The following is a 53,116-nucleotide window of genomic DNA, read 5'->3' as shown; positions in this document are numbered from 1 at the left end:
ATGTCGGCGGGGCCGCGCAGCAGCCCCGGCCCGGACACCGCGACGGCGGTCGCGCGGGCGCCCGAGCGCTCGTCCCCGACCGTGGTGAACCCCGTGACGAGCCAGGCCGCCGGGAGCGGCCAGGGCGTCCAGACGGGGACCCTCGCGTCCCGCAGCACGGCGGCCAGCCCCTCGGGGCCGGGGCGCTTGGACGGCTGGCGCGGCAGTACGGCGCCGTGCACGCCGCAACTCCAGTCGCTGGACCAGAGGTTCGGCGCGCTGACAGGACCCCCGCAGCGCGGGCATGTGGGCTCCGCCCTCATGAGTAACCACCTTGCGCGGCCGCATCCCGCCTCGTCAAGGCGGGCGGGGGCCTCGCCAGGGAAAAGTGGCGAGAAAATGGGGTCATGCGAGTGCGCTGCGTCGGCGGGATCGTCCGGGACGCCGAGGGGCGGTTCCTGCTGGTGAGGCGCGGGCATCCGCCCGGCGAGGGCCTGTGGTCCATTCCGGGCGGGCGGGTCGAGCCCGGCGAGGACGACCCCGCGGCGGTCGTCCGCGAGCTGAGGGAGGAGACCGGCCTGGACGTCCTCGTCGGCGCCCTGGCCGGGACGGTCGAGCGCGCCGGGCCCGGCGGCGTCGTCTACGAGATCCACGACTACGAGGCGACCGCGACCGGCGGGACGCTCCGCGCGGGCGACGACGCGTCCGACGTGCGCTGGGTTCCGCCCGCGGAGATGGACGGCCTCCCGATGACGCCCGGCCTGCTCAGAGCCCTCGCCGAATGGGGCGTCCTGTGACCGGGCGGCCCTCCCGGACGAGCTAGGAGGCGTGCACGGGCTCGGTGGCCGCCGTCACCGGCGCCTGGCCGTCCCCGTCGCCGGCCGTGACGGTCCGGACCCGCATCCGCCGCGCCAGCCACAGGACGGCGGCCGCGTACAGCAGCATCGGGACGATGTCCGCCGCGACGACCTGCCACGGGACGCTGCCCTGCTCGATGTCGAGTTGGCCGACCGCGGCGGGCCCGAGGAACGCCATCAGGTTGTTGAACACGTGCAGGGCGATGCCGGACTCCAGCCCGCCCGTCCGCACCGCGAGCCACGCCGCGATAGCGCCGAAGGCGAAGATGTCGAGGATGCCCCAGCCTGTGTAGCCGTGCCCCGACGTGAACAGGGCCGACCCGACGACGATCCCCGGCCACGGCGTGCGGAACACGACGCTGAAGGCGCGTCCGGCCCGTCCCCTGGCGTTCTCCAGAGTGCAGGCGCCGACGGCCTGGAGCATCCAGCCGCGGAACACGTACTCCTCCGCCGCCGACTGGAACGGCACCAGCAGGATGATGACGACGGCCGGGGCGACGAACTTCCCCCACCCCACCCAGTGCTCGTCGCCGCCCGACTGGTCGTGCATGGCCGCGCCGGCGACGATCGCCGTCCCGTAGGAGACGGCGCAGAACAGGATCGCCAGACCGCTGCAGGCCAGCAGCCAGCGCCAGCGCAGCCGTCCCGCGACCGAGGAGAGCGTTCCCGGCCGCCGCCGCTGGACGACCCAGGCCCCGAGCAGCGCGACCGGCAGGAACAGCGCCAGCGCGCCGAGGTTGAAGGCCAGGTCGGCCGTCTGGTCGCCGAAGATCTGGTCGCCCGTCCCGGAGGTGTCCGGGGCCTCGCCGGTGACCAGCGCCTGGACGATGACCCCCACGATCATCAGCCCGACGGCCAGCGCCATCCCGACGACGGCGATCCCGAGGGTGCCGACCAGCGGGCGCCACCACCGGTGCGCCTCGTTGCGCGCCAGCCGGTGGAACGGGACCTCCTTCGGCGTCGGCACCGTCCAGGGCCGCTTGGCCGCGTGGATCCCGTACCCGGCGCCGTAGGGGCCCGGCCCGTACGCGTCCGGCTGCGCAGGCGCCCCCTCCCAGTACGGCATCCCGGGCTTGTACACGGGCAACTGGCCGGTTCCGTAAGGCTGGCCCGTGCCGTAGGGCTGGGCGCCATAGCCCTGCGCGCCATAGGCCTGAGCGCCATAGGGCTGCTGGGCTCCGTACGGCTGCCCGGCCTCGGACGGCTGTCCGGGGCCGTACGGCTGCTGGGCTGCGGGAGGCCATCCGGCGTCTTGGGGCTGGGCCTGGTCCGGCGACGGCCAGTCGGCGGCGGGCGGCTGCGCCTCGCCGTGCGGCACGGGCCGGGGGCCGGACGGCTGCGGGTCCCTCCGCGGCTCGCGCCCGAGTTCGGGGTCTAGGGGTGCCCAGCCGTCGCCGTCCCCTGCTCCTGCCACGTGCGACCCCTTCTTGTGGACCCTGGTGTTCGGCGAACCCTTGCGTACAACCTGGGACGAATCGTACGGGTCCTTCAGTTCCCGGGCGGGTCGAAGCGCTTCGTCCGCGCCATTCCCGCCGCCCTGCCCTTGGCGGCGACGACGAGGGCCATCTTCCGGGACGCCTCGTCGATCATCTCGTCCCCGAGCCGGGCGGCGCCGCGTCCCTCGCCGAGCGAGTGCTCGTAGGCGTCCAGGATCAGTTCGGCGTGGTCGTAGTCGTCCTGGGAGGGGGAGAAGACCGCGTTGCCCGCCTCGATCTGGGACGGGTGCAGCACCCACTTGCCGTCGAAGCCGAGGGCGGCCGAGCGCTCGGCGACGCGGGTGAAGGCCTCCACGTCGCGGACGTTGAAGTAGGGCCCGTCGATCGCCTGGAGGTCGTGGGCGCGGGCGGCCATCAGGATCCGCATGAGGATGTAGTGGTAGGCGTCGCCCTCGGTGTAGCCGGGCGGCTGCTCCCCGACGACGAGCGTCTTCATGTTGATCGACGCCATGAGGTCGCCGGGCCCGAGGACCAGCGTCTCCAGCCGCGGCGAGGACGCCGCGATGGCGTCGACGTTGACCATGCCCCTGGCGTCCTCGATCTGCGCCTCGATGCCGATGCGGCCGACGGGCAGGCCCATGGCCCGCTCGATCTGGGTGAGGAGCCGGTCGAGCCACTGGACGTGGCCGGCGTCCGACACCTTCGGCAGCATGACCGCGTCGAGGTCGGCGCCGGCGCCCTCGACGACCTCGATCACGTCCCGGTAGGCCCAGTGGGTCTCCAGGTCGTTGACGCGCACCACCCGCGTCTTCCCCGTCCAGTCGCCGTCGTTGAGCGCGGCGACCACGGTCGCGCGGGCGGCCTCCTTGGCCGACGGGGCGACGGCGTCCTCCAGGTCGAGGAAGACCTCGTCGGCGGGCAGCCCCTGCGCCTTCTCGATGAAGCGGGGATTGCTGCCCGGGACCGCGAGGGTGGTACGTCGAGAGCGCATGGCCCCGGATGCTATCCAGCGGTATGAGACCCTCGTCGCATGGGTCTGAACAGGGCGCTGGTGGAGGAGGCGGCCAAGAAGTCGGGGCTGCTGTGGCTGGAGCTGCCCGGCCTCGTCCAGCCGCGCGCCGCCTGGCACGTGTGGCACGACGGGTCGGCGTACGTGCTCACCGGCGGGGAGGGCGAGCAGCCGCTCCCGGGGCTGCCGGAGGCCGCGCAGGTGACGGTGATCCTGCGCAGCAAGGACAAGGGCGGCCGGCTCCTCGCGTTCGTCGCCGACGCCGAGCGGGTCGAGCCCGGCACGGCGCTGTGGGACGAGGTGACGCCGATCCTCGCCAAGGAGCGCCTCAACGCCCGGACGCACGAGGGCCAGGTCGAGACGTGGGCCGAGGAGTCGTGGATCGTGCGGCTCACCCCGGCCGACGAGGCCGTGGAGGCGGACGAGGAGTACGCCGCCGTGCGGCCGGTCCCCACCCCCGCGACGACCGCCGGCGCGCCCCCGCGCATGTACGGCGGCAAGCGGCGGCACGCCGACCGGTAGCCGCCGCCTCGCCGGCCGGCGGCGGCGGCCCTCACATCGGCAGGTGGCGCCCCTCCGCGACCGCGCGCAGCTTGTCCGGGTTGGCGATCAGGTGGAGGGCCGCGATCCGGCCGTCCTCGCCGATGTCGGCGGACACGGCGCTGATCGGCCCGTCCGGGCCGTCCACGACGATCGCCGGCTCGCCGTTGAGCTGGACGCGCCTGAACCGCATGTCGGCCGGGTCGACACCCCGGTAGGGCTGCCCCCCGATGGCGGAGAGGAAGCGCGCGACCTTCTCCGCGCCGAAGATCGCCCGGAGCGGCGCCCGGACCTTGCCGCCGCCGTCCGACCACAGCGCGACCTCGGGCGCGAGGACCTCCATGAGCTTGTTGACGTCGCCGCCGAGGACCGCCTCGAAGAACCGCTCGGTGGCGGCGCGCCGCTCGGCGCCGCCGACCTCGAAGCGGGGGCGGCGCGCCTCCACGTGCTTGCGGGCGCGGGTGCCGAGCTGCCGGACCGACGCCTCCGAGCGGTCCAGCGCCCGGGCGATCTCGGCGTAGGGGTAGCCGAAGACCTCCTTCAGGACGAACACGGCGCGTTCGAGGGGGCTCAGCGTCTCCAGGACGACGAGCATCGCCATCGACACCGACTCCGACATCTCGGCGTCCTCGGCGACGTCGGGCGAGGTCAGCATCGGCTCGGGCAGCCACGGGCCGATGTAGGTCTCGCGCCGGGCCTGCGCCGAGCGCAGCCGGTCGAGCGCGACGTTGGTGGTGATCCGGACGAGGTAGGCCTTGGGATCGGAGACGCCGGAGCGGTCGCCCGCCGACCAGCGGAGCCAGGCGTCCTGGACGGCGTCCTCGGCGTCGGCCGCCGTGCCGAGCATCCGGTAGGCCACCGCGAACAGCAGGTTGCGGTACTGCTCGAAAGGCTCTGCGAAGGCGTCGCTCACGGTCCTCCACCCTTTCACGTCCCCTTCGCCCCCCGGACGCCGGGTCGCGGCCGGATGTGACGTACCCGTCCGGATCAGTCCCGAGATCACGGGTAGTGTCCAGGCCATGAGCGGAGCTCCGTCGCGGGTGTTCCTCGCCCGGCTCGCGGGCGTCGCGGTGTTCGACCCGGCGGGAGACCAGGTGGGCCGGGTGCGCGACGTCGTGGTCGCGCTGCGCCTCGCGCCCCGCCCGCCGCGGGTGCTGGGCCTGGTGGTGGAGGTCGTCTCGCGCCACGCGGTGTTCCTGCCGATCACCCGGGTCACGGTGATCGAGCCGGACGCGATCGTCTTCGACGGGCGGCTGAACGTGCGCCGCTTCCAGAAGCGCGGGTCGGAGACCCTGGTGATCGCCGAGATCCTCGACCGGACCGTCCGGGTCCGCGAGACCGGCGCCGCCGTCTCCGTGGTGGACGTGGCGATGGAGCCGACCCGGACCCGCGACTGGCTCGTCACCAAGGTCGCCGTCCGCCGCCGGACGGGCCGGGGCCTGCGCAAGCGCGGCGAGAGCATGGTCGTCGACTGGGACGCCGTGGAGGGGTTCTCCGCCGTCGAGCACGGGCAGGGCGCGGCCGGGCTGATCGCCGCGTTCGAGCGGATGAAGCCCGCCGACCTCGCCACCATCGTGCACGAGCTGCCGGAGAAGCGGCGCACGGAGGTCGCGGTCGCGCTCGACGACGAGCGGCTCGCCGACGTCCTGGAGGAGCTGCCCGAGGACGACCAGATCGAGATCCTCGGCAAGCTCGGCGTGGACCGCGCCGCCGACGTCCTGGAGGCGATGGGCCCCGACGACGCCGCCGACCTGCTCGGCGACCTGCCGACCGAGCAGCGCGAGCAGCTGCTGACGCTGATGGAGCCGCGCGACGCGGCCCCGGTCCGGCGGCTGCTCACCTATCCCGACAACTCGGCGGGCGGGCTGATGACGACCGACCCGGTGGTCGTCCCGCCGGACGCGACGGTCGCCGAGGCGCTCGCGCTGATCCGCCGGCCCGATCTGAACCCGGCGCTGGCGGCGCAGGTGTACGTGTGCCGCCCGCCGACCGCGACGCCGACCGGCCGCTACCTCGGCACGGTGCACTTCCAGAAGCTGCTGCGCGAGCCGCCGCCGACGCTGGTCAGCGGGATCGTGGACACCGCGCTGGACCCGCTGCGCCCCACCATGTCGCTGGAGGCCGTCGCGATGTTCCTGGCCACCTACAACCTGGTCGCGGGGGCGGTCGTCGACGAGAACGGGCACCTGCTGGGCTCGGTGACGATCGACGACGTCCTCGACCATCTGCTGCCCGAGGACTGGCGGGAGGCCGCGATGGAGGCGACCGCCGAGGGGGCCGCCGATCCCGAGGAAGAGGCTCTGCGGGGGACGACATGACGACGACACGCGAGATGACCGCGCGCCTGGACCAGCCGAGGGAGCTGCGCAGGTCGCTGCTGCCGCGCCGCCTCTACTACGACCCCGAGTCGTTCGGGCGGGTGTCGGAGCAGATCGCCCGGTTCCTCGGCACCGCCCGCTTCATCGTCTACATGACGGTGTTCGTCTCGCTGTGGCTCGGGTGGAACGTGGTGGCGCCGCCGTCGCTCCGGTTCGACCCGTACCCGTTCATCTTCCTGACGCTGATGCTGTCGCTGCAGGCGTCCTACGCGGCCCCGCTGATCCTGCTCGCCCAGAACCGGCAGGACGACCGGGACCGCGTCCAGTACGAGCAGGACCGGTCGCGCAACGAGCGGAGCATCGCCGACACCGAGTACCTGACCCGCGAGATCGCCGGGCTGAGGGTCGCGCTGAGCGAGGTCGCCACCCGCGACTTCGTGCGCTCGGAGCTCCAGCAGATCCTCAAGGAGCTGGACGCGAAGAACCCCGTCCCCTAGGCGGGGTCCCCCTCGTCGGCGAGCTTGTCCAGGATCCGGCCGAGGGTGCGCACGTCCGGCTCGTCCAGCCGGCTCAGGACGTGGTCGCGGACGACCTCCCGGTAGGTGGGCGCGGCCTCGGCGAGCCGGGCCCGGCCCTCGGGGGTCAGGGCGGCGAACAGGCCGCGGGCGTCGCTCGCGCAGGACTGCCTGGTCACCAGCCCGTCCCGCTGCATCCGGTCGACCAGCCGCGTCAGGCCGCTGCGCGACATCAGCACGCGGTCGGCGAGGTCGTTCATCCGCAGCCGCCCGTGCGGCGCCTCACCGAGGTGCATCAGCACGTCGTAGGAGCCGGGCGCGAGGTCGTGGCGGGCCAGCAGCTCCGCCTGCAGCCGGTGGGAGAGCCGCGCCTGCGCGCGCAGCAGGGTCCGCCACACGATCAGCTCGGCGGCGGCCGGGGCGGTTTCGCTGGTCACGGACCGATCGTAGGCCCGGCGCGCCGTCCGGGCGATGGGCGGCCGCCCCGCGTGAGGTCGCACACCATGGCGTGTGAGGCCGGACACCCTGATTAGCAGGTTGGCACGCGGGGTTCATACCATGGACACATGGCCTCCCTTGTGACGACCGAGCGGGTGAACGCGGCCCTTGCCACGGTGCTCGATCCCGAGATCCGTAAGCCCATCACCGAGCTCGACATGGTCAAGAGCATCGACATCGACGCGGACGGCGCCGTCCGCGTCGGCGTCTACCTGACCGTGGCCGGGTGTCCGATGAAGGACACCATCACCAAGAACGTCACGGAGGCCGTGTCCAAACTCGACGGCGTCTCCTCCGTGCGCGTCGACCTCGACGTGATGAGCGAGGAGCAGCGCAAGGAGCTGCAGACCAAGCTGCGCGGCGGGCAGCCCGCCAAGGAGATCCCGTTCGCCCAGCCGAACTCGCTGACCAAGGTGTACGCGGTCGCGAGCGGCAAGGGCGGCGTCGGCAAGTCGTCGGTGACGGTGAACCTCGCCGCCGCGCTGGCCGCCCAGGGCCGCAAGGTCGGGGTCGTGGACGCCGACATCTACGGCCACTCGGTGCCGCGGATGCTGGGCGTGGACACCCCGCCCACCAAGGTCGAAGACATGATCATGCCGCCGACCGCGCACGACGTGAAGGTGATCTCGGTCGGCATGTTCACCGCCGGGAACCAGCCGGTCGTGTGGCGCGGGCCGATGCTGCACCGCGCGCTCCAGCAGTTCCTCGCGGACGTGTACTGGGGCGACCTCGACATCCTGCTGATGGACCTGCCGCCCGGCACCGGCGACATCGCGATCTCGGTCGCGCAGCTGCTGCCGTCCGCGGAGATCCTCGTCGTCACCACCCCGCAGCAGGCCGCCGCCGAGGTGGCCGAGCGGGCGGGCGCGATCGCCGCGCAGACCCACCAGCAGGTCGTCGGCGTGATCGAGAACATGTCCTACCTGACGTGCCCGCACTGCGGCGAGCAGCAGCACATCTTCGGCGAGGGCGGCGGCCAGACGGTCGCGGACGCGCTGACGAAGACGCTCGGGACGCGCGTCCCCATGCTCGGCCAGGTGCAGATCGACCCGCGCCTGCGCGAGGGCGGCGACAACGGCGTCCCGCTGGTGCTCGCCGACCCCGACGCCGGCGCCGCCAAGGAGCTGCGCACGATCGCCGACAAGCTCGCGGGCCGCAGCCGCGGCCTCGCCGGCATGTCCCTCGGCATCAGCCCGAAGGGCCGCTGACCGGTACCTGCCCGGGGCCTCTACCCCGGGCAGGAAGTCAGGCCGGGGCGGGCGGGCACACCCCAGACCGCGGTGGGCCGCCGGGGGAACGGAAGGTCCGCGAGGTCAGGTCGCCTCGTTGTCGAACGGCGGCTTCTCGCTAGGGCCGAGGCCCGTGGTCGTCGTCGCGTACGAGGGCTCGTCGTCGAAGAGGCCTGAGTCGTTCTTCGGGTAGGTGTCGTCGTCCTCGAAGAGGTGCTTGCGGACGAACGTCTTCGGGTTGAGGTCGTTGAGGTCGAAGTCCTTGAACTCGGGGCCGAGCCCCTCCTGGAGGTCGGCCTTGGCGCTGTCGGCCATCTGGCGGAACTGCCGCAGCATCCGGCCGGCCTGCCCCGCGACCTGCGGCAGCTTGTCCCCGAAGATGACCAGGGCGAGGACGACGAGCACCGCCATCTCACCGAGTCCGACGTCGAACAACCCGTCCTCCACACACCGGCCCGCCGCGGCGGGCCACACAACCCAAGGGGACCGGCCCAGAGGCGGGCCGGTCCCCCCAGCGTATCCCCAGCCCGGATGAACCGGACTTGAACATCCGCGCCTAGTCGGACCCCAGGGTCACCTGGGTGGTCGCCTCCTTGCCGCCCCGCTGGTACGTGAGCGTGACGCGCTCACCCGGCGCGCGGCTGCGGATCTGCGCGATCAGGTCGGTGGCGTCCTCGATCGGCTTGTCGTCGACCTTGGTGATCACGTCGCCGGGCTTGAGGCCCGCCTTGTCCGCCGGGCCGCCCTTGGTCACCGGGTCCTGCCCGTTGACCGGCTGCTGCATGATCCGGGCGCCGCCCTCCTGGTAGCGGGGGTCGGGCAGCACGCCGAGCTTGGCCTGCTTGACGGTCCCCGTCCGGATGATCTCCTCGGCGATCCGCTTGCCCTGGTTGATCGGGATCGCGAAGCCGAGCCCGATGCTGCCGCTCTGCTGCTCCCCGCCCATCGACTGGCCGCCGAGCGTCGCGATCGCGGTGTTGATGCCGATCACGCGGCCCTTGGCGTCCACCAGCGGTCCGCCCGAGTTGCCCGGGTTGATCGCGGCGTCGGTCTGGATGGCGTTGAGGTAGGACGCGTCACCGCCGCCGCCCTCGCCGCGCGTGGGCACGGCCCGGTTCAGCGAGCTGACGATGCCGGTGGTGACCGAGCCCTGCAGGCCGAGCGGCGAGCCGATCGCGATCACCGGGTCGCCGACGGCGATGGCGCTGGAGTCGCCGACCGGCAGCGGGGGCAGCGAGTGCTGGCCCTCCGGCTTCAGCACGGCGACGTCCGAACTCGGGTCGGCGCCCTTGATCGTGGCGGGCAGCGTCTTCTTGTCGTTGAAGACGATCTGGATCTGGCCGCCACCGCCGCCACCGCCGGAGGCGACGTGGTTGTTGGTGATGACGTAGCCGCCGTTCACGATGAAGCCGGTGCCGCCGATCTCGCCCTGCGCGGACTGCACCCGGATCATCACGACGCTCGGCAGCACCCGCTGCGCGACGCCCGCGACCGAGTCCGGCGGGCGGCTCTGCACCTTGGTGTCGCTGCTGTTGCTGCCGCCGAGGCTCACCGAGGAGGGGTCGTCGTCGCCACCGGTCGCGATCACGCCGATCCCGGCGCCGACGGCCCCGGCCACCAGCGCGACGATCAGCGCGACGACGGCGAGGAGCCCGAGGCCCGGGCCGCCGCGCGACGACGACGGGGGCGCGGGCACCGGCGCCCAGTTGGGCCCGGTGCCGCCGGGCGGCATCCCGTAGCCCGCCATCGGGCGGGGGCCGGGGCCGCCGGGGGGCGGCGGGCCGGGCGGCGCGGGCGGCGGGCCCATCGGCGGGCGCCCGGGCGCGGGCGGCGGCGGCCCCTGGTGGGACTGCTGCGGCCAGCCCCCGTACGGGCCGCCCTGCGCGGCCCTCGGGTCCTGGTTGTGCGGGACGAACCCCGGCCGCGGCCGGTCGTCGGCCGCCTCCACGGGCGGCTTGTCGAGCGGGACCGGCGGCGGGGGCTGCGGCATGTCGCGCGGCGGGGCGTCCTGCAGCGGCACCTCCTGCGGCATGTCCGCGGCGGCCTGGGAGAGCACGTCCTCGCTGGTGTCGGGCGGGCCGCCGAACGAGTCGGGCGGCGCGAACCCCCCGGCCACCAGGCGGTCGCCCTCCTCGCCGGACTCGCGCCCGTCCTCGGGGCGCGGTTCGGCGCCGTCCTCGGCGCGGGCCGGTCCGGGCTCGGGGTCGTCGGCCTCGGGGTCGTCCACCGGCTGCTCCAGGGGGATCTCCCGGTCGGTCACCGTCTCGGGAGGGGCCGCCGCCTCCTGACGCTCAGGCTCCTGGCCGGGGACGACGTCGTCGTCCTCCGACGGCGCCCTGACCGGGCCGCGGTTGTCTTCCGTCATCCCCATCTCTCCTACCGAGCATGGTCCTCGTTATCCGTGCTCATGCTGCCCCGCATGGCATGTGGCGAGCATAAGACCTGCCGCCGATACCCACATCTCGGGTCAATCGAACGGATTCGCCGCTGTGGCAAGGCGTCGAGCGCCGCGGGAGAGGCGCTTCCAGTGGGACGCGGAGCCGCGCGGCATGCTCAGCGCCACCGCCGTCGCCGTGCTCTGCGGCGCGTCCGTCACGACCGTGTAGACATAGCCGTTCCCGGCCGACACCGCCCAGCGCCGCAGCGACTCGCGGCGGAACACCGTCCGGCCCCGGCGGCCGGTCCGCTGCCAGCCCGTCATGCCGCGCTCGTCGAGGGAGCCGCGCTGCACGAACACCGACACGGCGGCGAGGCCGTCGGAGTAGCTGAGGTGCAGGGCGCCGCCGTCCTTCTCGCGCCGCGCGTCGTAGAGGGTGAGCCGGCCCGGCAGGTCCTCCGGGACGGGCCAGCCGCGGTCGCGCAGCTCGGCCAGGCCCGCCCGGTCCAGAGTCCGGCCCCACGCGCTCGCGCTCTCGCGGACGCGGGTGTTCTCGACGGGGCTGCCGGCGCTCGCGCCGGGGAACCGGGACAGGCCGCCGAGCGGGCGGCTGAGCGGGGAGGGCTCGATCGGCGAGGCGCTGAAGCTGATCTCGGTGAAGCCGCTGGCGACCACCGGGCGGCCGGTGGCGTCGATCAGTTCGCGGTGCAGCATCAGGCCGGTGTCCCGGTCGATCCAGAAGCGCCCGGCGGGGCTGCCGTCGGCGCGGCGCGCCTCGACGACGCGGGCGGGGCGGCCGCAGACCGAGGCGTCCGGGGCGCGCACCACCGAGTAGTTGCGGGTCAGCAGCGCCAGGGTCGCCGGCGTGAAGCCGGTGGTGTCCCCGGCGGCGGACTCGGGCCGGTAGCCCTCCCCCGCGGACCCGGACCGGTACCGGATGCCCGCGCCCGGCGTGTGCGACACGGCGACGCGGGAGGTGGCGGCCCTGCCGCCGCTGCGGGTGGTGAGGAACCGCCGGCCCTCGTAGGGGACGCGGCGGGCGGCGTCGGCGGCGCCGCGCAGCAGGGCGAGCGCGCCCGGATCGCTGCGGACGCGGCGCGCGGGGGCGGGGTCGCCGGTGAGCGTCACGGCCAGCGCGAGGGCGCCCGCGAGCCCGGCGGCCAGGGCGGCGCCGCGCCGGCAGCGCCCCCTGGAGGTCGCGCGCCTCACGGCCCCGGGGAGACCTGGACCTGGTTGACCGGGTCGGTGAGCGGATCGGTCATCGGCGCGTCACCGGAGGTGAGCGCGTGCTCGACGGCGAACCGGTCGAACGCGGGGGTGACGGCGGGGGCGTCCTGGCGCCCGCCCGCCATGTAGGAGGCGGTGCCGAGGCCGAGGAAGAGGGTGGCGGCCCCGACCACGAGGTAGCGGCGCCGCGGCGGGACGCGGACCGCGGCGGCATGCCCGGCCGGGCGGGCGTCGCGCGGCCGGTTGTCGCGGGGACGGGCGGCGTGCGGCGGCCGGACGGGACGGGCCGATGATCGGAGGGGCCGGGAGGGGTGCCGTGAGCGCGCCCCGGCATGCGAGGCCGCCGGCTCGATCGGGAGGTCGGGAACGGTCGCGTCAGGGGCGTCGGCCGGGTCCGGAAGCCCGGCGGACGCGGGCAGGGTGCGCAGCCGGTCCAGGAAGGCGCCGGACAGGAGGTCGTCGGTCCCGTCGGCCGCCGGCGGCTCGGAGAGCCCCCGCAGGCGTCCCTTCAGCTTGCGCAGCTGGTCGGCCTCGTCCCGGCAGTCGGCGCATCGCGCGAGATGGGCGTGGGCGCGCTCGCGCTCCTCGTCCCCCAGCTCACCGTCGACCAGCGCGGTCAGACGCTCCCCCAGACAACTCACGCCGCCTCCGTCGATTCCGTTCCGTCAGGCGCGCGGTCCCGCCCCGCGCGCGGTGAGCACAGCTTTACACGCCGTCCGGCAGCGGCCGGACACCGCCCGCCGCGTGCAGCCCCCCGGGCTCGCCGTCGGCCGCCGGGTCGCCGCATGCGACGGCGGCCTGGAAGTCGTTGCGGGTGCCGGGCCGGCGCCGGGTGGGCGCGCGGTGCTCCAGCGCCGCCCGCAACTGCGCACGCCCCCGGTGGATGCGGCTGCGCACGGTGCCGAGCTTGACGCCGAGGGTCGCGGAGATCTCCTCGTAGGACAGCCCCTCGATGTCGCACAGCACGACGGCGGCGCGGTAGTCGGGGGCCAGCGCGTCGAGCGCGGCCTGGACGTCGGCGTCGAAGTTGTTGTCGTCGAACGCCTGCGCCGGGGTCGGCTCGCGGCCCTGGAGGCGCTCCGCGGCGTCGTCGGCGAGTCCCTCGAACCGGATGCGCTGGCGGCGCCGGGCCATGTCGAGGAACAGGTTCGTGGTGATCCGGTGCAGCCAGCCCTCGAACGTCCCCGGCGTGTAGTTCGACAGGGAGCGGAACACCCGCACGAAGACCTCCTGCGTGAGGTCCTCGGCGTCGTGCTGGTTGCCGGTCAGGCGGTAGGCCAGCCGGTAGACGCGGGCGGAGTGCTCGCGGACGACCTCGTCCCAGGACGGCGGCGCCCATTCGGCCTCGGGGGCGTTCTCTCGGGTGCGAGCGGCGTTTCCAAGCCCCTGCCTGGCGCCGACCCCCACAGCGCTTCTGAAACTGAGTGCTGCGACTCCCATGGTGCCGGGCTGTTCCTCTCTCGTGAGCCAAGGTCCCGCCTTGGAACGGCACGGTCTCGCCTGGGCTGGGGCGGTTCTGATACCGACTCGGTGCTTGCCTGTGTCCCTTACAACGCGCTGAAACGCCAGTTGGTTCCCCTGCAACGATATGGTCTTCCCAGCATGAGCCATGCGGGGGTCCCACGAGGAGGCAGCCATCGACGCCATTGAGGCCACCCGGGCCTATGTGGAGGATTTCCTCCCCGAGGACGAGCCGCTCCTGAACGCCAGGCGCCGCGGCCAGGAGGTCGGCGCGGTGCCGATCGGCCCGGCCGGGGGCGCGGCGCTGCGGTTCATCGCGACGCTGATCGGCGCGCGCACGGTCGTGGAGGTCGGCTCGGGCTGCGGCGTGTCCGGCGTCTACCTGATGCGCGGCATGCCGAAGGACGCGGTGCTGACCAGCGTCGACATCGAGCCGGAGCACCAGCGGCTGGCGAAGCAGGCCTACCGGGAGGCGGGCCTGTCCGGATTCCGCACCCGGATGATCATCGGGCCGGCGCTGGAGGTCCTGCCGCGCCTCACCGACGGCGCCTACGACATGGTGTTCTGCGACGCGGCGAAGCGCGAGTACCCCGAGTACCTGGTCGACGCGCTGCGCCTGCTGCGGCCGGGCGGCGTCGTCGCGTTCGACAACGCGCTCTGGCACGACCGGGTCGCCGACCCCGACCAGCGCGACCCCGACACCGAGGCGATCCGCGAGGTGCACCGCATGATCCGCGAGGACGACCGGCTCGTTCCGCTGCTGATCCCGGTGGGCGACGGCCTGCTCTGCGCCGTCCGGCGTGACTGAGGACGCCCTCCGCGACCGGGCCGCCGGGGAGGCGTTCGCGGTCCGGGTGCGGGTCACCTGGCGCGGGGTGTGGCGGCTGGCCGCGTTCGCGATCCTGTTCCTGGCGTCGGTGGGGTTCGTCGCGGGCGGGGCGATGCGCGGCGCGGGCGTCGGCAGCGTCGTGGTCATGGTGCTGGGCGTGGCGGGGCTCGGCCTGTTCGGGGCGGGCCTGCTGGTGTCGGCCGGCGGCATGCTGTCGCGCCGGCCCGTCCTGGAGCTCGACGGCGCCGGCGTGCGGCGCCCCGCCGGCTGGCCGCTGCCGCGCCGGTCCGGGCGGACGCTGCCCTGGGACGAGGTGGCCGCGATCACGGCGCTGCGGCGCGGCGTCGGCGGTACCCGCCGCGGCGAGCAGGACTACCTGGTCTTCCTGCCGACCCCGGAGCTGGCGGAGATGGCGCGCACGGCGGAGCGGGCGCACCTGGTGGCGCTCACGATGCGGGACGTGCCCGCCACGGCGGCGGCCGTCCCGTGGTGCTTCGCGGTGGAGCCCGGGTGGGACGCGACGCTCCCGGAGATCGTCAAGCAGGCCAGGCGGCGGCGCCGCGTCCCGGTGATCGACCGCCGCGTGCGGTGACCGCCGCGTGAAGCGACCGCCCGTCCGCGCGGGCGGGACGGGTCAGGCCGTCAGCCAGTCCAGCAGGAGGCGGGCGCCGTAACCGGTGGCGCCGCGGGTGATCTCGGCGTCCTCGGAGGTGGAGCGGCCGGGCCCGGCGATGTCGAGGTGCGCCCAGGGCCGGTCGCCGACGAACTCGCGCAGGAACAGCGCCGCCGTGATCGAGCCGCCGCCGTAGCCGCCGCGCCCGATGTTGTTGATGTCGGCCACGTCGGAGTCGATCGCGGCGCGGTACTCCTCCACCAGGGGGAGCCGCCACACGGGCTCGCCGGCGGCCTTCCCGGCCCGGGTGAGGGCCTCGGCGAGGGCGTCGTCGCTCGCGAACAGGGCCCCGTGCTTCAGGCCGAGCGCGACCTTGGCGGCGCCGGTGAGCGTGGCGACGTCCACCACCGCGTCGGGGTCGAGCCGCGCGTCGGCGTAGGCGAGCGCGTCGGCGAGGACGAGCCGCCCCTCGGCGTCGGTGTTCAGCACCTCCGACGTCGTCCCGCCGTAGTGGGCGATCACGTCGCCGGGGCGCATCGACGAGCCGGACGGCATGTTCTCCGCCGCGGCGACCAGGCCGGTGACGCGGGTGCGGACGCCGAGGTCCCGCAGCGCGCTCATCACGGCGATGACGACGCCGCCGCCCGCCATGTCGGTCTTCATCGTCTTCATGCCCTCGTTGGGCTTCAGCGACAGGCCGCCGCTGTCGAACGTGATGCCCTTGCCGACCAGGACGACATGGCGCGGCGAGGCCCCGTCCGCGTCCGCCGGCTCGTAGGAGAGCTCGATCAGCCGGGGCGGGCGCGCCGAACCGCCCCCGACGGCCACCAGGCCGCCGAACCCCTCCTCCACCAGTTCCTTCTCGCCGCGCACGCGGACGGTGAGGCCGGACTCGGCGGCGACGCGCTCGGCCTGCGCGGCGAGCCAGGAGGGGTCCTTCTCGCGGGACGGCGTGTTGGCGAGGTCGCGGGCGAGGGCGGTGGCCCGGGCCCGTGCGGTGCCGAGCTCGATCGCGGGGGCGTCCGACTCGGGCCCCGCCTCGGTCAGCACGGCGAGGGTGCCGAGCGCCTTCTTCGGCGGGGCGGCGCCGATCCGGAACTCGTAGGAGGCGAGCAGCGCGCCCTCGACGAAGGCGGCGAGGTCGCCGTCCGGGACCCCGGCGACGAGCGCCGTCCGCCCCTTGCCGCGGCGGGCCAGCGCGGCGCCGGCCTTGCGCAGGTCGCCCGGGGCGGCGTCGCCGACCCCGTAGAGCAGCAGCTCCCGGACCCGGTCGCCGACGCGGACCTGTGTGGCGATGATCTCACCCGGCTCGCCCTTGGCCTGGTGCAGCGCGAGCAGCTCGTCCAGCGTGAAGGGGAGCGAGGCCGCGACCTCCGCCGCGGGGGCGGCGGGGCCGGACCGGACGGGCACCGCCACCACCTCGGCCCCGAGGTCGACCGCGGTCTGCGACACGGTGCCACCGGCACCGTGGATGCGGGTCTCGATGGGCATGGCGGTGGGTCCCCCCTGATCGCTGAATCGTTACGGGAAATGGCAAGGGCCCCGGCGGCGTCGCCGGGACCGTCACCAACAAGCCGGGAGCGGCGGGGCCGTCAGCCCACGACGTCCTTGAGGGCCTCCCCGAGCTCCTTGGCCTCGTCGGCGGAGAGCTCGACCACGAGGCGGCCGCCGCCTTCGAGGGGGACCCGCATGACGATTCCGCGTCCCTCCTTGGTCACTTCGAGCGGACCGTCTCCCGTCCGCGGCTTCATCGCCGCCATGCGTGCATCCCCTTCCTAAGTAGGGCCGCGGCCTCGCACACCTCTGGCCGCGTGGCCGCGTGTCGCATCCGCGTCATCAGTAGTGGTCCATTATCTCGTCTTCCGGGCGCGAAGTGGTAACGATCAGCCTCCAGATCGGCAGCCGGGCCCCGTGGACGCAGGTCGCGGCCCCCTGCGGGCCTCAGGATCGGCGGCGGCGGGACGGCCCGGGCCCCCGGCCGCGGGCCGCCGCACCGGGGGCGGGACCGCTCTTGCCCGCCCCGCCGGTGTTCGTCGAAGGTGGCCTGGGAAGATCTACCGAGGACCGAGAGGACGACGATGTCTGAGACCGTGCTTTACGACGTGACCGACGGAGTGGGGACGATCACACTCAACCGTCCCGACGGGATGAACTCCCTGACCGTCGAGATGAAGGAGTCCCTGCGCGCGGCCGTGGTGCGCGCCGCGGCCGACCCCGCCGTCCGCGCGGTCATCCTGACGGGTGCGGGGCGGGCGTTCTGCGCGGGCCAGGACCTGCGCGAGCACGGCGACAACCTCGCCGCCGGCCGGGGCCTGGACGGCACCGTCCGCGACCACTACAACCCGATCGTGCTGGCGATCGCGGGCATGCGCAAGCCGGTCGTGGCGGCGGTGAACGGCGTGGCGGCGGGCGCGGGCGCGTCGCTGGCGTTCGCGTGCGACCTGGTCGTCGCGTCCGACAAGGCCCGGTTCGCGACCGCGTTCACCGGGATCGGCCTCGCCCCCGACAGCGGCATGTCGTGGACGCTCCAGCGCCTGGTCGGCCGCGCCAAGGCGGCCGAACTGCTGCTGCTGGGCGAGCCGGTCAAGGCCCAGGAGGCGCTGGAGATGGGGCTGGTGACGCGCGTCGTCCCGGCCGACGAGCTCGCTCCGGCGTCGGTGGAGCTCGCGCGCCGCCTCGCGTCCGGCCCGACGGTCGCCTACGGCGCGGTCAAGGCGGCCCTCGACCACGCCGCGACCCACGACCTGGCGTCCGCCCTCGAACGCGAGGCGGAGCTCCAGGACGAGTGCGAGAAGACGAGCGACCACCACAACGCGACCGAGGCGTTCCTGAAGAAGCAGCAGCCCGTCTTCGAAGGCCGCTAGCGCCGCCGCACGCCGGGCTCCCCCTGGGCGGGGGTAGGGCCTTCCCCCGCATGGAGTGGGGAGCCCGCGTCAATGTGGGCGAGGGGTGCCCGGCGGTTTGCTGGACGGCATGATGCAGACAGCCGCCGCACCCCCTGCCGGGCAGCTCGACGACCACGTCGCCGTCGCGCGCGACATCGTCAGGTCCTACGGGACGGGCGAGAACGAGGTGACCGCGCTGCGCGGCGTCTCGGCGTCCTTCCCCCGGGGCCGGTTCACCGCGATCATGGGGCCGTCCGGCTCCGGCAAGTCGACGTTCCTGCACTGCATGGCCGGGCTCGACACCGTGACGTCCGGCTCGATCCTGATCGGGGACGTGGACATCACCCGGCTGTCGCGGACCCGGCTGACGAAGCTGCGCCGCGACCGGCTCGGGTTCGTGTTCCAGTCGTTCAACCTGCTGCCGATGCTGACGGCGGAGGAGAACATCCGGCTGACCGGGCGGCTCGGGAACCGGCGCCCCGACCGGGAGTGGTTCGACACGATCGTGGACGCGCTCGGGCTGCGGGATCGGCTGTCGCACCGGCCGAGCGAGCTGTCGGGCGGGCAGCAGCAGCGGGTCGCGGTGGCGCGGGCGCTGCTGACCCGGCCGGAGGTGCTGTTCGCCGACGAGCCGACCGGCAACCTCGACTCCCGGTCGGGCGCCGAGGTGCTGGGCTTCCTGCGCGGCGCGGTGGACGCCTACCGGCAGACGGTGATCATGGTGACGCACGATCCGGCGGCCGCCGCGCACGCCGACCGGGTGCTGTTCCTGGCCGACGGCATGATCGTGCACGAGCTGCTCGAGCCGACCATCGACGGCGTCCACGCCGTGATGCGCCGGATGGAGGGCTGAGCGCCATGTGGCTGATCGCGCGCCGCTCCTTCGCCGAAAGCTGGACGCGGCTGACCGCCACGCTGCTGGCGGCCGTGTTCTCCATCGGACTGATCGCGGGCGCCCTGCAGTTCACGCTGCGGGCGCAGGAGGCGGTGTCGGGCAGCGACGCCAGCGAGTACTCCCGCGCCGACGTCCTCGTCCAGGGCGGCTCGGCCGACCCCGACGACCCGTACTCGCCGCCGGACGGCCGGGTCGCGCTGAGCGCCGTGGCGGGACGTCCCGGCGTCGCGGCGGCCGCGGGCGACGCGATGGTCCCGGTGACCGCGAGCGGCTCGGACGGCGAGCCGATCCTGCCGCCGGCCGGGGCGGGGACGGCGCTGCGGCCGTGGACGCCGGACGGCCGCCTCAACCCCTACCACCTGGAGTCGGGACGCGCGCCCGCTGCCGACGGCGAGGTCGCCGTCACCCGGCACGTGGCCCGCGCGGGCGGGCTCGACGTCGGCGACACCCTGAAGGTGCTGCTGCCGAAGCAGAGCCGGGACATGAGGATCGTCGGGATCGTCACCGTGCAGGGGCACAGCGCCGTGGCGAGCGGCGACCTGCTGCTGGCGCCCCCCGGTACCGTCGCGCAGGCGGCGGGCCTTCCGGCGGGGACGTGGCAGAGCGTGTGGGTCAGGGCGTCCGGCGGATCGGCGTCCGAGCTGCGCACCGCGCTGGCGCGCGAGCTCGGCAAGGACGTCACCGTCCGGACGGCGGCGGACGTCCGGCACGCCCAGTCCGCGGAGCTGCAGGCCGCCGGAGGATCGATCGGCGGCGCCATCGGCATGATCTCGTCCGTCGCGGTGTTCGTGGGGCTGTTCGTCGTCGCCAACACGTTCGGCACGCTCGTCCGGCAGCGGACCCGGCGGCTGGCGCTGCTCAGCGCGATCGGCGCGACGCCCCGGCAGATCAAGCGGCTGATCCGGTTCGAGGCCCTCGCCCTCGGCGTCGTCGCCTCGGCGGGCGGCACCGCGCTCGGCTACCCGGTGTCGGCGCTGCTCACCCACCTGTTCGCCGAGGACGGCTTCGACATCTCCGCCGCCGACGCGCAGTACGGCTGGATCGCGCTCGCGATCCCCGCCGCGGCGGGGATCCTCGTCACCCAGCTCGCGGCGCGCCGCGCCGCGCGCCGCGCCGCGAAGATCTCCCCGATGGAGGCGCTGCGGGACGCGAGCACCGAGACGGCGGGGCGCCGCTGGCCGCGCGTCCTCGGCGCCCTGGGGGTGTTCGCCCTGGCCTGGATCTTCTTCGGGGGCGTCTTCGGGATCCGCTCGGAGGAGCCGCCCGGCCCCGAGCGCACCGCCGGCACCAGCGTGATGGTCCTGCTGGGCTGCATGACGACCGTGGCGTCGCTCGCCGTCCTCGCCCCGTTCTTCGTCGGCCCCCTCGGCGGGCTGGTCGGCCGCATCGGGACGTCCGTGAGCGGCGAGGCGGGGCGCCTCGCCCGCGCCACCATCACCCGCAGCCCGCGCCGCGTGTCGTCGGCGGCGTCGTCCCTGATGCTCGGCGTCGCGCTGGTCGCCTCGACCGCGCTGATCGTCCTGTCGGTGGACGCGCGGTTCGCCACGACGGGCCGGGAGGTGATGCGGGCCGACCACGCGATCACCGCGACCGGGATGACCTCGGACGGCCAGGCGCCGCTCCCCCGCGACGCCGCGCGGAAGGCCGCGGCCGTGCCCGGCGTGACCGCCGCGGCGGCGCTCACGACGTCCGAGGTCAAGCTCGTGTCTCCCCCGCCCAAGAAGCCGTCGCCCGAAGAGGACCCGGTGCCGGTCTACCTCACCGTGACGGGCGCCGATCAGGCGGCGGTGCCGGCGGTGCTGAAGCTCGGCGGCCGCCTTCCCCGGCTCGGCGACGGCCAGGTCGCCCTCACGTCCACGGTCATGAAGGGCCAGAAGATCAAGAAGGGGCAGCGGGTCGTCGTGCGCGGCGCCCGCGGCCGGGTCGAGCTCACCGTCGCCGCCGCCTACCACGACCCGTCCCACCTGTTCGCCGACCAGGCCCTCGTCTCGGAGGCCACGATGGACCGGCTCGACCCGGCCGCGGCGACGCAGGTGGTGCTCGTCCGCGGCGGCACCGAGCGGGCCCTGTCCCGCGCCTTCGCGGACGCGCCGGGCCTGAAGGTGCTCGACCGGGACGGCTACGTGAAGACGGCGTCCGCCGCGATGACCAAGGGGATGAGCGTCATCTACGGCTTCATCGGCATGGCGCTCGTGCTCGCCCTGTTCGGCATGGCGACCACCGTCTCGATGAGCGTCGGCGAACGGACCCGCGAGTTCGGCCTGCTCGGCGCGGTCGGCGCGACGGACGCGCAGATCCGCTCGATCGTCCGCTGGGAGGCCGCGACCGTCGTCCTGCTCGGCAGCCTCCTCGGCCTCGGCACGGCCCTGGGCACGGCGTCCCTGCTGCACCTCGCCACGGGAAGCTCGTTCCTGGCCCCGAACGCCCCCTGGTGGCTCTTCGCCCTGGTCATCGCAGGCGCCGCCGCCGTCACCCACGCAGTCTCAGCCCTCCCCGCAAAAAGAGCGGTGGCCATCGCCTCGCCAACCCACTGATCCGCCGCGATTGGACGCGCGCACATGCTCAGCCACCGCCTCAGCCAGCGACGACCTCAAGGTGGCGATCGCGTGCGAAGCCAGTTTCGAGCCTGCGAGAAACTGATCGCGCAGCGAGCCGCAAGGCGAGCCGGAGCGATGCTAGCGATCGCAGCGTTCTCGCGGTCGGAGGGCCCCCGGGCCCTCCGACCGCGAGGACGCAAAGCAAGCACTCAGGTGGTCGTCGACTAGGCCGCAGGCCTGCATGAGGGCGTAGGCGGTGGTGGGGCCGACGAAGCGGAAGCCGTGCTTCTTCAGCTCCTTGGCGAGGGCCTTCGAGGCGTCGGTGTAGGCGGGGACATCCGCCATGTCGGCATAGGACGGGGAGTCGGGGTCGGCGTAGCGCCAGGCGGTCGCGGCGAGGCCGCCCGGCAGGTCGAGCGCCGCGCGGGCGTTGCCGATCGCGGCGTCGATCTTGGCGCGGTTGCGGACGATGGCGGCGTCGGCCATCAGCCGCTCGACGTCGTCCGGGCCGAACGCGGCGACCTTCTCCATGTCGAAGCCGCAGAACGCGGCGCGGAAGCCCTCACGCTTGCGCAGGATCGTCAGCCACGACAGGCCGGACTGGAACGCCTCCAGGCACAGCCGCTCGTAGAGCCCCTGGTCGTCGCGGACCGGACGGCCCCATTCGTCGTCGTGGTAGGCGACGTAGTCGGGCGCCGACAGCGCCCACGGGCAGCGCGCCAGCCCGTCCTCGCCAAGAATCGCGGTGCTCACGCGCCCCGTTCTACCTCATGCCTGCGACAGCGCGGCGAGGCGGCGCAGCCCGAGGGTCATGAACGCGCGCACGACCGGCCCGGCGACCAGCCAGCCGGCGCGGCCGAGGGGGCCGAGCGGCAGGTCGACGCGCTCCGCCCAGACGACGCGGCTGCCGGAGCCCTCCGGGAGGACCTTGAAGTACGCCTCGCCGCGCACCACGCGGCCGGTGTGCCGGACGGCGACGCGGCGACCCGCCCGCCAGTCGGTGATCACCATGGTGTCGAGGAAGCCGACCGGGCCGACGCCCGTCCAGGCCCGCAGCTCGTCGCCGACCTTGTCGCCGCCCTCGGCGCGGGTGAACGGCATCCACTCGGCGTGCCGCGGCCAGTCGGTGAGGACCTCGAAGACCCGGTCCGGCGGGGCCGCCGAGACCGCCTCCGCGTGGACGGCGACCGCGCTCACGAGTGCTCCTCCTCCTTCGGGGCGCCGTCCGGCTCGACGGGCTCCTTGCGCAGCGGCACCCGGGCGCCGGGCTCGTCGATCCCGTGCAGGGCGCCGACCGGGCGGGACGGTTCCGCGTCGCCGAGGCGCTTGCGGAGGTCGCGGAGCTGCCGCTCCAGGTCGGCCACGCGGGCGTCGCGCTCGTGCAGGGCCTCGGAAAGGCGGTGGACAGCGTCGTCCGTCACGTGCGTCTGGTACCCCCAGATGGTCCTGGGGAACCGGACGTGGGAGACGTCCCATCCGATGACGGGGCGCCCCTCGGCGTCCACGCTGACCGGCGGATAGTCGGGATGGGCCTCGGCCAGCTCGCCGCCCCGGCCCATGGCGAGGACGACGACGGCGCCCAGCACGGCCACGCCGGCCAGGACGAGAACCACGACCACGATCACGCTCCGATCTGACGGCACCCCATCTGGAGGACGACTCCCCGTCCCCGATCGTGCCACGCTTGGCGGCATGGGGTTGCAAGAGCGCAAGGTCCTTCCACCGGACGCGCCGGTTCCGGGCGGTGTCGTGGACGCGGGCACGGCGCCCCCGGCGAGCCGCGTGGAGCGGCTCGTCGCGTCCGGGGACGCCGTGCTGGTCACGCTGGAGACGGACGCCCGCGAGCCCGACGCGGGCCTGCTGGCCGCGGCGTCGGTCTACGCGTGGCTGGGCGCGACCTGGTTCCGCGTGCCGGAGTCCCAGGCGGACGGGACGCGCCAGGTGCTCGACATGGTGGCCTCCATCCGGGGCACCCGCCCCCCGTCCGTCGCCCGCCGCGGCCTCGCTTGATCGGCGGGGCAGGGTCCGCCGGGTCCGGCGTCAGCCGCGCAGGCGGTGCCAGGGCCCGGTGATCGCGAACGTCGCGCCCGGTCCGGACTGGCGGTTGGCGAACAGGATCCGCCCGTCCGGGGAGAACGTGACGCCGGTGAGCTCGCTGTCGTTGAGGGCGTTGCGGGCCATCGCGAACGGCTCGTTCCGGCGGGTGGTCCCGATGAGGTACTGCTCGCCGTCGCCGTCCTCGGCCAGGATCACGCCGCCGCCGTAGGGGGAGACGGTGATGTTGTCGGGGCCGTCGAAGCGCCCGCCCGGCTTGAAGACGAGCTGGAGCTCGACCTCGCCGCGGTGCGGGTCGTAGGTCCAGACCTGCCCGGCGTGGTCGGCGGCGCCGCCGTCGGCCTTCCGGGAGAAGCTGCACACGAAGTACGCCTTGCCGTGGCCCCACCAGGCGCCTTCGATCTTCTGGCTCCGCGTGATCGTGTCGAACTGCTTGCGGATCGAGGTCTGCTTCGCCGACGGGTCCGGGACCTCCAGCCATTCGGCCCGGAACCGCGACCCGGGCTCCTGGACGGCCGACAGGTCCGGGACGCCGGGGACGTTCAGCGCCTCCAGCTTCCCGCCCGCCATGTAGGCGTGGTAGCCGCCGCGGTGGGCGCGGGGCCTGAACCGGTAGAAGAGCCCGAACGGCTTGGACGCGTCTTCGGTCAGGTACGCGGTGAGCGTGTGCGGGTCGACGGCGACGGCCTCGTGGGCGAACCGGCCGAGCCCGGTGAGCGGGACGGGCTCGGTCCTGCGGCCGGTCGGGTCGACCTCGAACACCCAGCCGTGGGTCTTGGTCTGGCCCGTGAACCCTTCGGTCTCCTCGCAGGTCAGCCACGTCCCCCAGGGGGTCCGCCCGCCCGCGCAGTTGGTGGCGGTCCCGGCGAGGCTGACGTACTGCGACAGCAGGTCGCCCTTGCTGTCGACCTCCAGCGTGGTGGTGCCGCCGTTGGCCGCGGGGTCGTAGGTCCACTCGGGGCGTCCCACGGCGCGGGTGCCGTTGTTGCTCTGCTCGTGGTTGCGCAGCAGGCGGGTGCGGCCGTGGCGGCCGCCGGGGAAGGTGGCCATCCCGTCGTGGTGGCCGGGGACGACGACGCCCTCGGAGATGGGTTCGCCTTCGACCGAGAACGTCTTGTAGGAGAAGCCCTTGGGCAGGTCCAGGACGCCCTTGGGGTCGGGGACCAGCGGGCCGTAGCCGTAGGCCTCTCCCGTTTCGGCTCCCGCGGAGGTCTGGAAGATTCCGTCCAGGCTTCCGGCGAGGGCGATGGACAGCGCGCCGGCCGCGCCGCCCTTGACGACTCCGCGACGGGTCACGGACATGGGCACTCCTTTGTGAGAGGGGATCACGCGGGAGCCTGGTCGCCGCCCCTGAACCGGCAGTGAACGATCACCGGCCGGGAGGGAAAACCCCAGGCCAACGTTGGTCCGATCTCATCGGGAGTGCCGGAACGCGCGCGGTGCGTGGTCTCAGAGGAGTTCCACTGCGGCGTCCACGGCCGCGGCGACGTCGCCGTCCGGCGGATACAGCAGGGACCGGCCGACCACCAGGCCCCGGACCGTGGGAAGCCGCAGCGCACGCCGCCACCCCTCCCGCGCCGCGACGGGATCGGCGGCCACCTCCCCGCCCAGCAGCAGCGCAGGAAGCGTCGACGCCGCCATCACCCGCTCCATGTCCGCCACCACCGGCACCTTCAGCCACGTGTACGCCGAGGTCGTGCCCAGCCCCGACGCGATCGCGACCGCACGCGTCATCGCCTCCGGCGACAGGTCGTTGCGGACCCGGCCGTCCACCCGACGCGAGATGAACGGCTCCACCATCGCCATCAACCCGCGCCCGGCAAGCTCCGACACCGCCCGAGCACACGCCTCCAACGTGCGAACGGTCGCCGGGTCCTCATCGTCCACCCGCAGCAGCATCTTCCCGCCGTCCAACCCCGACGCCGCGATCGCAGCCGCACTGTAGGCCGTGAAACGGTCGTCGATCTCAAACGACGACCCCGCCAGCCCGCCCCGGTTCATCGAACCGACCACGACCTTGCCCTCCAGCACGCCCAGCAGCAGCAGATCCTCGATCACATCCGCCGTGCCCAGCACACCGTCCACACCCGGCCGCTCCAACGCCGTGCACAACCGATCCAGCAACTCACCCCGATCGGCCATCGCCAGCGGGTCACCACCCGCCGCCAGGGCGCCCCGCGCCGGATGATCAGCCGCCAGCAGCATCAACCGCCCCGACTCCCCCAGCAGCGACCCCCGCCTCACCCGCCGCCCCGCCGCCTCGGCGACCGACTCCGGACGCACCGCCCGCACCTCGGCCAGCCCCGCGATCCGCGCGGCGCGTTCTCCCGGCGCGGAGCCCGTGCCGGGCGTCATGCCGCCACCCGCCGCACCAGCGCATCGATCATGGTTCACCGTCCCTGTCCGCGAAACGCGCGGCGCCGGGTTCGCGCCACCGGCCAGGCCGAGTCTGCTCAAGATCACGAACGGCTGTCAACGCGGCGCGGGGCGGCCCGCAGGCGCGCCCCGCGGCCACTGCTCAGGACCCGGCGGGCTTGTAGTCCGCGACCTCGGCGATGACGGAGCCGGCCAGGTCGAAGCCGCCCACGCACGCCAGGTACCCGGGGGCCTCCCAGTCGTGCCCGCCGGGCTCGCCGCGGAGCGGCACGTACGTCCCGCCCGCCTGCCTGACCAGCAGCAGCCCGGCGGCGATGTCCCAGGCGTTGATGGACGAGTCGTAGGCCGCGTCGACCCATCCGGCGGCGACGTGCGCGAGGGTGAGGGCGGCGCTGCCCGGGCGGCGGACGGTGGCGAACGCGTCCACCATCCGGCCGTAGCGACGCAGCGCCTCCTCGCGCCCGAGGCTCAGGTCGTAGGCGCTCGGGTAGGACGTGGCGACGACGGCGGTCTCGTCACGGGTCGCGCCGCGGCTGCGGATCGGCTCGCCGTTGCAGGTGGCGCCGTCGAGCGAGGCGGTGAACATGTCCTCGCGGACCGGGTCGTACACCACGCCCGCCACCAGCTCGTCGCCGATGGCGGCGCCGATGGACACGCAGAAGAACGGCAGGCCGACGGCGAAGTTGGCCGTCCCGTCGATCGGGTCGACGAACCAGCGCAGGTCGCCGTCCCCGCCGCCCACGCCGCCCTCCTCGCCGACGACGACGCTGCCGGGGGTGTGCTCGGCCAGCACCTCGCGGATCGTCTCCTCCGCCGCCCGGTCGTGGACGGTGACCGGGTCGTGGATGTCGCGCTTGAGGTCGACCTCGGGGCGCGAGCGGAACGCCGTCCGCAGGCGGTCCCCGGTGGCGCGGGCGGCGAGTTCGGCGATCCCGGCGAGCTCCCGCGAGGCGGGGACATCGGCGCTCATTCTTCTCCTTCGGCGACGGCGGGGGCGCAAGTGCGCACCTCATCACGACCGTATCCGAGGGCCGGCGAGCCCCGGCGGGGCCGTTGTTACAGAGCCCTCGGCTCGGGCAGTGGGTCACTGTGCCGGATCCAGCGCCGCCCTCATGGGGATGAAACATGAAGCACAAGATCGATAAGGGAACGGTCGTAGTGGTTACGGGAGCCTCCGGCGGCATCGGACGCGCCACCGCGGTGGCGTTCGCGCGCCGCGGGGCGCGGGTGGCCCTCCTGGCCCGCGGGGAGGAGGGGCTGCGCGGGGCCGCGGCGGACGTCGAGTCCGCCGGCGGGCGCGCGATGCCGATCAGCGTGGACGTGGCCGACGCCGGCGCGGTGGACGCGGCGGCGGAGGCGGCCGAGAGGGAGCTCGGGCCGATCGACGTGTGGGTCAACGTGGCGTTCTCCTCGGTGTTCGCGCCGTTCTGGGAGATCGAGCCCGAGGAGTTCAAGCGCACCACCGAGGTCACCTACCTCGGCTACGTCAACGGCACGAGGGCCGCGCTCAGGCGGATGATGCCGCGCGACCGCGGCGTGATCGTCCAGTGCGGGTCGGCGCTGGCCTACCGCGGCATCCCCCTGCAGAGCGCGTACTGCGGCTCCAAGCACGCCGTGCAGGGGCTGCACGACTCGCTGCGGGCGGAGCTGATGCACGAGCGCAGCGGCGTGAAGGTGACGATGGTGCAGATGCCGGCGGTCAACACCCCGCAGTTCGACTGGGTGCTGAACCGGCTGCCGCGCCGCCCGCAGCCCGTCCCGCCCATCTACCAGCCGGAGATCGCGGCGGACGCGCTCGTCCACGCCGCCGAGCACCCGCGCCGCCGGGAGTACTGGGTCGGGGGCAGCACGGTCGGCACGATCCTGGCCGACAAGTTCGCGACGGGGCTGCTGGACCGCTACCTGGCCCGGACGGGCTTCAAGTCCCAGCAGACCGATAAGCGGACGAGGCCGGACCAGCCGGCGAACCTGTGGGAGCCCGCGGACGCGGCGGGCGACCACGACCACGGCAGCCACGGGCGGTTCGACGAGCAGGCGCACGCCAGGAGCCCGCAGGTGTGGGCGGGGCGGCACAAGTACCTGGTCGGGGCCGCGACGGCCGGGGCCGCGGCGGGGGCCGCCGCGGGCGCGGCCAGGCTGCTGCGGCGATGACGGACCAGTGACGACGAAGGAGACAGCGATGGCTCAGCAAGTGGCCGACTACGTGCTCCAGCGGCTGACCGAGTGGGGCGTGGAGCGCGTCTACGGATACCCGGGCGACGGGATCAACGGGATGCTCGGCGCGTTCGACCGCGCGGAGGGCAAGCCGGAGTTCATCCAGACGCGGCACGAGGAGATGGCCGCTTTCATGGCCTGCGGCCACGCGAAGTTCACCGGCGAGGTCGGCGTGTGCGCGGCGACGTCCGGGCCGGGCGCCATCCACCTGCTGAACGGCCTGTACGACGCGAAGCTGGACCACCAGCCGGTCGTCGCGATCGTCGGGCAGCAGAAGCGCCTGGCGCAGGGCACGCACTACCAGCAGGAGGTCAACCTCGAGAACCTGTTCTCCGACGTCTCGGAGTACTGCCAGATCGTCATGCACCCCGGCCAGATGCGGCACGTCATCGACCGGGCGTTCAAGACGGCCCTGACCACCCGCGGCGTCGCGACGATCATCATTCCCGAGGACGTCCAGGAGTCCGACGCGGTGCCCTCGCCTCCCAAGGAGCACGGCTCGGTCTACTCCAGCGTGGGGTGGAGCCGGCCGCGGGTGCTGCCGGACCCGGAGGAGCTGCGCAAGGCGGCCGACATCCTCAACGAGGGGACCAAGGTCGCGATGCTCATCGGCCAGGGCGCCGCGAACGCCGAGGCCGAGGTGATCGAGACGGCCGAGCTGCTCGGCGCCGGCATCGCCAAGGCGCTGCTCGGCCGCGAGGTCGTCCCGGACGACCTGCCGTTCGTCACCGGCCCGATCGGCCTGCTCGGCTCCAAGGCCAGCGACGAGATGATGATGAACTGCGACACGCTGTTCATGATCGGCACGAGCTTCCCGTACGCCGAGTGGCTGCCGGACGAGGGCAGCTGCAAGGGCGTGGAGATCGACATCGACGGCCGCATGATCGGCATCCGCTACCCGATGGACGCGCACGTCGTCGGGGACGCCAAGGAGACGCTCCGGGAGCTGATCCCGCTGCTGCGGCGCAAGGAGGACCGCTCCTGGCGGGAGGAGATCGAGGAGAACGTCCGCGCCTGGAACACGGTCATGGAGAAGCGGGCGGGCCAGAGCTTCGACGGCAAGATCAACCCGCAGGCCGTCGCGCACGAGCTGTCCCCGCTCCTGCCCGACGACGTCATCCTCACCGCCGACTCCGGCTCGGGCACCAACTGGTGGGCCCGGCACATCAAGCTCCGGGACGGCATGAAGGCCTCCCTGTCGGGGACCCTGGCCACGATGGGGCCCGGCGTCCCGTACGCGATCGCGGCGCGGTTCGCCTACCCCGACCGCCCGGTGATCGCGTTCGTCGGGGACGGGGCGTTCCAGATGAACGGCATGAACGAGATGATCACCGTGAAGCGGTACGCCGACCGGATGGCCGGCGCGGCGCCGCTGATCTTCGCGATCTTCAACAACCAGGACCTCAACCAGGTGACCTGGGAGCAGCGCGCGATGGGCGGCGACCCGAAGTACGAGGGCTCGCAGAGCATCCCCGACTTCCCCTACGCCAAGTTCGCCGAGCTGGCGGGGCTCAAGGGCATCTACTGCGACGATCCGAAGAAGGTCACCGAGGCCTGGCAGGAGGCTCTCGCGAGCGACGGCCCGGTGGTCCTGGAGTTCGTGGTGGACAACGAGATCGCCCCGATCCCGCCGCACATCATGAAGGACCAGGCGAAGAAGGCCGTCAAGGCCGGCATCAAGGACCCGCAGAAGGTCGGCATCGCGGCCCGCGGATTCCGCCAGAAGCTCACCGAGATGTACGAGAACATGCCGGGCCGCAAGCACGACTGACGGTGCCGCGAGCCGCCGAGGCCGGCCGGCCGCGGGTCAGAGTTCGGCCTCCGCGTAGTCCTCGGGGGAGAACTCGATGCGGGGCTGCGCCCGCTCCAGGAGGTCGAACGCCTCGGGGACGGTGCTCGTCCAGCCGATGGCGTCCCAGATCTTGGGGCGGGCGAAGCCCTGGTCGGTGAGGCCCACCATGAGCTCGCGCAGCGGCTCGTACACGCCGGTCGGGTCGAGGATGACCACGGGCTTGTCGTGCATGGCGAGGACGCGGGCCGTCCACACCTCGAACAGCTCCTCCAGCGTGCCGATGCCGCCGGGCAGGATGAGGAACGCGTCGCTGCGCCTGTCCATCTCGCCCTTGCGGGTCCGCATGTCGGCGGTGACGACCAGCTCGTCGTTGTCCTCGTCGGAGATCTCGACGCTGACCAGCCCCTCGGGGATCACGCCGACCGTGCGGGCGCCGCCGGCCCGCGCGGCGCGGGCGACGGCGCCCATGCACGACACCTGGGCGCCGCCGCTGACGAGGCTGTGGCCGCGCCGGGCCAGTTCTGCGCCGACCTCGGCGGCGAGGTCGACGTAACGGCGGTCGATCTTGCCGCTGGACGAGCAGAACACGCAGACGGCGAGGGGCTTTCGGGAGTTCACCGGGCCAATCTAACGGCTGGCTCCGGAAGAGGCCCGTGGATTTTCCGCCGCAGGTGGCCTCTCCCCCGGTGACAGGGGTCTCACCCGCGGGGTCACCCGGTGGAGAGGTCCCTGCGCCGGAATCCGACCAGGCCGAGCGCGGACAGCACGGCCGCGACCGCGAGGAGCCAGACCAGCGGCGCGGGCGTGAACTCGTGCCCCGGCAGCTTCGGGACGTGGCTGAACGGCGAGACGTCCAGGGCCCACTGGTCGAGGCCGAGCCCGGCTCCGAAGAGCGTCACGACCGCGAAGACCCCGACCGCGGCCCAGGAGGCGCCGGCGGTGATCCTCGGGGCGAGGCCGAAGAGCGCGAGCGCGATCGCCGCGACCAGCCAGACGGCGGGCAACTGCGCGAGCGCGGCGCCGAGGACGCGCGGCACCACGCGGCCGGGGTCGCCGGTGTCGAGGCCGTGCGCCAGCCCGGCTGCCAGGCCCGCGACGGCGAGCAGCGCGACCGGGCCGAGCAGCGCGAAGACCAGGTGGCCGGCCGCCCACCGCAGCCGCCCGACGGGGGTGGCGAGCAGCGGCTCGGCGCGCTGCCCGGTCTCCTCGGTGCGCAGCCGCAGCGTGGCCGAGACGGCGTAGGCGGAGGCGATCAGGCCGAGCATGCCCACGATCGAGGCGAAGTAGGCGTCGGTGATCCCGCCCTGCCCGCCGAGCCGGGTGAAGATCTTCTCCAGGTCGGGGTTGTCCTTCACCATGTCGCCGACGCCGCCCGCGACCGCGCCGTACACGACGCCGAGCGCGGCGAACCCGGCGAGCCACCCGTACAGGGCGCGGCTCTGCAGCCGCCAGCCGAGCCCGAGCGGCCCGGACAGCAGGCGCGGCGCGTCGGCGGGGCCGAGCTTCGGCGGCAGCACTCCCGCGCCCACGTCCCGGCGGGCCGACAGCACGCCCGCGGCGGCGACGAGGGCGGCGGTGAGCGCGGCGACGAGCGCGAGCGTCCACCAGCGCTCCCCGCCGTAGGCGCGCAGGCGGTTCTCCCAGCCGAGCGGGGACAGCCAGCCCAGCCACGACAGCCCGTTGCCCGCGCCGCCGACGTCGGCGGCCATCCGGACCACGAACGCGGCGCCGAGCGCGGCGATCGCCGTTCCCCTGGCGGCGCCGGCGCCCTCGCTGAGCTGGGCGGTGACGCCCGCGACGGCGGCGAAGACGCATCCGGCGGCGGCCAGTTGCAGGCCGAACGCCAGCGAGCCCGCGAACGGCAGGCCCTGCGCCACGAGGCCCGCGGTGAGCAGGGCGCCGAGCGCGAGGTCGGCCGCCATGGTCACGATGAGCGCGGCGGCCAGGCCGGCGCCTCGCCCGGTGACGGTGGCGCCGAGCAGCTCGCGGCGGCCCGCCTCCTCCTCGGTCCGGGTGTGCCGGACGACGGTCAGCGCGCTGATCAGCGCGACGACCACCGGGAGGAACCCGGAGCGCTGGGCGATGATGCCGCCCAGGCCGGAGTCGTACAGCGGCCCGTACAGGGCGAGGAACGTCGGGTTCGTCCCCGTGGTCTGCGCGTACTTGAGGCGCTCGGCGGCCGTCGGGTAGAGGCTCTCGGTGGCCGCCACGAAGTTGATCGGGATCAGCGCGAGCACGATCACCCAGGACGGCAGCAGGAACCGGTCGCGCCGCAGGATCAGCCGGACCAGCCCGCCGGTCCCGGTGAGCCCGCGCATCGGGGTCGCGCGGGAGGGCGCGGCCGGCCGCGCCTCCTGGACCGTGGCGCTCATCGCGTCGCCTCCGGGGCGAGTTCGTCCTTGTAGTGGCGCAGGAAGAGCTCCTCCAGCGTCGGCGGGCGGCTGCTGAGGCTCCGCACGCCGAGCTCGGTCAGCTGCCGCAGCGCCGAGTCGAGCTCGGCGGTGTCCACCTCGAAGCGGATCTTGTTGCCGTCGACGTGGACGTCGTGGGCGCCGGGCAGCGGCAGCCCGTCCGGCGGCGACGCCAGCTCCGCGTCGATGGACGTGCGGGTCAGGTGCCGCAGCTCGGCCAGCGTCCCGGACTCGACCGCGACGCCCTTGCGGATGATCGTCACCCGGTCGCACAGCGCCTCGACCTCGGAGAGGATGTGGCTGGACAGCAGCACCGTCCGGCCGTCCCGCCGCTCCTCCCTGACGCACTCCTGGAACACCTCCTCCATGAGGGGGTCCAGGCCGGAGGTCGGCTCGTCGAACAGCAGCAGCTCGGCGTCGGACGCCAGCGCGGCGACGAGCCCGACCTTCTGCCGGTTGCCCTTGGAGTAGGCGCGGCCCTTCTTGCGCGGGTCGAGCTCGAAGCGGTCGAGCAGCTCGGCCTTGCGGCGCGCGTTCACGCCGCCGCGCATCCGGCCGAGCAGGTCGATCACCTCGCCGCCGGAGAGGTTCGGCCACAGCGTGACGTCGCCGGGGACGTAGGCGAGCCGGCGGTGCAGCTCGGTCGCGTCCCGCCACGGGTCGCCGCCGAGCAGCCGGGCGGTGCCGCCGTCGGCGCGCAGCAGGCCGAGCAGGACCCGGATGGTGGTCGACTTCCCGGCGCCGTTCGGGCCGAGGAAGCCGTGCACCTCACCAGGGTTGACGGTCAGGTCGAGGCCGTCCAGCGCGCGGGTCCGGCCGAAGGTCTTGACCAGTCCGGAGACGGATATGGGGGGCGTGTTCGGGGTCACCGGTCCTCCTCGTCGAGGGGCCGCCCGCCGGCGGCGGGCAGGTTCTTCAGTGCGGCGCGCGTCTGCGCGACCAGTTCGGGCGACAGGAGCCGGTCGTCGAGGACGTCCAGCATCGCCAGTGCCATCCGGGGGTAGCCGCCGCCCATCAGGACGTCGGCGCCGAGCGACCGGGACATGTGCTCGTGCAGGACGATCAGGCCGAAGCTCATGCCGGTCATGACCGTCGCGTAGCCGTGCAGGTCGTCGGTGGTCGGCTTGGCCATGCCGGGCGCGCCGCGCGCGAGCATCTCCTCGCTGAACGCGACGGCCTCGTCGAAGAGCGCCGCCGCGGCCGCCGAGCCGTCGGCCAGGGCGCGGGCCATGTAGCGCTGGATCGGCAGGGCCGTCCGCAGGGCGATCGAGAGGAAGCTCGGGTTGGCCATCCCGCCCTGCAGCGCCTCCTGCTTGGTCTCGCGGATGACCTCGATCACCTGCTCGTCGCAGGCCGCGCGCAGCGCCTCCTTCGTCCCGTAGTGGTGCTGGACGAGGGCGGGCGACACCCCGGCGGCCTTCGCGATGCCCCGGATCGTCGCGCCCTTCACCCCGTGCTCGGCGAACTCCAGCAGGGCCGCGTCCCTGATCCGGGCGCGCCCGGTCAGGTCCTCGGCCCGCTCGTGCACTGCCATTCCCACTCCTGTACCGATGTTCAGCAACCTGTACGTTTGTACACTGTACTCGCGTACAGGCCCCCGTCAACCCGGTACGGGAACCCGCGGCCCGAAAGGTCAGCCGCCCCCGGGCAGCTGGCCGAGCGTCACCTGGACCTGCCGCTTCGAGCCGTCCGACTTCTGGATCTCGACCTTCACCTTGTCGCCGGGCTTGAGGTTCGCCAGGACGGTGGTCAGCGCGCTCTGGTCGGGCGTCGCGGTGCCGTTCACCGAGAGGATCAGGTCGCCCGGCCGGATCCCCGCCGCGGCCGCCCCGCCGCCCTTCTGCACCTCCACGACGGCGACCGACCGGCGGCCGGTCTGCGGGTCGACGATCGTGCGCACCACGACGCCGAGCGCGGCGCGGCCGGAGTTCGACACCTTCCCCGACTCGATGAGCTGCGGGACGATCCGCTTGACGGTGTCGCTCGGCGTCGCGAACCCGATGCCGGGCGCCGCGGCGCCGATCTGCGGGTCGGACGCCGCCGCGGTGGGGATGCCGATCACCTGGCCGTCGAGGGTGACCAGGGCGCCGCCGCTGTTGCCCGGGTTGATGTCCGCGCTCGTCTGGATGGCGTCGGCGATCGTGGACCCCTGGAAGGAGCCCTGCCCCTTGGTCGACACCGTGCGGTGCAGCGCGGAGACGATCCCGTTCGTCACGCTTCCGGAGAGGCCGAGCGGGTTGCCCATCGCGAGGACGATCTGCCCGACCCGCGCCTTGCCCGACTCGCCCCACGAGGCCGGTTTCAGCGACCCGCCCTTCACCCGGACGACGGCCAGGTCGTCGGCGGCGAACGCGCCGACCAGGGAGGCGTTCGCCGGGGACCCGCCGCCGGAGGAGGTGACCTCGATCTTCCTCGCCCCGGCGACCACGTGGGCGTTGGTGACGATGTCCCCCTGGGCGTCGAAGACGACCCCCGACCCCTCCCCCTGATCGGTCTGGATCTTCACGACCGACGGCAGGACGGCGTCCACGACCCTCTCGTACTGCCGCTCCAGGTCCGATCCCGCCCCCGAGACCGGCGGCGACGTCTGGCCCGACGCGGTGTTCCCGGCGTTCTCGGCGTTCTTGGTGCCGCCGCTGCATCCGGCGAGCACCAGGGCCCCCGCCGCGGCCGCCGCGCACGCCTTCGTCCTCGCGTTCCTGTCCACAGTCCACCTCCAGAGGGGACACTTCCCGCCCGCGGAGGAACAGGCGCCGCACGGGTCATGATTTTGCGTCACCATGCCGCTCGCCCGAGGCCCAGATGATCTCCGAGCGGGAACGGGGCGCCCGGCGCCGGCCCGCCCGACACCGTTTCGCCTGGCCGGGGCCGGGTAGCCGTCCGGTCATGTCGCATCCCGGGAGCGGGCATCGCGGCGTCCCGCACACCGCGGACCTGCGGATCGAGGCGTGGGGGCCGACGCGGGAGCGCTGCGTCGCCGAGGCGGTGGCCGGGCTCGTGGAGTCGTTCGCCGACGTCTCAGGCGTCCGCCCGGCGGGCGAGATCCGGATGGACATGCCGCCGGGACCCGACGCGGACCTCCTCGTGGCCGTGCTGGACGAGGTGATCTACCGCCTGGACGTGGACGGCGTCCTCGCCCTGGACGCCGAGATCGCCGAGGCGCCGGACGGCGGGCTCAGCGCCCGGCTGCCCGTCGGCGACGCGGCGGAGGCGGCCGGGACGGGAGCGGTGCCCAAGGCGGTGTCGCTGCACGACCTGCGCTTCGGCCGGGACGCCCGCGGCTGGTCCTGCGCCGTGACCATCGACGTGTGACCGGCGCGGTGTGTGCCTGCGGATCAGCCCTTGACGACGCCCAGCGGGACGAGGCGGGCGACCTTGCGGCAGAGCCCCGCGCCCTCGCCGGCCTCGACCACGGCGGACACGTCCTTGTAGGCGTCCGGCGCCTCCTCGGCCAGGCCGCGCCACGACGACGGCCGCACCGCGATGCCCTGCTCCTCCAGCGTCGACCGCAACTGCTTGCCGCTGACGCCGCGGGCGGCCTGGTGGCGGCTCTCCACGCGTCCGGCGCCGTGGCACGTGGAGGAGAACGCGGGCCCGCCCGGCACGCCCGTCAGGACGTAGGACGAGGTGCCCATCGTCCCCGGGATCAGCACCGGCTGACCGGCTTCGCGCAGGTCAGGCGGCAGATCGTGATGGCCGGGCGGAAGTGCGCGGGTGGCCCCCTTGCGGTGCACGCACAGCCGGCGCCGCCGTCCGTCCACGGTGTGCTCTTCGAGTTTGGCCAGGTTGTGCGAGACGTCGTAGACCAGGTCGAGCCGGGCGCCCGCGACCCGCTGGAACACCCGGCGCGCCGCCTCGGTGAGCAGCTGCCGGTTGGCGCGGCCGTAGTTGGCCGCCGCCGCCATCGCGCCGAGATAGGCGCGGCCCTCGGCGGAGTCGACCGGGGTGCAGGCGAGCTGCCGGTCGGGCACCTCGATGCCGTACCGCGGCATCGCCCGCTCCATCGCCCGGACGTGGTCGGTGCAGATCTGGTGGCCCAGCCCCCGCGAGCCGCAGTGGATCATGACGCAGACCTGCCCGGCCCGCAGCCCGAACACCTCGGCCACGTCCGCGTCGTACACCTCGGCGACCCGCTGCACCTCCAGGAAGTGGTTGCCGGAGCCGAGGCTGCCGACCTGGCGGGCGCCGCGTTCCACGGCCCGCTCGCTCACCGGGCCGGGGTCGGCGTCGGCGACGGCCCCGCCGTCCTCGCACCGGCGCAGGTCGCGCTCGTCCCCGTGGCCCTGCTCGACCGCGTACCGCGACCCGCCGGTGAGGATGCCGGTCAGCTCCCGCCGTCCGGGCAGATGCCAGACCGCGCCCTTGCCCATGCCGCGCGGGATGACGGGGTCGAGGCCGTCCATCAGGTCTTGCAGGACGGGCCCGAGCCCGGCGGCGTCGATGTCCGCCGCGAGCAGCCTTACGCCGCACGAGATGTCGAACCCGACGCCTCCGGGCGAGACCACGCCGCCCTCACGCGGGTCGGTCGCCGCCACGCCGCCGATCGGGAAGCCGTACCCCAGGTGGATGTCGGGCATCGCATAGGACGCCTCCACCACTCCCGGGAGCGTGGCGACGGCGGCGACCTGTCCGACCGCGTTGTCCGCGGGCGCCAGCAGCTCCCGCGACGCGAACACCACGCCGGGCACGCGCATGGCGCCCACCGGCTCGATCCGGAACCGGTACGGGCCGTCCTCGACCAGGTCGACGTCCACAAGGCGGGGCTACCCCCCGCCCCGCCGCTCATGCTCCCGGCGCGGCGGCGGCCGACCGAGGATCTCCAGAGACCGTGCCGGTAGCGTGCGGAACATGCTCGCCGAACCCGCGCCCGCACTGAGCGACCTCGCTCTCGGCCTGGTCGTGGTGGCGCTCGCGGTCCGGCTGGGGCGCGCCCAGGCGGCGCATCCGCACTGGCGCAGGTCCTTCTGGTGGGCCGGGATCGCGGCGCTCGCGGGGTTCGTCCACCACGGAGTGGTCAAGCACTCCGAGCGGTGGTCGGGGCCGAGCTGGGCCCTGATCAGCGCCATGGTCGTCGTCGCGGTGTCCTACCTGCTGGCGGCCACCGTCGCCGAGGTGCTCGGCCCGCGCCACGGCAGGACGTTCTGGCTGCTGCGCTCGGTCGGGATCGGCGCCTACGCCGTCCTCGCGGTCACCGGCCACGCCGGGGTCGGCGCCCTGCTGGCCTGCGAGAGCCTGACGATGGCGTGCATCCTCGCGCTGTGGGGCTGGGCGGCCCTGCACCGCCACCCGATGGCCGGGCCGGTGATCGCCGCGCTCGCGGCCAGCGCCGCGGCGGCCGCGACCAAGGCGATCGACCCGGCCCTCGCCCGCCTCGTCGCCCTGGACCCGACGTCGGTCTACCACCTCGCCCAGATCGTCGGCATGGTCCTGCTCTACCTGGCAGTCAGCAACCCGCACCGCCAGGGCCGCGAGCCGCGCCCCCTGCTCGGATAGCACGCCCCTGACCAGGTAGTACACCCTTTCCGGACGGAACGCGCATCCCGGACGGCACGGGCGGCACGGGAGTGTCCGGGGTGGAACATTCCCCTTACGGGGGTGCCTTCCTTCTGTGCTGAACACCGCCCTTTTGGACACGGACGGTCACCGTTAGCTTTCAACCCGTGATTCGAACCCCCCGACCGCGTGGAGGAAAGCGTTCATGACGGCCATCGCCAGCGTCTACCAGCACGACGTCGCCACCTACTGGAACACCGAGCGCAACCCCGTCAACCTGCGCCTCGGCGACGTGTCCGGGATCTACCACCACCACTACGGGATCGGCGAGGTGGACTGGTCGGTCCTGGAGACCCCGGAGGACGCCCGCGAGCAGGCGATCATCACCGAGCTGCACCGGCTGGAGAACGCCCAGGCCCGGTTCCTGCTCGACCACCTCGGCGACATCCGGCCCGACCACCGGCTGCTGGACGCCGGCTCCGGGCGCGGCGGCTCCAGCATCATGGCCAACGCCGCCTTCGGCTGCCGGGTCGACGGCGTGTCGATCTCCCAGTCCCAGGTCGACTTCGCCAACGAGCAGGCCGTCGAGCGCGGCGTGTCGGACCGGGTCCGGTTCCACTTCAAGAACATGCTCGACACGGGTTTCGAGGCGGGCGCGTTCCAGGCGGTCTGGAACAACGAGTCGACGATGTACACCGTCCTCGACGACCTGTTCGCGGAGCACTCCCGGCTGCTCGCCCGCGGCGGCAGGTACGTCACCATCACCGGCTGCTACAACGACGTGTACGGGCTGCCGTCCAGGGCGGTGTCCACGATCAACGCCCACTACGTGTGCGACATCCACCCGCGCAGCGCCTACTTCCGCGCGATGGCCGCCAACCGGCTCGTGCCCGTCACCGTGGTCGACCTGACCGCCGACACGATCCCGTACTGGGAGCTGCGCGAGAAGTCGCCGGTCGCGACCGGCATCGAGGGCGCCTTCCTGGAGGCCTACCGCGACGGAAGCTTCCAGTACCTGCTCATCGCCGCCGATCGGATCTGACCCCCGTCAACGCCGGACCGGTCGCCTTCGGGCAGAGGTAGGTGAGCACTACATGGAAGCGACGCACCACGGGTGCAGCGGCCGCCACGCGCCGTACGGCTCGTCCGCGGAACCCCGCCCGGCGGGACCGTCCGGCCCCGGGACCGGCGCGGTGTCCCTGCCGTCGCTGATCGCCGCGGCGTGGCCCAGCCGGGAGGTGCCCTACGGCGACCTCCTGGCCGGGACGCACCCGCGTCCGGTCGGCGGCGGCGGGCCCGGCTACGTCGAGCGCGACTGGGGCGACGGGTCGCACTCGCCGCTGTACTGCCCGGTCGTCGAGCGCGTCGACGACGCCCTCGCCGCCGAGGTGGACGCCCGGCTGCTCGCCTGGGCGCGCGACCGCGGGTTCGACGACCACGAGCTCGACGCGCTGGGCAAGGCGGCCTTCGGGCGGCTGGTCACTCTCGCCCACCCCGACACCGACGACCCCGACGCCCTGCTCGTCGCCGCGCAGCTGAACGCGGGCTGGTGGGCGGCCGACGACTACTACGCCGACGACACCGCGCTCGGCGCCGTGCCCGCGCGGCTGCCGCAGCGCCTCACGCTGGTGATGTCGGCCATGGACCCGGTCCCGCCGACGGGCGAGTTCACCCCGCCGCTGCGCGAGGCCCTGCACGACGACCTCGTCCTGCGGATGCTCGGCTCGGCCGTCGGCCACCTGAGGCGCCACGCGTCCCACGCGCAGGTCCAGCGCGTCTGCTACTCGACCTTCGCCATGTTCGTGAGCTGGACCGCCTACGCGGCGTGGCGCGAGACCGGCGAGCACCCGCCCGCCTGGGAGTACCTCGCAGCGCGCCAGCACGACAGCTTCTACACCTCGATGACGCTGATCGACGTCGTCGGCGGCTACGAGGTGCCGGGCCGCCTGTTCTACGATCCGCGCGTCCGCCGGGCCGCCTTCCAGGCCGGGACGGCGAGCGTGATCGTGAACGACCTGCACTCGGTGGCCAAGGACGCCGCCGACGAGAACCCGGTCTGCAACCTGGTCCTTCTGATCGCCGCCGACCGGGGCTGCTCGGTGGAGGAGGCGACCGAGGCCGCCGTGGGCCTCCACAACGACCTCGTCCGCGACTTCGAGGCCGGCCACCGGGACCTGGCGGCCGTCCCCTCCCCCGAGCTCCAGCGGTTCCTGCGCGGCCTGCGCGCCTGGATGGGCGGCGGCTTCGAATGGCACGCGACCAACCCGCGCTACCGCGAACACGCCTGAGGGCCAGCCGGCCGGCCGGGGCAGGTCAGACGACGCACCGTGTCACCAGAGGTGGAAGGCGACGCCGTAGGCCCACACGGTGGTGCCCTGGATGCCCGCCCAAAGGCACGTGAAGAGATAGCCGAGGACCAGGCCCGCGGTCGCCCGGCCCCGGCCACCCTCGCCGGTCCGCCTGATCCGCCTGCGCGCGACGTGCCCCATGACGATCGCCACGACGGCGAACTGCCCGAAAGGAAGGAACCCGAGAACGCCCAGCACCATGCTCGCCGTCGCCAGACGGTACGCCGGGGCATCGCCCGGGTTCGATGCGGTACGCGGTTCCGAGACGACCGGCTCTTCTTCAGGCCCCATGACGGTTCGACGCCCTGGGCCCGCGGAGAGTTGACATGATCGCCGCCGATCGAGGCTAGCGGTCCGCCGTGGGGACGGCGGTGGTCGGCAGCTCGGCGAAGCCGCGCACGTATGGCGAGGCGAGGCGTCGGGCTCGGGCCTCGTCGATGGCGTAGTCGCCGACGCGGGCCGCCAGTTCCTCCAGTGCGATCCGGGCCTCCAGCCGGGCCAGGTTCGCGCCGATGCAGTAGTGCCGGCCCGACCCGAAGCTGATCTTGGCCGTGGTGTCGCGGCCCAGGTCGAACCGGTCGGGGTCGCGGAACACGCGCGGGTCGCGGTTCGCCGCGCCGAGCACCAGGAGGACGCGTGCCCCGGCCGGGACGGTCACGCCGTGCAGGGTGAACTCCCCGGTCACCGTGCGCCCGTCGGCCTGCGCCGGGGCCTCCAGCCGCAGCGTCTCCTCGATCCAGTCGCCGACCCGCCCGAACGCCGCGGACGGGCGGTCCAGATGCCGCCAGGCGCAGTGCCAGGCGTTGGAGATCAGATTCGTGGCGGTCCCGGTGCCGGCCGCGACCAGGACGAGCAGCACGCCGATGATCTCGGCCTCGGTCAGGTGGTCGCCGCCCTCGGCGGCGTCCAGCAGGGCTGACACCAGGTCGTCGCGGCGCCGCGCGCGGCGCTCGGCGATCAGGTCGTGGAAGTGGCCCGCCAGGACGGGGATCGCCTCGTGGCAGGCCCGGGTCACGTCCTGGAGGCCCTGCTGATGGTGCACGATCGGGTCGGCCAGCCGCCGCAGTTCGCCGCGGTCGACCTCCGGGACGCCGAGCAGCTCGGAGATGACGTCCATCGGGAGCGGCGCCGCGTAGTCGGCCACGAGGTCGAACTCCGCGCCGTCCAGCGCCCGGTCCAGGTGGCCGCGCGCGATGTCGCGGATCCGCGGCTCCAGGTCGGCGACGCGGCGCGGGGTGAGCGCCTTCGCCACGAGCCCGCGCATCCGGGTGTGCTCGGGCGGGTCCAGCGCGAGGAACGACGCGTGCCTGCGCGCCTGCGGCCCCCACACCGACGGTTCCAGCAGGATCCCGTTGGCGCTGGAGAACCTCCGGAAGTCCCGGAACGCCGCGGTCACGTCCTCGTGCCGCGACAGGACCCAGAAATCCTCCTCGTCATTGCGGTGGACCGGCGCCTCCTCCCGTAACTGCGTGTAAACGGGATACGGATCCTGCTGGATTCCGTAGTCGTACAGGCTGTACCGCACACCCATTGCAGCCTCCTACCGCCATCGAAAGCCGCGCGCCGACCGGTGTCCGCTCCGGCGCCTCGGTCCAACCCCAGCACATCAGCCGCCAGGGCATGGTGACCGCTTACGGCCATCCACCGCTGGACCGTGCCACGGGTCCCGCCTCCAGCGGGCCCGCGTAAGGGGCGAAGAACAGCCGGGCCACCAGGTCGCCGCGGGACGCGGCGCCCGACCTGGCGAAGATCGATTTCAGGTGGTCCTGGACGGTGTAGGGCGTCACCCGCAGCCGTCCGGCGATCTGCCTGGTCGACAGGCCCTGCGCGACCAGCTCGGTGACCCGCCGCTCCCGCGCGGTGAAGCCGTACGCGTCCACGATCAGCCGCGCCGTCGTCGGCGTCGAGGACCAGCAGGCCGGCGTCGGTGTCACCGGCCCACGCGCCCTCCAGCAGCAGGCCGCGCCGCAGCCCGTCGGCGATCGGCGCCGCCAGGGACGCCGCGAGCCGCACTTCGGCCGGGGCGAAGTGCGGGCGCCCGGCCTCGCGGAACACGGTCAGCACGCCCCAGGTCCCGGTGCCGCCCGCGAGGACGACGCGCAGCTCGTCGGCGAAGCCGCCGGGCCGACGGATCTCCCGCCGGCGCAGGCTGCGCTCCAGATCGCCCGCGGTGGCCTCGCTCAGGCTGGCCGCCGGGTGCTCCGCGCGGGCGAGCTGTACCCATTTGTTGAAGTCCGGCTCGCGTGCCTCGATCTCCAGGAGGCGCCGCATCTCGGGCGCGGGCAGGCCGTTCTCCACGTACTCGGCGGTCGGGAGCAGGGTCGCCGGGTCGGTCGTCATCAGGCAGGTGCCCTCGGCGGGCACGACGCGGCCCAGCACGTCGCGGACGCGTCCCGGCGCCGCCGCGTTGGCCACGCGCCGAGCCTACAGCGGCCCCGTTGAGCCATCCCAGGAACCTGGGATTCAGCCGCGCCGCCGGCATCTCGCATGCTGGACGGGATGCTGGCACCCGTCAGGCCCTCGCACGGGCCGTCACGAAAGGAACGCGATCCATGACGCCCTTCACCCATGCCGTCCAGGCCGGCTGAGCCGATGGCGACCATCCGGCTCTACATGACGATCTCCCTGGACGGCTACGTCGCCGGACCGGACGACGGCCCCGACGCTCCCCTGGGCACCGGCGGCTTCCGCCTCTTCAACTGGCTCGACCGGCGGCACGAGCCGGGGCCAAGCGGGCAGGTGTATCAGGAGGCGATGGCCACCCGCGCCGTCGTCGCGGGCCGTCGCACCTACGAGCTCGCGGGCCGCTGGCAGGGCGACCACCACGACGGCGTGCCGGTCTTCGTCCTGACCCACTCGGTCCCGGACGACCCGCCGCCGGGCAGCGTCCGCTATGTCACCGACGTTCGTGAATGCGCCGAGCGGGCGCGCGCGGCGGCCGGGGACGGCGACGTGATGGTCCACGGCGCGGGCGCCGCGCAGGCGCTGCTGCGGGCCGGGGAGCTGGACGAGCTCGAACTCCACGTCGTCCCCGTCCTGCTCGGGCAGGGCCGTCGCCTGTTCGACCACCTGCCGCCCGAGCACACCGAACTCCGCCTGGTCCGCCATCTGACCACGCCGGAGGACGAGGACCCCGCGCACGCCGTCATGCACCTGCGCTACCGCGTCGTCCGCCCCTGAGCCGGGGCGCGGTCCGGCGGGGCCGGCGCGCGCCCTCGGCCGGGTCAGGTGGCGGGCTGGTCGCGCAGGCGCTGGACCGGATGGGGGCCGTCGGTCTCCAGGCGGTACTCGTCGCCGAACTTGGCGCGGTGCTCCTCGATGACGCGCTCCTGCGGCGGCCGCTCGGCGTGGATCTTGTCCTGGTACTCCTCGAAGCGGCGGTGGGCCTCCTGGACGTACCCGGTGCCGAGCGTCGTGTAGTCGATCTGCGTGGCCAGCAGTTCGCGCACGTACTGCTTGTTCGGCTCGAAGGTGACCGGCTCGGGCAGTGCGGGCGCCAGGATGCTCTCCGGGTCGCGGCCGTCGTGGCGGCGCATCAGGTCGCAGGCGATCCGCAGGTGCTCCAGCTCCATGTTCAGGTGCAGCTCCCAGATGCCCTTGACCCGCGGGTCGGACTCGGTCTGCATGAACGAGTAGTACAGGTAGCACTCGTTGTACTCGTGGTTGACGAGCCGCTCCCACCAGGTCTCCCCCGGGTCGACCAGCGACTCGTAGTGGGTGACGTGCTCCTCCTCGATCAGGCCGATGTCCTGGTAGAGCCGGCGGGCGATCGGCTCCATGTACATCGGGCCGACGTTCATGTAGAAGTTCATCGTCTGCTGCTCGGCCGCCATGATCGTCAGCGCGTGCAGCTTGGAGATCGGCGCCGCCGCCTCGCGGTCGTAGTGCTCGCGGACGTTGTCGACCGGGTGGCGGTGCTGGAGGTGGCCGGGACGTCCCGGCATCACCTCGGTGAGCTGGTCGACGATCTTCTCGGCCCGGCGGTGCTCGATCATCTCGTACAGGTTGGAGTACCGGTAGAGGTGGTCGAAGTCCTCCAGCAGCCCGAACTGGTAGGCCTGCTGGAGGTACGGGTCGGGCTCCTGGCGGGCGACCCAGCCGGTCAGGTCGACCGCGACCTGCTCGTAGGCGATGGTCGTCTCCAGCACGGACGCCTGGCCGGGCAGCAGCCAGTTGACCACCTTCTGCTGCTGCTGCTCGATGTTGCGGACCTCCGCCAGCTTCTGCTTGACCTCCAGGTCGGGGCAGATGCGGTTGAAGTGGTGGCTGAACATGATCGCCTCCACCTCGATGCCGTTCATCGTGATGATGCGGCAGCGGGTGTAGGGATCGGACTTGTCCGGGTCGACGGGCGCCACGTCCAGCTGGGACCAGTTGCGCAGCTGGTCGTCGAGCGGGATGCCGCGGTGTTCGAGCGGGTTGAAGGCCACCAGGCTCGTCCCTTCCTGCGGGTGCTGTTCGGGCTGACGACCGGTGCGCGTACCCGGGGCGTCCCGTTATGCACCTCTCCGAGCAGCTGTTTCTCAAGATTGGTCCCGCATTGACCGACTCCCTGTCCGAACGGGCGAGAGCCATTCGCATAGGCCGAGGGGCGCTGGGTACGGGCCGCGCATCCCCACCCTTCGGCACCGTCTCACCAGCACGCCCATCTGCACGGACAGCGCCCAGCAGGAGCAGCGGCCGGGCGAGGAAGCGAGGAAGGCCCATGCGGACCACACCCGCGAACGCCGAGACCACCGAGGACGTCGTCGACCTGCTGCGCGCGCAGCACGGCCGGATCAGGGACCTGTTCGACGAGGTCATGGACTCCGAGGGCAAGGAGCGCCGGAAGGCCTTCCAGCAGCTGGTGAAGCTGCTGGCCGTCCACGAGACGGCCGAGGAGGAGATCATCCACCCCATGGCGCGGCGCCTGCCCGGCGGCGACGGCATCGTGGACGACCGCCTTGCCGAGGAGCGCGAGGCCAAGGAGCTGCTCTCCGAGCTGGACGGCATGGACATCGAGGACCCGCGCTTCCTCAAGTCGCTCGACAAGCTGCGCATCGACGTGCTCACCCACGCCCGCGCCGAGGAGCGCTACGAGTTCGACCGGCTCAAGGACCAGTTCAGCCCGGCCCAGCTCAAGGGCTTCGCCGCCGCGGTCCGCGCCGCCGAGGCCACCGCGCCCACGCACCCGCACCCCGGAGTGGAGTCCGCCACCAAGAACATGCTCGCCGGACCGATGGCCTCGGTGGCCGACCGCGTCCGCGACCTGATCCGAGACGCCCGCGGCAAGCACTGACCCGGCGCGTTCCGTCGCGGCCGAGCCGCCCCGACCGGCCGGTACCGCCGATGGGCGGTACCGACGCGATCGGGGCGTTCGTGCGGGGCCTGCCGGCGGCTAGGTCAGGTGCCGGGTGAAGAAGGCCGCCGCGGCGTCCCCGGCGAACTGCGGGACGCCGGTGTGCCCGCCCATGTTGGCGTGCAGGGTCTTCTCCTTGGAGCCGAAGGCGTCGAACAGGTCCAGGGCCGCCTGCCGGTCGTTGCCTTCGTCGTCCCACTGCAGCAGGACGTGCAGCGGAATGGTGACCTGCCGGGCCTCCTCGAAGATGACGCGGGGCACGAAGCTCCCGGCGAACAGAACGGCGGCCGAGATGCGCGGCTCGACCACCGCCAGCCGGACGCCGATGGCGATCACTCCCCCCGAGAATCCGACCGGGCCGCCGATCTCGGGCAGCGCGAGGAGGGCGTCCAGGGTGGTCCGCCATTCCGGGACCCCCTTGTCGACCAGCGGGAGGACGAGCCGGTCGACGATCTCGTCGCCGACCGGCTCACCGGCCTCGACCGCCCGGCGCAGGTCGGCGCGGGCCTGCTCGGCGGCGGCCGAACGGGGCCGGTCACCGCTGCCGGGAAGCTCGATGGCGGCCGAGGCGAAGCCGCTCTCCGCCGCGGAGTGCCGGGCCCGCCCCGCCAGCCGGGGGCGCATCTTGTCCAGCCCGCCGGGGTGGCCGAGCAGGATCAGCGGCACCGGCGCCGAAGCGGACGCGGATCCGGGCGTCCAGAGGATGCCGGGGATGTCGCCGAGGGTGAAGTCGCGTTCGAGGACGCCGTCGTCGAAGCGCTGCTCAGAAGTGAACCGCATGGTCGTGCCTTTCGGGAGTGCTCTTGAACGGCGCTCCCGGACGACCTATCGCCCGACCGTGACCCCAGAGGGGAGCACCCATGTCGATGTGTTCACGGGTACCACCTCCTCGGTCTGCCGCACGGCCTCCCGAAAAGTAGCAGTGGCCGCCGCGGCCCGCCAACGGGTTTTCGCGAAGGCCCGCTCTTGCGGGTGACGCCGGATGATCGGCCTGCGTACCCTTTGCCCAGACGCACGGCTGAGGTGGACACTCGGTTCGCACGGGGAGGACCGGCGGGATGCCCGAGCGAGAACGCGTGTCGAGCGGAATGACGGTCTTCCTGTTCATCGCGGCGCTCTTGGTGATTCTGTGGGTCCCTATGGTCTGGGGCCCCAAGACCGACGATCCCTACTTCCAGCAGGAGATCTGCGGAGGCTCGATGACGCCAGGGGGGCGCGCGGCGATAACCGCGTCCGGGTGGTCCACCGACTGCATCGAGGCGGACCCCGACCGGGTTCGTGTGGTCAACCGGCTCGCCGTCCCGGTGACGCTGTGCATGGGGCAGTCCGGGGTCTGCGACACCGAGCACGAGTCTCCCATTCCGGGTGGACGGGCAACGCTCAGGCCCGGCGAATCCAGGAAACTGAAGTTCCCTGCGGGAAGGGTCTGGTTCTTCGGCCATCAACGGACCTACCCGGTCACGTTGCTGCCGGTATCCGGGAAGAGGTTCACCACTCAGGACATGGGCGTGGTCGCTGAAACGCACACGAACAACGACTGAACCGGCCATCGTGCTCCAGTTGAGTACCGCACCGCGCGTATCTGAGTAGGCGAGCGGATCGGTCGAGCGGCCGGAAGCCGGTTCACTGAGGTTGTGATCATGAATGACACCGCCGCCGCCCCTCGGACGCGATCGGGCTGGCGGGTGGCCGCGGCGGTCGCGCTCGCCCTGCTCCTGCCCCTCACCGTGCTCGCCTGGCTGTGCGTGCTCTCCACCCCGGAGTACGGCCGCTGCCTCACCTATGGGGAGCAGTGCGACCCGGCCGCGGAGACCCTCCTGCCCATCGCCTGGTGGAGCTTCTGGGCCAGCGGCGCCGCCGGCGTCGGCGCACTGCTGCTCCGGTCCGCCTGGACGGTGACCGCGCGGATCCGCCCGGTCCTCGTCGCGGGCCAGGTAGTGCTTCTCCTCGTGACCCAGACCGCCGTGATCGTCAGCGGCTGAGACGGCGACGGCTTCCCGAGAGCCGAGGCAGGATCATCCGGGCGACAGGGGCCATGGATGACCGACCGAGCTTCGCCGATGGTCTTTCGCTCAACAGGTCTTCCGCTCGGTTCGCCGTGACCGCCGCTGCCGGGTGCGTGCGGGGTCGCCTGGACCTGCATGGCCGGGGCGCTCATGCAGGTCCACGGCGCGGAGCTACTCCCCGCCGGTCTCGGCCGCCTCGGCGGCGGCGCGGGACTCGATGATCTCCTGCTCGGCGCGGGTGTGGCCCTCAATGATGATCTTGACGACCTCCTCCGGGTCGTCGGTGAGGTGGAACAGGTCGATGTCCTGCGGCGAGATCTTGCCGGAGGTCAGCATCGACTCCTTGATCCAGTCGAGCAGGCCGCCCCAGAACCGGGTGCCGACCAGGACGATCGGGAAGCGGGTGATCTTCTTGGTCTGGACGAGGGTGATCGCCTCGAACAGCTCGTCCAGCGTCCCGAAGCCGCCCGGCAGGACGACGAACGCCTGCGAGTACTTCACGAACATCGTCTTGCGGACGAAGAAGTACCGGAACTCCAGGCCGATGTCGAGGTGGTCGTTGAGCTTCTGCTCGAACGGCAGCTCGATGCCCAGGCCGACCGACAGGCCGCCGTTCTCGTCGCAGCCCTTGTTGGCCGCCTCCATGATCCCCGGACCGCCGCCGGTGATGACGGCGTAGCCGGCCTCGTGCAGGCGGGCGCCGATGTCGACGGCGAGCCCGTACTCCGGGGAGTCCGGCTTGGTGCGGGCGCTGCCGAAGACGCTGACGGCCTTCGGCAGCTCGGCGAGGAGGCCGAAGCCCTCGACGAACTCCGCCTGGATCCGCAGCACCCGCCAGGGGTCGGCGTGGACCCAGTCGACCGGGCCCCGGCTGTCGAGGAGCCGCTGGTCGGTCGTCGTCGGGGGGACGGCGCGTCCCCGGAGCATGGCCGGGCCCTGGCGCCGCGAGCGGGAATTCACATCCAGTGTCATGGAGCCACGGTAATGGGACCCTCCAGCCACATGCGCATACGTTGCTCGCACTCGCCGATGAGAGGGATCTCGACGTACTCGTCCCGCGTGTGCGCGAGGGTGGGTTCGCCGGGGCCGTAGTTGACGGCCGGGACGCCGAGTTCGGCGAAGCGGGCGACGTCGGTCCAGCCGAGCTTGGCGCGGACCTCGGCGCCGCTCGCCGCGGCGAACGCGGCGGCGGCCGGGTGGGTCAGCCCTGGCCGGGCGGCGGGCGCGGCGTCGGTCACCGTCACCTGGAAGCCCGCGAAGGTTTCCCGAAGGTACGCCTCCGCGTCGGCGAGGGACTTGTCGGGCGCGAACCGGTAGTTCACGGTGACGACGCACTCGTCCGGGATGACGTTCCCGGCGACGCCGCCCGAGATGAACACCGCGTTCAGGCCCTCGTGGTACTCCAGGCCGTCCACAATCGGCCGGGACGGCTCGTAGGCGCGCAGGACGTCCAGGATCGCCCCGGCCGAGTGGATCGCGTTGGACCCCATCCAGGCGCGCGCACTGTGCGCCCGCTCCCCCGTCGCGGTGACCTCCACGCGCATCGTGCCCTGGCAGCCGCCCTCGATCAGCCCGCCGGTGGGCTCCATCAGCACGGCGAAGTCGCCCGCGAGCAAATCGGGCCGGGACGCCGCGAGGTGCCGCAGCCCGTTCCGCTCGGCCTCGACCTCCTCGCAGTCGTAGAAGACGTAGGTGATGTCGCGGGTGGGTTCGGCGACGGTCGCGGCGAGCCGCAGCGCGACCGCGACGCCGCTCTTCATGTCGGTGGTGCCGCAGCCGTAGAGGCGGTCGCCCTCCACGCGGGACGGGAGGTTGCCGTTCAGCGGGACGGTGTCGAGGTGCCCCGCCAGGACGACCCGCTCGGCGCGTCCGAGATCCGTGCGCGCGACGACGTTGTTGCCGACGCGCTCCACCGCCAGGTGCGGCAGCGCCCGCAGCGCCTCCTCGACGGCGCCGGCCAGGGATTCCTCCCCGCCGCTCACCGACTCGATGTCGACGACGGCCGCCGTCAGGTCCGCGACGTCTGAGAAGAGATCAAGCCCCATGCTCGAAGGTTATCTATCATCGCGTTCGTGGAGATGCCCGTACTGGAGTGCGCCGTCCACTGGGCGCGTCCCGACGACGACCCCCGGATGCGCGACCTCCTGGACGAGGGGGAGCGCGCCCGCTATGAGCGCTTCATGCGCGCCGAGGACAAGGCCCGGTTCGTCACCGGGCGGTGGCTCGCGCGCACGGTCCTCGCCGAGGCCACCGGCAGGCCTCCGCGCGACCTCCGCTTCACCACCGACTGCCCGCACTGCGGCGGCTCGCACGGCAAGCCCCGCCTGCCCGGCAGCGATCTGGACTTCTCGCTCTCCCACTCCGGGGACCGCGTCCTGCTCGTCCTGGTCGAGGGCGCCGCGGTCGGGGCGGACGTGGAGCAGGAGAGCGACCGCGACATCAACAGCCTCGCCAGGATGGTTCTCACCGACGCAGAGGGCGAGGTGCTGCGGACCATGGACGACCGGAAACGCGGCTTCCACGCCTACTGGAGCCGGAAAGAAGCCCTTCTGAAGGCGACGGGCCACGGGCTGGCCGCCTCGATGACCGCGATCCACGTCTCCGGCCCGGACGAGCCGCCCGAGGTCGTCGCGTGGGAGGGCGAGGCGGCGGTCTCTCCCGTCCGCCTCGCCGACCTGGACGCGGGCCCCGGCTACGCGGCCGCGGCCGCCGTCCTCACCGACCGTCCCCTCAAGGTCAACCAGGTGCCGCTCAGGTATTGATGCCGTGGTCGCGGAGGATGTCGTTGAGGGACGCCTTGTCGTGGCGCTGCCCCTCCTCCAGCCGCTTGAGGATCAGCACCGCCGGCAGCCCGAACGTGCCGCCCTTGAACTCCTTGTAGCGGGTGCCGCCGACGGCGACGCACCAGTCGGGGATGCGCCCGCGGCTGATCTCCTCGCCGGTCTCGACGTCGATGACCGGCATGGACGCCGACAGGTTCGTCCCGGACCCGACGACGGCGCCGCGCCCCACCCGCGCCCCCTCGACGATCATGGACCGGCTGCCGATCATCGCCTCGTCCTCGATGATCACCGGCTTGGCGTTCGGGGGCTCCAGCACGCCGCCGATGCCCACACCGCCCGACAGGTGGACGTTCTTGCCGACCTGCGCGCACGACCCGACGGTGGCCCAGGTGTCGACCATCGTCCCGGAGTCGACATAGGCGCCGATGTTGGTGAAAGACGGCATCAGCACGACACCCGGGGCGAGGTAGGCGCCCCAGCGCGCGATGGCGCCCGGGACGACCCGCACGCCGTCCAGGCGCGTCTTCAGCGGGATGCGGTCGTGGTAACGGAAGTCGCCCACCTGGGAGCGCGCCATGCCGAGGACCTTGAAGCTCAGCAGGATGGCGCGCTTGGCCCGCTCGTCGACGACCACCTCGTCGGTCGCGGGGTCGATCTGCGCGACGCGGGCCTCGCCGGTGTCGATCTGGTCGACGGCGGCCACGATGGCCTCACGCGCGTCGGCGTCGTCCGGGCTCAGCTCGGCGCGCCGCTCCCACAGCTCGTCGATGCCGCCGGAGATCGGGCTGGTGAACGTTTCGGTCATGCCTCCTGAGCTTACTGGTGGCCATCTGCCAGTACTGTCTTCGCGTGGCTGTTTGGGCGAGGTTGAAGGCGCGCCCCGAGGAGGGGGCGGGCGGCGGGCGCGGCCGACGCGGTGCCCGCTGGGCTGCGGTCCTGTCCGTCGTCGTGCTGCTGGTGGGCGTGGGCGCCTACGTGGCCTTCCAGCGGGCGCGGCCCTACCTGCACGGCTCGGGCTGCGAGGTGCAGACGTCCCTGGGCAAGATGCCGCTCGACCTGGAGCAGGGCGCGAACGCCGCCACCATCGCCGCCGTCGCGTTCCGCAAGCAGCTCCCCGAGCGCGCCGTCGTCATCGCCTACGCGACCGCGATCCAGGAGTCGCACATCCACAACCTGCCGGGCGGCGACCGCGACTCGGTCGGCATGTTCCAGCAACGGCCGTCCCAGGGCTGGGGCACGCCCGACAAGCTCCGCGACCCCGTCCAGTCCACCAGCAAGTTCTTCGACGCCCTCGTCAAGGTCAAGGACTACCTCGACCGCGACCTGCACGACGCGGCGCAGAAGGTCCAGCGCAGCGCCGACGGCCGCGCCTACGCCCAGCACGAGCCCGACGGCAAGCTCCTCGCGACGGCCTTCACCGGCCGCGAGCCCGCCACCGCCCGCTGCTGGTACCCGCCCGACAAGAAGACCACGTCCCGCCGCCCGGAGGCCCTCCGCGAGATGCGCCGCGCCTTCGGCAGCCGCCTGAAGGTCGGCGGCCCCGGCCCCCTCAAGGCGGGCTCCCCGTCCGACCCGAAATCGTGGAACGCGGTGCAGGTGACGAACCCCCGCTCAGGCTGGGCGGTGGCGAGCTGGGCCGTGACCCACGCCCAGGCCTACGGCCTCACCGAGATCCGCTACGCCGGCAAGCACTGGAAGTCCAACGCCGGCCACGACGGCTGGACCGAGGACAAACAGGCCTCCCAGAACACGGTGATCGTCCAGTAGCGGCCCCCGCCTGGCGTCCGGCACGGCAGGATGCGGGGGAAGGCACCCCGCCCGAAGGGATCGGATGAGCCTGGCCAGCACGCACGACGTTCAGATACACCCCCGAGTCGTGGTCAAGACGTACCGGCCCGGGAGTCGCGATGCGGCGAAGCGGGAATGGCGAGCGCTGACACTGCTCGCCGATCACGCCCCCGGCCTCGCACCGTCCCCCATAACCGCCGAGCTGGCGACCGAGCCCGCCCGCGTGACGATGACGAGGCTCGTCGGCACTCCTCTGACTCCCCCGGTGACCACCGCGCAGGTAGGGGCCATGGCGGACGCCATCAAGGCGATGCAGCGAGCGATCCCCCGCGACCTCCTCACAACACTCCCGCCACGAGCAGGGTCCCCAGCGGAAATGCTCACCGACCTCCGTCTAGCGTTCCCCATGCTCCCCATGCCGACATCCGACCGGACGGTCGAGGAGGCGTTCGACGAGGCGTCCGCATGGATACGACGCCCAGCGCTGGACGCGTTCGCAGCCGAGGAACACGAGCCGGTGCTAGGCACAGGCGACGGCAACCTGGCCAACTACCTCTGGAACGGCCAGACGGTAGGCATCGTGGACTTCGAGCACTCCGGCCGCAGCGACTTGCCCTACGAACTAGCCGAAACCGTCGAACACATCTCCCTAACGGCCCCAGCCGTCATCGAAGCCACCCAGATCCTCGACCTCTTCGACCTCTCCCCCACCCAAGCGGCACGCCTACAAGAGTCCCGACGCCTCCTGGCCACGTTCTGGCTGGTGGCCATCCTGCGCCGTACCCCACCCCAGGAAGCCCCACCCGAACTCCTGAAGCACCAAGCAACCCGCGTCCTAACCCCGCTCCACTGAACGGCAGGGCAGACGCTCCCAAGACGGCCACCCGAAGCCCCGAACTACGCGCCCCGCAGTCGCCCCACGAGCTCACGCGCAGCCGCCGGAGTCAGCCCCAGACAAGGTCCGTCCGGATCCTTGGAGTCCCGAACCAGAACACACCCCGCCCCAGCGGCAACCTCCACACACTCACCGCCCGTCCCACCGCTGTAGCTGCTCTTCCGCCAATCAGGTGGTCGCCGCTCCCGCTTATGCACGACTACTTCTCTCGCAGTTGCCGCATCAGGTCACGCGCCGCCATTACGGTGAGCCCGAGACGTGGCCCATCCGGATCCTTGGAGTCCCGGACAAAGATGCGCCCATGCAGAGCCGCGAGTTCGACGCACTCGCCACCCATGCCGTTGCTGTAGCTGCTCTTGCGCCACAGTGAAACCACTGAGTCTGCCGTGCTCATGAATAAGCCTCCCTGGCC

At 73.1% G+C, this 53,116-nt stretch carries 59 protein-coding genes (2 of these 59 running past the window's edge); 24 read left to right on the top strand and 35 right to left on the bottom strand.

Annotated elements, in window-relative coordinates:
• On the bottom strand, positions 1-302 hold the 5' end (the start) of the coding sequence (locus ABWI07_RS13175; RefSeq protein WP_149263443.1) for a DUF6758 family protein. It extends 346 nt beyond the left edge of the window; only the first 302 of its 648 coding nucleotides appear in the window; its start codon is at positions 300-302; the stop codon falls past the left edge of the window.
• A gap of 84 nt (positions 303-386) precedes the next feature.
• Between ABWI07_RS13175 and ABWI07_RS13170 the strand changes: the two genes are divergently transcribed.
• Complete coding sequence (locus ABWI07_RS13170; RefSeq protein ID WP_149263442.1) at positions 387-776, top strand: NUDIX hydrolase; 390 nt, start codon at positions 387-389, stop codon at positions 774-776.
• A 22-nt stretch (positions 777-798) separates the two neighbouring features.
• On the opposite strand, the gene ABWI07_RS13165 is transcribed toward ABWI07_RS13170, so the two are convergent.
• Positions 799-2,250 (bottom strand): CPBP family intramembrane glutamic endopeptidase, encoded by a 1,452-nt coding sequence (locus ABWI07_RS13165; protein ID WP_353818673.1) that lies wholly within the window; start codon positions 2,248-2,250, stop codon positions 799-801.
• Positions 2,251-2,324: 74 nt separating this feature from the next.
• A complete protein-coding gene (locus ABWI07_RS13160) occupies positions 2,325-3,263 on the bottom strand; it encodes an HpcH/HpaI aldolase/citrate lyase family protein (RefSeq protein WP_149263440.1) in 939 nt (312 codons plus the stop codon).
• Positions 3,264-3,302: 39 nt separating this feature from the next.
• On the opposite strand from ABWI07_RS13160, the gene ABWI07_RS13155 reads away from it, so the two are divergent.
• Positions 3,303-3,803 (top strand): hypothetical protein, encoded by a 501-nt coding sequence (locus tag ABWI07_RS13155; protein ID WP_149263439.1) that lies wholly within the window; start codon positions 3,303-3,305, stop codon positions 3,801-3,803.
• A gap of 31 nt (positions 3,804-3,834) precedes the next feature.
• Here ABWI07_RS13155 and ABWI07_RS13150 read toward each other — a convergent pair whose 3' ends face one another.
• The gene (locus tag ABWI07_RS13150) at positions 3,835-4,734 is read right to left on the bottom strand and encodes an RNA polymerase sigma-70 factor (protein ID WP_353818672.1); all 900 of its coding nucleotides are present in this window, start codon (positions 4,732-4,734) and stop codon (positions 3,835-3,837) included.
• A gap of 106 nt (positions 4,735-4,840) precedes the next feature.
• Between ABWI07_RS13150 and ABWI07_RS13145 the strand changes: the two genes are divergently transcribed.
• Both ABWI07_RS13145 and ABWI07_RS13140 read left to right on the top strand, forming a co-directional pair.
• A complete protein-coding gene (locus ABWI07_RS13145; RefSeq protein WP_149263437.1) occupies positions 4,841-6,139 on the top strand; it encodes a magnesium transporter MgtE N-terminal domain-containing protein in 1,299 nt (432 codons plus the stop codon).
• Entirely contained in the window at positions 6,136-6,636 is a 501-nt protein-coding gene (locus tag ABWI07_RS13140) for a DUF1003 domain-containing protein (protein ID WP_149263436.1), read from the top strand. Before ABWI07_RS13145 ends, ABWI07_RS13140 begins: the two co-directional genes overlap by 4 nt.
• On the opposite strand, the gene ABWI07_RS13135 is transcribed toward ABWI07_RS13140, so the two are convergent.
• The gene (locus tag ABWI07_RS13135) at positions 6,633-7,091 is read right to left on the bottom strand and encodes a MarR family winged helix-turn-helix transcriptional regulator (protein ID WP_353818671.1); all 459 of its coding nucleotides are present in this window, start codon (positions 7,089-7,091) and stop codon (positions 6,633-6,635) included. The genes ABWI07_RS13140 and ABWI07_RS13135 overlap by 4 nt on opposite strands.
• A gap of 129 nt (positions 7,092-7,220) precedes the next feature.
• Between ABWI07_RS13135 and ABWI07_RS13130 the strand changes: the two genes are divergently transcribed.
• The gene (locus ABWI07_RS13130) at positions 7,221-8,360 is read left to right on the top strand and encodes an Mrp/NBP35 family ATP-binding protein (RefSeq protein ID WP_149263435.1); all 1,140 of its coding nucleotides are present in this window, start codon (positions 7,221-7,223) and stop codon (positions 8,358-8,360) included.
• A 105-nt stretch (positions 8,361-8,465) separates the two neighbouring features.
• Here the strand turns inward: ABWI07_RS13130 and ABWI07_RS13125 are convergent, their stop codons facing one another.
• From ABWI07_RS13125 to sigE, 5 genes are all read right to left on the bottom strand, one after another.
• Positions 8,466-8,816 (bottom strand): sec-independent translocase, encoded by a 351-nt coding sequence (locus ABWI07_RS13125; protein WP_353818670.1) that lies wholly within the window; start codon positions 8,814-8,816, stop codon positions 8,466-8,468.
• A gap of 121 nt (positions 8,817-8,937) precedes the next feature.
• Complete coding sequence (locus ABWI07_RS13120; RefSeq protein WP_353818669.1) at positions 8,938-10,746, bottom strand: S1C family serine protease; 1,809 nt, start codon at positions 10,744-10,746, stop codon at positions 8,938-8,940.
• A 102-nt stretch (positions 10,747-10,848) separates the two neighbouring features.
• Complete coding sequence (locus ABWI07_RS13115; RefSeq protein ID WP_353818668.1) at positions 10,849-11,967, bottom strand: MucB/RseB C-terminal domain-containing protein; 1,119 nt, start codon at positions 11,965-11,967, stop codon at positions 10,849-10,851.
• Complete coding sequence (locus tag ABWI07_RS13110; protein WP_353818667.1) at positions 11,964-12,626, bottom strand: anti-sigma factor family protein; 663 nt, start codon at positions 12,624-12,626, stop codon at positions 11,964-11,966. Before ABWI07_RS13110 ends, ABWI07_RS13115 begins: the two co-directional genes overlap by 4 nt.
• 64 nt (positions 12,627-12,690) lie before the next feature.
• Positions 12,691-13,425 (bottom strand): RNA polymerase sigma factor SigE, encoded by a 735-nt coding sequence (gene sigE / locus ABWI07_RS13105; protein ID WP_353818666.1) that lies wholly within the window; start codon positions 13,423-13,425, stop codon positions 12,691-12,693.
• A 169-nt stretch (positions 13,426-13,594) separates the two neighbouring features.
• On the opposite strand from sigE, the gene ABWI07_RS13100 reads away from it, so the two are divergent.
• Positions 13,595-14,254, top strand: coding sequence for an O-methyltransferase (locus ABWI07_RS13100; protein ID WP_149263430.1), 660 nt, complete (start codon positions 13,595-13,597; stop codon positions 14,252-14,254).
• Positions 14,247-14,867, top strand: a complete 621-nt coding sequence (locus ABWI07_RS13095) for a hypothetical protein (protein WP_149263429.1) — start codon at positions 14,247-14,249, stop codon at positions 14,865-14,867. The genes ABWI07_RS13100 and ABWI07_RS13095 overlap by 8 nt, the downstream gene beginning before the upstream one ends.
• 42 nt (positions 14,868-14,909) lie before the next feature.
• Here ABWI07_RS13095 and ABWI07_RS13090 read toward each other — a convergent pair whose 3' ends face one another.
• Both ABWI07_RS13090 and ABWI07_RS13085 read right to left on the bottom strand, forming a co-directional pair.
• Positions 14,910-16,379: a leucyl aminopeptidase family protein gene (locus ABWI07_RS13090; RefSeq protein WP_353818665.1), complete on the bottom strand. Its 1,470-nt coding sequence runs from the start codon at positions 16,377-16,379 to the stop codon at positions 14,910-14,912.
• Between the two features lie 101 nt (positions 16,380-16,480).
• Positions 16,481-16,648 (bottom strand): DUF3117 domain-containing protein, encoded by a 168-nt coding sequence (locus ABWI07_RS13085; protein WP_083980698.1) that lies wholly within the window; start codon positions 16,646-16,648, stop codon positions 16,481-16,483.
• Between the two features lie 318 nt (positions 16,649-16,966).
• Between ABWI07_RS13085 and ABWI07_RS13080 the strand changes: the two genes are divergently transcribed.
• The 3 genes from ABWI07_RS13080 to ABWI07_RS13070 all read left to right on the top strand — a co-directional run bounded on the left by ABWI07_RS13080 (position 16,967) and on the right by ABWI07_RS13070 (position 21,202).
• Entirely contained in the window at positions 16,967-17,752 is a 786-nt protein-coding gene (locus tag ABWI07_RS13080; protein WP_353818664.1) for an enoyl-CoA hydratase-related protein, read from the top strand.
• Between the two features lie 109 nt (positions 17,753-17,861).
• Positions 17,862-18,626 carry an ABC transporter ATP-binding protein gene (locus tag ABWI07_RS13075; protein WP_200842300.1) on the top strand — a complete coding sequence of 255 codons (765 nt, stop codon included), beginning with the start codon at positions 17,862-17,864 and terminating at the stop codon, positions 18,624-18,626.
• A gap of 5 nt (positions 18,627-18,631) precedes the next feature.
• Positions 18,632-21,202: an FtsX-like permease family protein gene (locus ABWI07_RS13070; protein WP_353818663.1), complete on the top strand. Its 2,571-nt coding sequence runs from the start codon at positions 18,632-18,634 to the stop codon at positions 21,200-21,202.
• Positions 21,203-21,343: 141 nt separating this feature from the next.
• Here ABWI07_RS13070 and ABWI07_RS13065 read toward each other — a convergent pair whose 3' ends face one another.
• Genes ABWI07_RS13065 through ABWI07_RS13055 form a run of 3 tightly spaced genes read right to left on the bottom strand, consistent with a single transcriptional unit; the run spans position 21,344 to position 22,830 of the window.
• Complete coding sequence (locus ABWI07_RS13065) at positions 21,344-21,958, bottom strand: DNA-3-methyladenine glycosylase I (protein WP_149263425.1); 615 nt, start codon at positions 21,956-21,958, stop codon at positions 21,344-21,346.
• A 15-nt stretch (positions 21,959-21,973) separates the two neighbouring features.
• The gene (locus ABWI07_RS13060) at positions 21,974-22,402 is read right to left on the bottom strand and encodes an SRPBCC family protein (protein ID WP_149263557.1); all 429 of its coding nucleotides are present in this window, start codon (positions 22,400-22,402) and stop codon (positions 21,974-21,976) included.
• Positions 22,399-22,830: a SlyX family protein gene (locus tag ABWI07_RS13055; RefSeq protein ID WP_149263424.1), complete on the bottom strand. Its 432-nt coding sequence runs from the start codon at positions 22,828-22,830 to the stop codon at positions 22,399-22,401. The genes ABWI07_RS13060 and ABWI07_RS13055 overlap by 4 nt, the downstream gene beginning before the upstream one ends.
• A 67-nt stretch (positions 22,831-22,897) precedes the next feature.
• On the opposite strand from ABWI07_RS13055, the gene ABWI07_RS13050 reads away from it, so the two are divergent.
• Positions 22,898-23,215 (top strand): hypothetical protein, encoded by a 318-nt coding sequence (locus ABWI07_RS13050; protein WP_149263423.1) that lies wholly within the window; start codon positions 22,898-22,900, stop codon positions 23,213-23,215.
• 30 nt (positions 23,216-23,245) lie between these two features.
• On the opposite strand, the gene ABWI07_RS13045 is transcribed toward ABWI07_RS13050, so the two are convergent.
• The 3 genes from ABWI07_RS13045 to ABWI07_RS13035 all read right to left on the bottom strand — a co-directional run bounded on the left by ABWI07_RS13045 (position 23,246) and on the right by ABWI07_RS13035 (position 26,606).
• A complete protein-coding gene (locus ABWI07_RS13045; protein ID WP_149263422.1) occupies positions 23,246-24,562 on the bottom strand; it encodes an alkaline phosphatase PhoX in 1,317 nt (438 codons plus the stop codon).
• A 147-nt stretch (positions 24,563-24,709) separates the two neighbouring features.
• Complete coding sequence (locus ABWI07_RS13040; RefSeq protein ID WP_353818662.1) at positions 24,710-25,615, bottom strand: Cgl0159 family (beta/alpha)8-fold protein; 906 nt, start codon at positions 25,613-25,615, stop codon at positions 24,710-24,712.
• A 163-nt stretch (positions 25,616-25,778) separates the two neighbouring features.
• The gene (locus ABWI07_RS13035) at positions 25,779-26,606 is read right to left on the bottom strand and encodes an inositol monophosphatase family protein (protein WP_353818661.1); all 828 of its coding nucleotides are present in this window, start codon (positions 26,604-26,606) and stop codon (positions 25,779-25,781) included.
• Between the two features lie 155 nt (positions 26,607-26,761).
• Between ABWI07_RS13035 and ABWI07_RS13030 the strand changes: the two genes are divergently transcribed.
• Together ABWI07_RS13030 and ABWI07_RS13025 are read left to right on the top strand one after the other, a co-directional pair.
• Positions 26,762-27,787: an SDR family oxidoreductase gene (locus tag ABWI07_RS13030; protein WP_353818660.1), complete on the top strand. Its 1,026-nt coding sequence runs from the start codon at positions 26,762-26,764 to the stop codon at positions 27,785-27,787.
• 28 nt (positions 27,788-27,815) lie between these two features.
• Positions 27,816-29,621 (top strand): thiamine pyrophosphate-requiring protein, encoded by a 1,806-nt coding sequence (locus tag ABWI07_RS13025; RefSeq protein WP_353818659.1) that lies wholly within the window; start codon positions 27,816-27,818, stop codon positions 29,619-29,621.
• A gap of 36 nt (positions 29,622-29,657) precedes the next feature.
• Here ABWI07_RS13025 and ABWI07_RS13020 read toward each other — a convergent pair whose 3' ends face one another.
• The 5 genes from ABWI07_RS13020 to ABWI07_RS13000 all read right to left on the bottom strand — a co-directional run bounded on the left by ABWI07_RS13020 (position 29,658) and on the right by ABWI07_RS13000 (position 34,760).
• The gene (locus ABWI07_RS13020; RefSeq protein WP_353818658.1) at positions 29,658-30,260 is read right to left on the bottom strand and encodes an LOG family protein; all 603 of its coding nucleotides are present in this window, start codon (positions 30,258-30,260) and stop codon (positions 29,658-29,660) included.
• A gap of 92 nt (positions 30,261-30,352) precedes the next feature.
• A complete protein-coding gene (locus tag ABWI07_RS13015) occupies positions 30,353-32,014 on the bottom strand; it encodes an ABC transporter permease (protein WP_353818657.1) in 1,662 nt (553 codons plus the stop codon).
• Complete coding sequence (locus ABWI07_RS13010; RefSeq protein ID WP_149263417.1) at positions 32,011-32,922, bottom strand: ABC transporter ATP-binding protein; 912 nt, start codon at positions 32,920-32,922, stop codon at positions 32,011-32,013. The genes ABWI07_RS13015 and ABWI07_RS13010 overlap by 4 nt, the downstream gene beginning before the upstream one ends.
• A complete protein-coding gene (locus ABWI07_RS13005) occupies positions 32,919-33,587 on the bottom strand; it encodes a TetR/AcrR family transcriptional regulator (protein WP_149263416.1) in 669 nt (222 codons plus the stop codon). The genes ABWI07_RS13010 and ABWI07_RS13005 overlap by 4 nt, the downstream gene beginning before the upstream one ends.
• A gap of 99 nt (positions 33,588-33,686) precedes the next feature.
• Positions 33,687-34,760: a S1C family serine protease gene (locus ABWI07_RS13000; RefSeq protein ID WP_353818656.1), complete on the bottom strand. Its 1,074-nt coding sequence runs from the start codon at positions 34,758-34,760 to the stop codon at positions 33,687-33,689.
• Between the two features lie 179 nt (positions 34,761-34,939).
• Here ABWI07_RS13000 and ABWI07_RS12995 point away from each other — a divergent pair, with 179 nt between their 5' ends.
• Positions 34,940-35,365: an archease gene (locus ABWI07_RS12995; protein ID WP_353818655.1), complete on the top strand. Its 426-nt coding sequence runs from the start codon at positions 34,940-34,942 to the stop codon at positions 35,363-35,365.
• A gap of 23 nt (positions 35,366-35,388) precedes the next feature.
• On the opposite strand, the gene ABWI07_RS12990 is transcribed toward ABWI07_RS12995, so the two are convergent.
• Positions 35,389-36,807: an RtcB family protein gene (locus ABWI07_RS12990; protein WP_353818654.1), complete on the bottom strand. Its 1,419-nt coding sequence runs from the start codon at positions 36,805-36,807 to the stop codon at positions 35,389-35,391.
• Between the two features lie 94 nt (positions 36,808-36,901).
• On the opposite strand from ABWI07_RS12990, the gene ABWI07_RS12985 reads away from it, so the two are divergent.
• From ABWI07_RS12985 to ABWI07_RS12975, 3 genes are all read left to right on the top strand, one after another.
• Entirely contained in the window at positions 36,902-37,546 is a 645-nt protein-coding gene (locus ABWI07_RS12985) for a DUF6962 family protein (protein ID WP_149263413.1), read from the top strand.
• Positions 37,547-37,751: 205 nt separating this feature from the next.
• Positions 37,752-38,588 (top strand): geranyl diphosphate 2-C-methyltransferase, encoded by an 837-nt coding sequence (locus tag ABWI07_RS12980; RefSeq protein WP_149263412.1) that lies wholly within the window; start codon positions 37,752-37,754, stop codon positions 38,586-38,588.
• Positions 38,589-38,640: 52 nt separating this feature from the next.
• Entirely contained in the window at positions 38,641-39,834 is a 1,194-nt protein-coding gene (locus ABWI07_RS12975; RefSeq protein ID WP_353818653.1) for a family 2 encapsulin nanocompartment cargo protein terpene cyclase, read from the top strand.
• A gap of 42 nt (positions 39,835-39,876) precedes the next feature.
• Here ABWI07_RS12975 and ABWI07_RS12970 read toward each other — a convergent pair whose 3' ends face one another.
• From ABWI07_RS12970 to ABWI07_RS12960, 3 genes are all read right to left on the bottom strand, one after another.
• Positions 39,877-40,185 (bottom strand): DUF4190 domain-containing protein, encoded by a 309-nt coding sequence (locus tag ABWI07_RS12970; protein WP_149263411.1) that lies wholly within the window; start codon positions 40,183-40,185, stop codon positions 39,877-39,879.
• Positions 40,186-40,240: 55 nt separating this feature from the next.
• Positions 40,241-41,425 carry a cytochrome P450 gene (locus ABWI07_RS12965; RefSeq protein WP_353818652.1) on the bottom strand — a complete coding sequence of 395 codons (1,185 nt, stop codon included), beginning with the start codon at positions 41,423-41,425 and terminating at the stop codon, positions 40,241-40,243.
• A 100-nt stretch (positions 41,426-41,525) separates the two neighbouring features.
• Positions 41,526-41,828 (bottom strand): response regulator transcription factor, encoded by a 303-nt coding sequence (locus ABWI07_RS12960; RefSeq protein ID WP_353818651.1) that lies wholly within the window; start codon positions 41,826-41,828, stop codon positions 41,526-41,528.
• A 658-nt stretch (positions 41,829-42,486) separates the two neighbouring features.
• Between ABWI07_RS12960 and ABWI07_RS12955 the strand changes: the two genes are divergently transcribed.
• Positions 42,487-43,074, top strand: coding sequence for a dihydrofolate reductase family protein (locus tag ABWI07_RS12955; protein ID WP_353818650.1), 588 nt, complete (start codon positions 42,487-42,489; stop codon positions 43,072-43,074).
• A 44-nt stretch (positions 43,075-43,118) separates the two neighbouring features.
• Here the strand turns inward: ABWI07_RS12955 and ABWI07_RS12950 are convergent, their stop codons facing one another.
• The gene (locus ABWI07_RS12950) at positions 43,119-44,324 is read right to left on the bottom strand and encodes a hypothetical protein (RefSeq protein WP_353818649.1); all 1,206 of its coding nucleotides are present in this window, start codon (positions 44,322-44,324) and stop codon (positions 43,119-43,121) included.
• A gap of 275 nt (positions 44,325-44,599) precedes the next feature.
• Between ABWI07_RS12950 and ABWI07_RS12945 the strand changes: the two genes are divergently transcribed.
• Complete coding sequence (locus ABWI07_RS12945) at positions 44,600-45,172, top strand: hemerythrin domain-containing protein (RefSeq protein WP_149263406.1); 573 nt, start codon at positions 44,600-44,602, stop codon at positions 45,170-45,172.
• Positions 45,173-45,271: 99 nt separating this feature from the next.
• On the opposite strand, the gene ABWI07_RS12940 is transcribed toward ABWI07_RS12945, so the two are convergent.
• Entirely contained in the window at positions 45,272-46,012 is a 741-nt protein-coding gene (locus ABWI07_RS12940) for a dienelactone hydrolase family protein (protein ID WP_353818648.1), read from the bottom strand.
• Between the two features lie 278 nt (positions 46,013-46,290).
• Here ABWI07_RS12940 and ABWI07_RS12935 point away from each other — a divergent pair, with 278 nt between their 5' ends.
• A complete protein-coding gene (locus ABWI07_RS12935; RefSeq protein ID WP_353818647.1) occupies positions 46,291-46,773 on the top strand; it encodes a hypothetical protein in 483 nt (160 codons plus the stop codon).
• A gap of 99 nt (positions 46,774-46,872) precedes the next feature.
• Complete coding sequence (locus ABWI07_RS12930; RefSeq protein WP_149263403.1) at positions 46,873-47,214, top strand: hypothetical protein; 342 nt, start codon at positions 46,873-46,875, stop codon at positions 47,212-47,214.
• A gap of 195 nt (positions 47,215-47,409) precedes the next feature.
• Here the strand turns inward: ABWI07_RS12930 and ABWI07_RS12925 are convergent, their stop codons facing one another.
• Complete coding sequence (locus tag ABWI07_RS12925) at positions 47,410-48,210, bottom strand: LOG family protein (protein WP_149263402.1); 801 nt, start codon at positions 48,208-48,210, stop codon at positions 47,410-47,412.
• Positions 48,207-49,283, bottom strand: a complete 1,077-nt coding sequence (gene dapE, locus ABWI07_RS12920) for a succinyl-diaminopimelate desuccinylase (RefSeq protein WP_353818646.1) — start codon at positions 49,281-49,283, stop codon at positions 48,207-48,209. The genes ABWI07_RS12925 and dapE overlap by 4 nt, the downstream gene beginning before the upstream one ends.
• A gap of 33 nt (positions 49,284-49,316) precedes the next feature.
• On the opposite strand from dapE, the gene ABWI07_RS12915 reads away from it, so the two are divergent.
• Entirely contained in the window at positions 49,317-50,000 is a 684-nt protein-coding gene (locus ABWI07_RS12915) for a 4'-phosphopantetheinyl transferase family protein (RefSeq protein ID WP_353818757.1), read from the top strand.
• Here the strand turns inward: ABWI07_RS12915 and ABWI07_RS12910 are convergent.
• Positions 49,990-50,826, bottom strand: coding sequence for a 2,3,4,5-tetrahydropyridine-2,6-dicarboxylate N-succinyltransferase (locus tag ABWI07_RS12910; protein ID WP_149263399.1), 837 nt, complete (start codon positions 50,824-50,826; stop codon positions 49,990-49,992). The two genes, ABWI07_RS12915 and ABWI07_RS12910, sit on opposite strands and share 11 nt — an antisense overlap.
• A 44-nt stretch (positions 50,827-50,870) precedes the next feature.
• On the opposite strand from ABWI07_RS12910, the gene ABWI07_RS12905 reads away from it, so the two are divergent.
• Both ABWI07_RS12905 and ABWI07_RS12900 read left to right on the top strand, forming a co-directional pair.
• Positions 50,871-51,788: a hypothetical protein gene (locus ABWI07_RS12905; protein ID WP_353818645.1), complete on the top strand. Its 918-nt coding sequence runs from the start codon at positions 50,871-50,873 to the stop codon at positions 51,786-51,788.
• Between the two features lie 64 nt (positions 51,789-51,852).
• Positions 51,853-52,662, top strand: coding sequence for an aminoglycoside phosphotransferase family protein (locus ABWI07_RS12900; RefSeq protein ID WP_353818644.1), 810 nt, complete (start codon positions 51,853-51,855; stop codon positions 52,660-52,662).
• Positions 52,663-52,706: 44 nt separating this feature from the next.
• Here ABWI07_RS12900 and ABWI07_RS12895 read toward each other — a convergent pair whose 3' ends face one another.
• The 3 genes in view from ABWI07_RS12895 to ABWI07_RS12885 are tightly spaced (at most 2 nt apart) and all read right to left on the bottom strand, a layout consistent with a single transcriptional unit that may run on beyond the window.
• Positions 52,707-52,901, bottom strand: coding sequence for a DUF397 domain-containing protein (locus tag ABWI07_RS12895; protein WP_353818643.1), 195 nt, complete (start codon positions 52,899-52,901; stop codon positions 52,707-52,709).
• A gap of 2 nt (positions 52,902-52,903) precedes the next feature.
• A complete protein-coding gene (locus ABWI07_RS12890) occupies positions 52,904-53,098 on the bottom strand; it encodes a DUF397 domain-containing protein (protein ID WP_353818642.1) in 195 nt (64 codons plus the stop codon).
• Positions 53,095-53,116: the 3' end of a helix-turn-helix domain-containing protein gene (locus tag ABWI07_RS12885; RefSeq protein WP_353818641.1), read on the bottom strand. It continues 818 nt past the right edge of the window; only the last 22 of its 840 coding nucleotides appear in the window; the start codon falls outside the window, past its right edge; it ends in the stop codon at positions 53,095-53,097. The genes ABWI07_RS12890 and ABWI07_RS12885 overlap by 4 nt, the downstream gene beginning before the upstream one ends.

The sequence above is a fragment of the Actinomadura sp. NPDC000600 genome (assembly GCF_040492135.1).
GTDB lineage: Bacteria > Actinomycetota > Actinomycetes > Streptosporangiales > Streptosporangiaceae > Spirillospora.
Note: the sequence above shows the minus strand (reverse complement) of the source record. Positions and strands in the feature narration are given on the sequence as shown.

What these genes read in the sequence shown, in the direction of transcription:
- ABWI07_RS12965 (WP_353818652.1), bottom strand. Translation starts at nt 41,425, where the DNA reads ATGGGTGTGCGGTACAGCCTGTACGACTACGGAATCCAGCAGGATCCG.
- ABWI07_RS12940 (WP_353818648.1), bottom strand. Translation starts at nt 46,012, where the DNA reads ATGCGGTTCACTTCTGAGCAGCGCTTCGACGACGGCGTCCTCGAACGC.
- ABWI07_RS13155 (WP_149263439.1), top strand. Translation starts at nt 3,303, where the DNA reads ATGGGTCTGAACAGGGCGCTGGTGGAGGAGGCGGCCAAGAAGTCGGGG.
- ABWI07_RS12985 (WP_149263413.1), top strand. Translation starts at nt 36,902, where the DNA reads ATGCTCGCCGAACCCGCGCCCGCACTGAGCGACCTCGCTCTCGGCCTG.
- ABWI07_RS12945 (WP_149263406.1), top strand. Translation starts at nt 44,600, where the DNA reads ATGCGGACCACACCCGCGAACGCCGAGACCACCGAGGACGTCGTCGAC.
- ABWI07_RS13015 (WP_353818657.1), bottom strand. Translation starts at nt 32,014, where the DNA reads ATGAGCGCCACGGTCCAGGAGGCGCGGCCGGCCGCGCCCTCCCGCGCG.
- ABWI07_RS12995 (WP_353818655.1), top strand. Translation starts at nt 34,940, where the DNA reads ATGTCGCATCCCGGGAGCGGGCATCGCGGCGTCCCGCACACCGCGGAC.
- ABWI07_RS13120 (WP_353818669.1), bottom strand. Translation starts at nt 10,746, where the DNA reads ATGACGGAAGACAACCGCGGCCCGGTCAGGGCGCCGTCGGAGGACGAC.
- ABWI07_RS12955 (WP_353818650.1), top strand. Translation starts at nt 42,487, where the DNA reads ATGGCGACCATCCGGCTCTACATGACGATCTCCCTGGACGGCTACGTC.
- ABWI07_RS12970 (WP_149263411.1), bottom strand. Translation starts at nt 40,185, where the DNA reads ATGGGGCCTGAAGAAGAGCCGGTCGTCTCGGAACCGCGTACCGCATCG.
- ABWI07_RS13160 (WP_149263440.1), bottom strand. Translation starts at nt 3,263, where the DNA reads ATGCGCTCTCGACGTACCACCCTCGCGGTCCCGGGCAGCAATCCCCGC.
- ABWI07_RS12910 (WP_149263399.1), bottom strand. Translation starts at nt 50,826, where the DNA reads ATGACCGAAACGTTCACCAGCCCGATCTCCGGCGGCATCGACGAGCTG.
- ABWI07_RS13045 (WP_149263422.1), bottom strand. Translation starts at nt 24,562, where the DNA reads ATGTCCGTGACCCGTCGCGGAGTCGTCAAGGGCGGCGCGGCCGGCGCG.
- ABWI07_RS12935 (WP_353818647.1), top strand. Translation starts at nt 46,291, where the DNA reads ATGCCCGAGCGAGAACGCGTGTCGAGCGGAATGACGGTCTTCCTGTTC.
- ABWI07_RS13075 (WP_200842300.1), top strand. Translation starts at nt 17,862, where the DNA reads ATGATGCAGACAGCCGCCGCACCCCCTGCCGGGCAGCTCGACGACCAC.
- ABWI07_RS12930 (WP_149263403.1), top strand. Translation starts at nt 46,873, where the DNA reads ATGAATGACACCGCCGCCGCCCCTCGGACGCGATCGGGCTGGCGGGTG.
- ABWI07_RS13145 (WP_149263437.1), top strand. Translation starts at nt 4,841, where the DNA reads ATGAGCGGAGCTCCGTCGCGGGTGTTCCTCGCCCGGCTCGCGGGCGTC.
- ABWI07_RS13070 (WP_353818663.1), top strand. Translation starts at nt 18,632, where the DNA reads ATGTGGCTGATCGCGCGCCGCTCCTTCGCCGAAAGCTGGACGCGGCTG.
- sigE (WP_353818666.1), bottom strand. Translation starts at nt 13,425, where the DNA reads ATGGGAGTCGCAGCACTCAGTTTCAGAAGCGCTGTGGGGGTCGGCGCC.
- ABWI07_RS13080 (WP_353818664.1), top strand. Translation starts at nt 16,967, where the DNA reads ATGTCTGAGACCGTGCTTTACGACGTGACCGACGGAGTGGGGACGATC.
- ABWI07_RS12900 (WP_353818644.1), top strand. Translation starts at nt 51,853, where the DNA reads ATGAGCCTGGCCAGCACGCACGACGTTCAGATACACCCCCGAGTCGTG.
- ABWI07_RS13130 (WP_149263435.1), top strand. Translation starts at nt 7,221, where the DNA reads ATGGCCTCCCTTGTGACGACCGAGCGGGTGAACGCGGCCCTTGCCACG.
- ABWI07_RS13005 (WP_149263416.1), bottom strand. Translation starts at nt 33,587, where the DNA reads ATGGCAGTGCACGAGCGGGCCGAGGACCTGACCGGGCGCGCCCGGATC.
- ABWI07_RS13050 (WP_149263423.1), top strand. Translation starts at nt 22,898, where the DNA reads ATGGGGTTGCAAGAGCGCAAGGTCCTTCCACCGGACGCGCCGGTTCCG.
- dapE (WP_353818646.1), bottom strand. Translation starts at nt 49,283, where the DNA reads ATGGGGCTTGATCTCTTCTCAGACGTCGCGGACCTGACGGCGGCCGTC.
- ABWI07_RS13100 (WP_149263430.1), top strand. Translation starts at nt 13,595, where the DNA reads ATGCGGGGGTCCCACGAGGAGGCAGCCATCGACGCCATTGAGGCCACC.
- ABWI07_RS13040 (WP_353818662.1), bottom strand. Translation starts at nt 25,615, where the DNA reads ATGACGCCCGGCACGGGCTCCGCGCCGGGAGAACGCGCCGCGCGGATC.
- ABWI07_RS12975 (WP_353818653.1), top strand. Translation starts at nt 38,641, where the DNA reads ATGGAAGCGACGCACCACGGGTGCAGCGGCCGCCACGCGCCGTACGGC.
- ABWI07_RS13140 (WP_149263436.1), top strand. Translation starts at nt 6,136, where the DNA reads ATGACGACGACACGCGAGATGACCGCGCGCCTGGACCAGCCGAGGGAG.
- ABWI07_RS13170 (WP_149263442.1), top strand. Translation starts at nt 387, where the DNA reads ATGCGAGTGCGCTGCGTCGGCGGGATCGTCCGGGACGCCGAGGGGCGG.
- ABWI07_RS13025 (WP_353818659.1), top strand. Translation starts at nt 27,816, where the DNA reads ATGGCTCAGCAAGTGGCCGACTACGTGCTCCAGCGGCTGACCGAGTGG.
- ABWI07_RS13030 (WP_353818660.1), top strand. Translation starts at nt 26,762, where the DNA reads ATGAAGCACAAGATCGATAAGGGAACGGTCGTAGTGGTTACGGGAGCC.
- ABWI07_RS13090 (WP_353818665.1), bottom strand. Translation starts at nt 16,379, where the DNA reads ATGCCCATCGAGACCCGCATCCACGGTGCCGGTGGCACCGTGTCGCAG.
- ABWI07_RS12980 (WP_149263412.1), top strand. Translation starts at nt 37,752, where the DNA reads ATGACGGCCATCGCCAGCGTCTACCAGCACGACGTCGCCACCTACTGG.
- ABWI07_RS12925 (WP_149263402.1), bottom strand. Translation starts at nt 48,210, where the DNA reads ATGACACTGGATGTGAATTCCCGCTCGCGGCGCCAGGGCCCGGCCATG.
- ABWI07_RS13085 (WP_083980698.1), bottom strand. Translation starts at nt 16,648, where the DNA reads ATGGCGGCGATGAAGCCGCGGACGGGAGACGGTCCGCTCGAAGTGACC.
- ABWI07_RS13035 (WP_353818661.1), bottom strand. Translation starts at nt 26,606, where the DNA reads ATGAGCGCCGATGTCCCCGCCTCGCGGGAGCTCGCCGGGATCGCCGAA.
- ABWI07_RS12890 (WP_353818642.1), bottom strand. Translation starts at nt 53,098, where the DNA reads ATGAGCACGGCAGACTCAGTGGTTTCACTGTGGCGCAAGAGCAGCTAC.
- ABWI07_RS12915 (WP_353818757.1), top strand. Translation starts at nt 49,317, where the DNA reads ATGCCCGTACTGGAGTGCGCCGTCCACTGGGCGCGTCCCGACGACGAC.